Source organism: Sphingomonas sp. Leaf5 (assembly GCF_001421155.1).
Taxonomy (GTDB): domain Bacteria; phylum Pseudomonadota; class Alphaproteobacteria; order Sphingomonadales; family Sphingomonadaceae; genus Sphingomonas.
Map to the genome: position 1 here is coordinate 283,406 of NZ_LMJZ01000001.1, position 55,239 is coordinate 338,644.

Sequence of the window (55,239 nt, forward strand, 5' to 3'; positions counted from 1 at the left end):
CACCACGATCGCCAGCTTCAGCAGGAAGACCATCAGGTCCGCCCCTTCCGAACGCTTCGGCTTGGAGCTGGCGGGAGTCGCGGGGACGGTGTCGAGAGCCATGCTTCGCCCATGCGGGGGGCGGGGCGGGGCGTCAAGCGATTGGGTGACGATAGAAGGGTGTGGACCTGCCCCGGTCATCCGCCCTAGGGCAGTCGGCAAGTCAACCGACGACAGATGAGGCACGATATGGCGATGCAGGACTGGTCCGCGATCGAAGCGTTGAAGCAAACCGGGCTGACCGAACTGTTCGCGAACGACCCCGACCGTTTGGGCAAGCTGACGCTCGACGTCGGCGGCATCCATTTCGATTTTGCCAAGACGCATCTCGACGATGCCGTGCTCTCGGCCTTTACCGGGCTGGCGACGACGATGGAACTGGCCGCCAAGCGCGACGCACTGTTCAGCGGACAGGTCATCAACGTCACCGAGGGCCGCGCCGCGACCCACACCGCCGAACGTGGCGAGGGCAATCCCGAGGACGTCGCGCAGGCGCGCGCGTTCCAGGCGCGGATGCGGCAGGTGATCGACGCGATCGAGGCCGATGCGTTCGGCCCGGTCCGCCACATCCTGCACGTCGGCATCGGTGGATCGGCGCTCGGCCCCGACCTGATCTTCGACGCGCTGGGTCGCGACGAGGACAAGTACGACGTCGCGATCGTGTCGAACGTCGACGGCGTGGCGATGGAGGAGGCGCTCAAGGGCTTCGATCCGGCCGCCACGCTGCTGGTCATCGCGTCCAAGACCTTCACCACCACCGAGACGATGCTGAACGCCGGGTCGGCACTGGCATGGATGAGCGAAGGCGGGGTCGAGGACCCCTATGGCCGCGTCATCGCGCTGACCGCCGCGCCGGACAAGGCGGTGGAATGGGGCGTCGACGAAACCCGCGTGCTGCCGTTCATGGAAAGCGTGGGCGGCCGCTATTCGCTGTGGTCGTCGATCGGCTTTCCGTTCGCGCTGGCGCTGGGCTTCCAGGCCTATGAAGAATTGCTGGAAGGCGCGGCCGAGATGGACCGCCACTTCCGCCTCGCCGACCTGCGCGAGAACGCACCGGTCCTCGCTGCCTTTGCCGACCTGTATTATTCGCAGGTGGCAGGGTGCGAGACGCGTGCGACCTTTGCCTATGACGAGCGGCTGCGGCTGCTGCCGTCGTATCTGCAACAGCTCGAAATGGAATCGAACGGCAAGTCGGTGACGGCAGCCGGCGAGCCGCTCGGCCGCAATTCGGCGGCGATCACCTGGGGTGGCGTGGGCACCGATGCACAGCATGCGGTGTTCCAGCTGCTGCATCAGGGGACGCGGATCGTCCCCCTCGAATTCGTCGCGGTGGTCGAGGCGGGCGATACGCTCGACCCCGGCCATCACCGGCAGTTGCTGCTGAATGCCTTCGCACAGGGTGCGGCGTTGATGGCGGGCAAGCATAACGACGATCCGGCGCGCGCCTATGCCGGCGACCGGCCGTCGTCGACGATCCTGTTGCAGGATCTCGACGCCCGCACGCTGGGGGCGCTGATCGCGTTCTACGAAGCGCGGACCTTCGTGAACGCGGCGCTGCTCGGCATCAATCCGTTCGACCAGTTCGGCGTCGAGCTGGGCAAGGAAATGGCGAAGGCAGCCGATCGCGGTGGTCAGACGTTCGATGCGTCGACCAACGACCTTCTGGCACGGGCAGGACTTGCATGAGCGATTACGAGTACGACCTTTTCGTTATTGGCGCGGGATCGGGCGGTACCCGCGCCGCCCGCGTGTCGGCAGCGCACGGTGCGAAAGTGGCGGTGGCCGAGGAATATCGCGTCGGCGGCACCTGCGTCATTCGCGGCTGCGTTCCGAAGAAGCTGCTGGTGTACGGCGCGCATTTCGCCGAGGATCTGCGCGATGCGAACGCGTTCGGATGGGACGTGCCGGCGCAGTGCAACTTCAGCTGGCAACGGCTGCGCGACAATGTGCTGAGCGAAGTCGACCGGATCAACGGTGCCTATACCAGCACGCTCGAAAATCACGGCGTCGAGATCATTCATGAGCGCGCGACCGTCACCGGCCCGCATTCGGTGAAGCTGGCCAGCGGGCGCGAAGTGACCGCCGAACGCATCCTGATCGCGGTCGGGGCGCGGCCGGCGGTGCCCGACTGTCCCGGTTCCGAACACGGCATCACGTCGAACGAAGCCTTTCATCTCGACGCGATCCCCAAGCGCATCCTGATCGCGGGCGCGGGCTATATCGCCAATGAATTCGCCGGTGTGTTCCATCAGTTCGGCGCGCACGTCACCCTCATCAACCGCACCGACGTGATCCTGCGCGGCTATGACGAATCGATCCGCGACCGGTTGCTGCAAATCTCGATGACCAAGGGGATCGAGTTCCGCTTCCACGCTGCGTTCGAGGGGATCGAGAAGGGCGAGGATGGCTGCCTGACCGTCAAGATGTCGAACCATGAGCCGGTCACCGTCGACATGGTGATGTTCGCGACCGGGCGCGTGCCGAACACCGACGGGCTGGGGCTGGAGTCGGCGGGCGTCACGCTGGACGACAAGGGCGCGGTGCAGGTCGACGATCATGCGCAATCGACCTGCCCGTCGATCTATGCGGTCGGCGACGTCACCAATCGCGTGCAGCTGACCCCGGTCGCCATTCGCGAAGGACAGGCGTTCGCCGACCGGACCTATGGTGGCAAAGAAGTGACGATCGATTACGACTGCATCCCGGCAGCGGTGTTCAGCCATCCGCCGATGGCCGGCGTCGGCATGACCGAGGGCGAGGCGAAGTCGAAGCTGGGATCGGTCAAGGTCTATCTGTCCGACTTCCGCCCGATGAAGAACGTGCTGGCCGGGCGTAACGAACGCGCGCTGTACAAGATGATCTGCGACGACGTGACCGGGCGGATCGTCGGGCTGCACATGATCGGACCGGACGCGCCGGAGATATTGCAAGCGGCGGCGATCGCGGTGAAGGCCGGGCTGACCAAGGATCAGTTCGACCAGACCGTGGCGCTGCACCCGACGATGGCCGAAGAACTGGTGTTGATGAAGTAGGGGGGCGGAAGGGACGTTCCGGATCGCTGCCGCGAGCGGAACGCGAAAATCCTCCCCGTGCCGGGGAGAATTTCAGCCTTCCGCCAGAATCGCGTCGGCCTCGCTCATCCGTTCCCCGCCGACCCGCTCGCCGATCACCGTCGTCACCGCGACGTTCATCGTCACATTCCCCAGCGTCCGGACGATATCGGGCAGCGTCTCCACCGCGACCAGCAGCGCCAATGGTTCGACCGGCACACCCATCGCCACCGCGATCGGCGCGATCGAGGAAACGAAGCTGATCTGCCCCGGCAAACTCGCCGCGCCCATCGTCGTGATCGCCCCCGCCGCGATTCCCGCCGCGATCTGCCCCGCACCCAGCGGCACGCCGAACACATGCGCGACGTAGAGCGCGACGCCGAGGTTCATCGCCGGCCCGGTCGCACGGAACAACGCCACCGCCATCGGCAGCACCACGCCCGACGTCGCCACCGGTACGCCAAGGTCGCCCGATCCCTTCAGCATCGCCGGCAGCGACGCGAGCGAGCTCTGCGTCGAGATCGCGACGGCCTGTGCCGGGGCGGTGCCTTTCAGGAAACGGCCGATCGACACCCGTCCGCCGAACCGTGCGAGCGGATAGGCGAGCAGCCAGATCGACAGGCCGACGGTCATCAGCACCAGCACATAATGGACCAGTGCCCCGAACGCCGCGGTACCGGCGCGCGCGCCGACGACATACCCCAGCGCGAACACGCCGATCGGTCCCAGCCACAATACCCAGTTTATGACGATCAGCATCGTATCGGCGATCGCCTGGAACAACCGCACCAGCACATGGCGGTTGTCCTGCGGCAACCGCGTCATCGCAAAGCCGAACACCAGCGTGAACAGGATCAGCGGCAGGAACTGGTCGTTCGCCGCCGCCGATACCGGATTGGTCGGCACGATCGCGACGAGGAAATCGGTGAAGGGCGGGACCTTCGCGGCCGGGGCGGCGGTGCCAAACGTCGCGCGCAGCGCCTGTGCGGCGGTCTCGCCCAGCGGAAAGATGTCGAGCAGCGACAGCGTGACCAGCGCGCCCAGCGCCGACGATGTCCACAGGATGACGATGAACAGCAGCAACGACCGCGTCGCTATCCGCCCGGCCCGCGCCGCCTCCGCCGTCTGCGCGATGCCGGTGATGAGCAGCGCCACCACCAGCGGCACGATCGTCATGCGCAGCGCGTTCAGCCATGCGGTCCCGATCGGTTCGGCGATGGCGATGCCCGACAGTGCGGTGTCGGGTGATTGCCCGGCCAGCACGATGCCCAGCGCCAGCCCGGCACCCAATCCCGCCAAAATTCGTGTCGCCTGCGACATGCTCGCCCTTTTAACAAAGTGGCGGTAATAGCCGCGCCACGCAAAGGCTCAACCTGAAGGCGTATGGGACGATGGCAAGGAAATATTTCGGAACCGACGGTATCCGCGGGCTGACCAACGCGCGGCCGATGACCGCCGAGATGGCGATGCGGATCGGCATGGCGGCGGGCGCACATTTCCGGCGCGGCGATCACCGCCACCGGGTGGTGATCGGGAAGGACACGCGGCTGTCGGGCTATATGCTCGAAAACGCGATGGTTGCGGGCTTCACGTCGGTCGGCATGGACGTGGTGCTGGTGGGACCGATGCCGACCCCGGCGGTGGCGATGCTGACCCATTCGATGCGCGCCGATATGGGCGTGATGATCTCCGCCAGCCATAACCCGTTCCACGACAACGGGATCAAGCTGTTCGGGCCGGACGGGTACAAGCTGTCCGACGCCGACGAACTGGCGATCGAGGTGTTGATCGACAGCGAGATCGACCTGTCGGCACCGGGCGATATCGGCCGTGCCAAGCGGATCGAGGATGCGCGCGGCCGCTACATTCACTTCGCCAAGTCGACCTTTCCCGAAAATCTTCGGCTCGACGGCATGAAGCTGGTGATCGATTGCGCCAATGGGGCCGCCTACAACGTCGCCCCCTCCGCGCTATGGGAATTGGGCGCGGAGGTCATCGCGATCGGCGTGACGCCCAATGGCAAGAACATCAACGACCGCGTCGGATCGACTGCGCCGCAACTCCTGTCGGAAACGGTGGTCGCGTCGGGCGCGCAGATCGGGATCGCGCTGGACGGGGATGCCGACCGGCTGATCGTGGTCGACGAAGCGGGTCGGGTGATCGATGGCGATCAGTTGATGGCGACGATCGCCGCCAGCTGGGCACGCGCCGGACGGTTGAAGGGCGGCGGGCTGGTCGCGACGGTCATGTCGAACCTCGGCCTCGAACGGCATCTGTCGGCACAGGGGCTGGGGCTGGTCCGCACCGCGGTCGGCGACCGCCATGTCCTCGAAAAGATGCGGACGTCGGGATATAATGTCGGTGGCGAACAGTCGGGGCATATCATCCTGTCCGACTATGCGACGACCGGCGACGGCCTCGTCGCCGCATTGCAGGTGCTGGCCGAGGTGCGGCGCGCCGGTGCGCCGGCGAGCGAGGTGCTGCACCGGTTCGATCCGTTGCCGCAATTGCTGAAGAATGTCCGCTTCGCCGGCGGCAAGCCGCTCGACGATCCGCGCGTCAGGGAAGTTGTTGCCGGAGTCGAGGCCGAACTGGCCGGGCGCGGACGGCTGGTGCTGCGCGCGTCGGGGACCGAGCCGCTGATCCGGGTCATGGCCGAGGGTGACGATGCCGGCCACGTCGAACAGGTCGTCGATCGCATCTGCGACGCGGTGCGGCAGGCGGCGGCCTGATGCTGGACATGAAGCCGGCATGCGAACGCTGCGCCGCGCCGTTGCCGGCGGCGGCGCATGGCGCGTTCATCTGTTCGCGGGAGGACACGTTTTGCGCCGATTGCGCGGACGAACTGGATGAGGTGTGCCCGAACTGCCGGGGTGAGTTGGTCGACCGCCCGACCAGGCGCAAGTAAATCCTCCCCGCTCCGCGGGGAGGGGGACCAGCGAAGCTGGTGGAGGGGGGTATCCGCATACGGAACCGTTGCGTTGCGCGGCAAACCCCCTCCACCTTCCTACGGACGGTCCCCCTCCCCGCGGGCGGGGAGGACTTTTAACGGCTCCTTACCGCTGCTAACGCCACCCCCATGACCACACCCCGCATCCTGATCGTCGCCGGTTCCGACTCCGGCGGGGGCGCCGGTATCCAGGCGGATATCAAGACCGCGACGATGCTCGGCTGCCACGCCATGACCGCGATCACCGCGATCACCGCGCAGAACACGCTGGGCGTCGATGCCGTGCATCCGGTCCCGACCGACATGGTCATGGCGCAGATCGATGCGGTGGTCCGCGATATCGGTGTCGATGCGGTCAAGATCGGCATGATCGGATCGGCGCGCACCGCCCATGCGCTGGCCGACCGGTTGCGCGACCTGCCCGGCATTCCCGTCGTCTTCGATCCGGTGATGATCGCGACCAGCGGCGCGCGGCTGGCCGACGAAGCCACGGTCGCGGCGTTCGAACGGCTGATGGCGGTGGCGACGGTGGCGACGCCCAACCTGCCCGAACTCAAGACGCTGGGCGGGGCCGATGCGGTGCTGGGTCACGGCTGCGCGCTGCTGGAAAAGGGCGGGCATGGCGAGGGTGAGGTCGTGATCGACCGGCTCCACCAGCGCAAGGCGGGCACCGCGCCGCTGGTCGAATGGTCGGCACCGCGCGTCGACGGCATGGCGACGCACGGCACCGGCTGTACGCTGTCGACCGCCATCGCGTGCGAACTGGCCAAGGAATGGACGCTGGCCGAAGCGATCGGCCGCGCGCGCAGCTTCGTGCGGATCGCGATGCTGGGGGCCGACGAACTGGGGCGCGGGGCAGGGCCGATGGCACAGCAGGGGGTACGGCTCGACCTCAACCAGTCACGCTGGTCGCCGATGCTGAACCAAGTGACGGTGCCGGCCAATGACGTGCCGGCCAGCGAGCATTTCTACCGCCTGCTGGGCCTCAAACCCATCGTCCGGTCCAGCCGCCGCTATGCCCGGTTCGAGACCGAAGGGGGCGCGACCTTCTCGATCGAGATGACCGAGGAACGCAAGGTGCCGGCGGTCTATTTCGAGGTCGGCGATCTCGACGTCATCGTCCATTATCTGCGCGGGCAGGGCGTATCGTTCGCGCAGGAGCCGATCGACCGGCCATGGGGCTGGCGCGAGGCGCGGCTGTTCGATCCGGCGGGCAACGAGGTCTGCCTGTATCAGGCGGGCGAGATGCGGCGCTTTCCGCCATGGCGCATCGCCGATGCCTGACTGGAGCCACGAGGCGCGCCATGTCGGGCCGGTGGCGGGAGTGGACGAAGCGGGTCGCGGCCCGCTGGCCGGGCCGGTGGTCGCGGCGGCGGTGGTGCTCGACCGCGATTGCATCCCCGATGGCCTCAACGATTCGAAACAGTTGAGTGCGAAGCGCCGTGCCGATCTGCATGCCCGGCTGCTCGACTGCGCGACGATCGGCGTCGGCATCGCATCGGTCGAGGAAATCGACCGGCTCAACATCCTGTGGGCGACGATGCTCGCCATGGAACGCGCCGTCGACGCGCTGGGCATGGCGTGCGGCATGGTGCTGGTCGACGGCAATCGCTGTCCCAACTGGTCGCACCCGAGCGTCGCGGTGGTCGGCGGCGATGCGATCAGCCTGTCGATCGCGGCGGCGTCGATCGTCGCCAAACAGACGCGCGATGCGATGATGATCGCGGCGGACGTGGAGCATCCGGGGTACGGATGGGCGTCGAACAAGGGGTACGGGGCGAAGGTGCATCTGGAGGCGCTCCGGACGCTCGGCCCGACGCCGCTCCACCGCCGCAGCTTCGCGCCGGTCGCGCAGGCAATGCTTGTTTGAAATCCTCCCCGTGCCGGGGAGGATTTGCGACGAACGGTGGGCTACCAGATATGGAGTCTCACAACTGCTCCGAGACTCCATATCTAGCCTGCCGCGACTCGATTCGTCGCCGGAACGAATCCGGCACGACGCGGGAGTCAAGCATTCCCTCTTGACCGCGACTCGCCAATTCCCCGAAATGGAGCCGATTCAAGGGGGACTGGCGACGATGGTAGCGACGAAAATCCGGGCAAAGGCCCCCGCGACGGTCACGCTGCCGCTCGACCGCATCTTGATGGACGACTGCATCGACGCGATGCGCTCGCTGCCGGCGAATTCGATCGACTGCATCTTCGCCGATCCGCCCTACAATCTGCAACTCGGCGGCGACCTGCTGCGCCCCGATGGCAGTCAGGTCGATGCGGTGGACGACGACTGGGACAAGTTCGACAGCTTCGCCACCTATGACAAGTTCACCCGCGACTGGCTGGCCGAGGCGCGCCGCATCCTGAAGCCCGCCGGCACGATCTGGGTCATCGGCAGCTACCACAATATCTACCGCGTCGGGTCGATCGTGCAGGACCAGGGCTTCTGGATTCTCAACGACATTGTGTGGCGCAAGTCGAACCCGATGCCCAATTTCAAGGGCACGCGTTTTACCAACGCGCATGAAACGATGATCTGGGCATCAATGGGCGAAAAGGCGCGCTACACCTTCAACTATCGCCAGATGAAGACGCTGAACGACGAACTGCAGATGCGGTCCGACTGGGAATTTCCGATCTGCGGCGGGCCGGAGCGGCTGCGCAAGGACGGGACCAAGGTGCATCCGACGCAGAAGCCCGAGGCGCTGCTGTACCGCGTGCTGCTGGCGTCGACCAACCCCGGCGACGTCGTGCTCGACCCGTTCTTCGGCACCGGCACGACCGGCGCGGTCGCCAAGCGGCTGGGGCGGCACTTCATCGGCATCGAACGCGACGCGACCTATGTCGAGGCGGCGACGGCGCGGATCGAGGCGGCGCTGCCGCTCGACGAATCGGCGATCCGGGCGATGCGCGCGCCGACCAAGCCGCCGCGCGTCGCGTTCGGGGTGCTCGTCGAAAACGGCCTGCTGCCCGCCGGATCGATCGTGATGGATGCCAAGCGCCGGTTCCGGGCGACGGTGCTGGCCGATGGATCGCTGCTGTCCGATTGCGGCGCGGCGGGGTCGATCCACAAGCTCGGGTCGACGTTGCAGAATGCGCCGACGTGCAATGGCTGGACCTTCTGGCATAGCGAGGGGCCGAACGGGCTGACCCCGGTCGATGCGTTGCGCCAGCAATGGCTGCTCGCGACGCAGCCCTGATGTATCTGCGGCCGGTCCGCTTCGTCGACACGCCGATCGGGCTGCCCGATGGCGGCGCGTTGCGGTTGGCGGGAGGGATGCTGTGGTTCGCCGCCTATGAGGTGCGCGAGCGGGGTGGCGAGCGGACGATCGTCCCGGTCGAGGCGTTCGAGCCATGGGTGGCCAGCCTGTCGCCAGCCAAGGCCGAACGGGCGCGGCTGCTGCACCGGCGGATTACAGCGCCCCGTGCGCCCCTGATGCTCGGCGAGCGCGTGCTGCGCTTCGATCAGCCGCAGGTCATGGCGATTCTGAACGTGACCCCGGACAGTTTTTCCGACGGCGGACGCCATGTCGACGATCCGGCCGGTGCGGCCGCGGTCGGCGTCGCGATGGCGGCGGCGGGGGCGGCGCTGATCGACCTAGGCGGCGAATCGACCAAGCCCGGCGCGGCGACGGTTTGGGAGGGCGATGAGATCGCCCGTGTCGTGCCGGTCGTGGAGCGGCTGGCGGCGGCGGGGGTGGCGATCTCGGTCGACACGCGCAAGGCGGCGGTGATGGCGGCGACGCTGGCGGCCGGCGCGCATCTGGTCAACGACGTCGCCGCGCTCGCCTATGATCCGCGCGCGCTGGCGGTGGTCGCGGCCAGCGGATGCCCGGTGGTGCTGATGCATTCGCCCGCGCCTGCGCAGGGGCCGCACGGCGGGGACGGTTATCGCGATCCGCTGCTCGACGTGTTCGACTGGCTGGAGGCGCGGGTCGAGGCGGTGGTCGCCGCCGGAGTCGACCGGGCGAAGATCGTGGTCGATCCCGGCATCGGTTTCGGCAAGGCACTGTCGGACAATCTGGCGTTGGTGAACGGTCTGGCGCTGTTCCACGGCCTTGGTTGCCCGGTGCTGCTGGGTGCCAGTCGCAAGCGGATCATCGGTGCGCTGTCGAACGAGGCACCGGCCGACCAGCGGCTGGGCGGATCGGTCGCGCTGGCGCTAGCCGGGGTCGAGCGCGGCGCGCAGATCGTACGGGTCCACGACGTGGCGGAGACGGTGCAGGCGATCCGCGTCTGGCGCGGCTTGCGCGATGCGGCCTTGGTCGCGCCATAAGCCGTCCGCTATAGGGGCGGGCATGGTCCGCGTTCTCCTGATGCTCGCCGCGCTGTCGGCGCTGTTCGCCAATGCCGCGCAGGCCCAGCAGAACGGGTTCGATCTGGCCGGCCCCGACGTGTCGGTCATGGTGAAGCGTGGCGAGGTCGAACTGCCGGTCGCGGCGGTGCCGGCGCTGCGTGGTGGCGACACGCTGACGGCCAAGGCATTGCTGCCCGACGATCAGGCAGCACGCTATCTGCTGGTCGTCGCCTTCCTGCGCGGGGCGACCAATCCGCCGCCCAAGGACTGGTTCTTTTCGGTCGAGACGTGGAACAAGAAAAAGAACGTCCTGACCGTGACGGTGCCCGAGGGCGCCGAACAGGTGCTGCTGTTCCTCGCCCCCGAAGCCGGCGGCGGCTTTTCGGCGGTGCGCGGCGCGGTACGCGGGCGGCCGGGCGTGTTCGTCCGTGCGGCGCAGGATCTGTATCAGGCATCGCTCGACCGGCAGCGGCTGGACGCGTTCGTCGGCGCGATCGGCCGGATCGGTGAGCGTGCGCCCGAACGGCTCGCCACCGCCGCGCCGGTGTTGGCCGACGCGCTGCGGATCAAGCTGAACGCCGACTGCCTGCTGCGCCAGCGCGCGTTGCAGGCGGCGTGCCTGACCCAGCAGCGCGATTCGCTGGTGTTGCAGGCGCAGCGCGGCGCGACCCTGACCGAGACGCTGACCGGCACCCCGGTCGATCTTGCGTACCGCGTGGCGGCGACGCGGGAGGGCGGGGCGGGCTATTACAGCCCCTATATCGGGCTGGCGCGTGATCTGGCGCGGCTGTTCGGGGCGTTTCGTACCGCCCAATATCAATATCTTCCGGCATTGGCGCTGGGGCAGGGGCAGGCGATCCACCTGCAATTGAACAGCGCCCCGTCGTTTCAGGACCCGCGATCGGTGCTGGTCGCACCGTTGCCGCCGATCGGCGCCGCGCCGCCGCCCTTGTGGCGATCGAGTGCGTCGGGCGCGCTGTGTCTGGCCCGGCCCGATTTGGTGCTGCCGATCGACGACGCGTCGCTGCTGTTCGCGACGGATTATGCACGCGATCTGGTGCTGCGCGTCACCGCCGCCGATGGCCGGGTGTCGACGCTGCCGCTGACCGCCGATGCCGAGCGTGGCGGGCTGGTGCTGGCCAATGGCGCGCCGCAGGCGGCAGGGCCGGTGACCGAGGCGGTGGTGCAGGGACGCTGGGGCTTCGACGCGTTCAGCGGTCCGCGCGTGCCGGTGCAGCTCGACGGTCCCGGTGCGTGGACCGCGCAGCCCGATGCGACGGTGATCGTCGGGCGCGACCATCCGCTGTCGTTGCGCGGCGGGGCGGCGGCGTGCGTCGCCGGGCTGACGCTGCGCGATGCCGGCTGGCTCAGCCGCTCGCTCCCATGGAAATCGGCCGCCCCCGACGCGCTCGACGTGACACTGCCGCTCGGCAAAACACGGCCGGGGCCGATGACGCTGACCCTCGTCCGGTTCGGGGCGGTCGCGCCCGATCAGATCGCGCTGACCGGCCGCGCCGAGCCGAGCCGACTCGATCGGTTCACGATCCATGCCGGCGACCGGGACGGCGTGCTGGAGGGGGCGCGGCTCGATCAGGTGACCGGGCTGACGCTTGGCGGTACGCGCTTTGCCGCAGGTGCGCTGACGCGGGTCGGGGAGGGCGATCGGTTGACGCTGACCGCCGAGCAGGTGGTGACCGAACCGGCGGACAGCGCGGCGGCGCAACTGCGCGATGGCCGTACCGCAACGGTCGCCGTAACGGTCGCTCCGGCGCGGCCGGTCGCGACGTTGCTCGACCGGCGCGTCGCTTACGCGCTGCCCGCTGGTGCGTTACCGATCGACTTGCCCGACGGGCTGGTGCCGACCGGCGCGTCGCTGACCTTCTCGACCCGGATCGCCGGTGGTCTGAGCGGCGGTGAGGAGGGAATCGAGATCGCGAACGGCGACGTCGCCAGGCGGCTGACTATCGCGTCGGGCGCGGTACAGCGGGTCGGCGACGATATCGCAGTGGCGACGATCGCACCGCAATCGGCGTTCGGCGCAGGCGCAGCGGGGGCGCTCCGCTTCCGGCCGTGGCGCGGTGGTGCGGCAGGGGCGTGGCAGCCGCTGGGAACGCTGGTCCGCCTGCCGGTGCTGACCGGCATCGCCTGTCGCGAACGCTGTACGGTCAGCGGGCGCGATCTGTTCGTCGTCGCCGCGATCGGGACGACCCCGGACATGAAGAATGCGACGCCGCTGCCCGCCGGGTTCGTCGGCGGATCGGTCGATGTGCCCGTCACGCAGGACATGCTGACCCTGCGGCTGCACGACGCGCCCGACGCGGTGCTGCGGGTAAAAGTGCCGGCGAAATAAGGGGGAGGGCGAGTGATTCGTCCGAACTCTCTGGTCGGGGCGACAGGATTCGAACCTGCGACCCCCACACCCCCAGTGTGATGCGCTACCAGGCTGCGCTACGCCCCGATCAGAGAGGGCGTGCCTTTAGGCCGGGTTTGCGGCCCATGCAAGCCCGAAGCGTGCGAGCGGGCAAATGTTGCGTGGGACGTAAGCAGATGATAGCTGCCCGCAATTGACAGGATGCCGTGTTCGCGGCGTCCGCTATCTCGGACATTCAGGCCAGCAATGCTCGTACCTTCCGCTTTCGCCCAGTCCGCCGCCGCGCCCGCGGCGTCGGGTGGTATCCTCGGCACGCTGATCGGCGTCGCGCCGCTGCTGCTGATCTTCGTCGCCTTCTACTTCCTGTTGATCCGCCCGCAGTCGAAGCGGATGAAGACGCTGCAGGCAACGATCGCCGCCGTGAAGCGCGGCGACAGCGTCGTCACCGCCGGTGGCATCATCGGTAAGGTGACCAAGGTCGAGGACACGTTCGTCGAGGTCGAGATCGCGGCCAACACTCGCGTCCGCGTGGTCAAGGCGACCATCGCCGAAGTCACGCCGCCCGCCGGCGCCAAGCCCGCGAACGACTGATGCTCGACTTTCCGCGCTGGAAACGGATCGCCATCTGGGCATCCGTCATCCTGTTGTCGCTGTTCGCCGTGCCGAGCCTGCTGCCCGAAGCGATGCGGGCGAAGCTGCCTTCATGGTATGCGTCGCAGACGATCAATCTCGGTCTCGATCTCGCCGGCGGCAGCTACATCCTGCTCGAAGCGAAGACTGAAGACGTCGCCGCGACCCAGATCGAAGCCATGCGCGAACGCATTTCGACCGAGATGCGTCGCCAGCCGCGCGTCGCGATCGGTGATATCTCGACCCGGGGCGGGCAGATCAGCTTCATGGTCCGCGATGCCAGCCAGGTCGATGCCGCACGCGAAAAGTTGCTCAGCCTGACCGGCGGCGGCGCGGGCATGACCGGCCAGCGCGAATGGGACATCGAAGTGCGCGACACCACGCGTTTCGTACTCACCCCGACCCAGGCCGGGCTGCGGCTGACCGTCGAGAATGCAATGAAGGACGCGACCGAGGTCGTACGCCGTCGTATCGACGAACTCGGCACCCGCGAACCGACGATCATCCAGCAGGGTACCAACCGCATCGTCGTGCAGGTTCCCGGCCTGTCCGATCCGAAGGCGCTGAAGGACCTGCTCGGCAAGACCGCGCGGCTCGAATTCAAGCTGGTCGACCTGACCGCCGATCCGCAGGCGGTCGCGCGCGGACAGGCACCGGCCGGAAGCCAGATCCTGCCATATCCGTCGCAGGGGCCGGGCGCGACGATCGCCGTCAAGCGGGCAACGATCATCAGCGGCGACCAGCTGACCGACGCACGCCAGACCTATGACGAAAATCAGAAGCCGGCGGTGTCGTTCAACTTCAATGCCGAAGGTGGCCGTCGCTTCGCGCGTGTCACCCAGGAAAATATCGGCAAGCCGTTCGCCATCATCGTCGACAACCAGGTGATTTCCGCACCGAATATCCAGACGGCGATCATGGGCGGTTCGGGCCAGATCACCGGCGGCTACACCGTCGACAGTGCCAACCAACTCGCCATTGCGCTGCGCTCGGGCAAGCTCCCGGTCGACCTGACCGTCGTGCAGGAGAGCACCGTCAGCCCCGAACTCGGTGCCGATTCGATCAAGGCAGGCGTCACCGCCGCGATCATCGCCACCGTGGCGGTCATCGCGTTCATGGTCATGACCTATGGCCGGTTCGGCATCTATTCGACGATCGCGGTCGTGCTGAACATCCTGATGATCCTCGCGGTCATGGCGTTCCTGCGGGCGACGCTGACGCTGCCGGGCATCGCCGGCTTCGTGCTGACCATCGGTACGGCCGTCGACGCCAACGTGCTGATCAACGAGCGCATCCGCGAAGAGCGGCGGCGCGGGCGTTCGGTGCTCCAGTCGCTCGAACTGGGGTATAAGGAAGCCAGCCGCACGATCTTCGAGGCGAACGTGACCCACGCGATTGCGGGCTTCATCATGCTGATCCTCGGTTCCGGCCCGATTCGTGGCTTCGCGGTCGTGCTGCTGCTCGGGATCGCCAGCTCGGTGTTCACCGCCGTCACCTTCACGCGGATGCTGGTCGCCGGATGGATGCGCCGCAACCGTCCGACCGACATCCATATCTAAGGCCCGGCCGTCATGCGTCTCATCAAGCTGGTCCCCGACAACACCAACATCCGCTTCGTCGCGGTGCGGAAGATCGCGTTCACCGTCACGCTGATCCTCAGCATCCTCGCGGTCGGGCTGGTGTTCGTCCGTGGCCTCAATTTCGGCGTCGACTTCATGGGCGGCGTTTCGATCGAAGAGAAATTCGCCACCCCGCCGGCGATCGATCGGGTGCGCGCGACCATCGAACGGCTGGGGGTGGGGGAACCCGCGATCCAGCAATTCGCCGATCCCACGCTCGTATCGATCCGCCTGCCGGTTCCCGAAGGCGATGCCGGCGCGACCGACCGGCTGGTCGAACGCGTGAAGACCGCGCTGTCGACCGAATTCCCCGGCGCGACGTTCAGCAACTATTCGACCGTGTCGGGCAAGGTGTCCGACGAGCTGGTGACCAACGGTGTGCTCGCCGTGTTGCTGGCCATCGTCGGCATCGCGATCTTTTCGTGGTTCCGCTACGAATGGCAGTTCGGCGTGTCGACCGCGGTCGCGATCATCCACGACGTGCTGATGACGCTCGGTTTCTTCGCGCTGACGCAGATGCCGTTCGACCTGACCATCGTCGCGGCGGTGCTGACCATCATCGGCTATTCGATCAACGACAAAATGGTGATCGACGACCGTATCCGCGAAAACATGCGCAAATACCGCAAGATGGGGATGCGCGAGCTGATCGATCTGTCGGTCAACGAAACGTTGCCGCGGACGGTCATGACCTCGCTGACCATCCTGCTGGCGCTGACCGCGCTGATCGTGTTCGGCGGCCATGTGCTGCGTGGCTTCACCGCCGCCATGATCCTCGGCGTGATCGTCGGTACCTATTCGTCGATCTACGTGTCGTCGTCGCTGCTGATCTCGCTGGGGCTGCAGCCCGGCGCGCCGGTGGGGGAGGGGACGGTCAAGGAACCGGTCCCGCAGAAGGGCACCCGGTGAAGCTCGACCGGACCCGCAAGGGCGACGGTCCGGTCGTTTCGGGCCTGACCCCCGGCGGGTTCCGGGTCGATGACGGCATCTACCCCGCCCTGCTGATGACGCCGCAACGCGCCGATCTGTGGGAGCCGCCCACGTTCGAGGCGCTGAACGCCGATGCGCTGGCGGCGGTACTGGCGATCGATCCGGTGCCGGAGTTCCTGCTGCTTGGCACCGGCGCTACCCTGCGCCAGCCGCCGCGTGCACTGGTCCGCGCGCTCGATGCGCGGGGGCTGGGGATCGAGGCGATGGACAGCCGGGCGGCGGCGCGCGCATGGGGCGTGTTGCGCGACGAAGGTCGCTGGATCGCGGCGGCCTTCTACCCCTTCTGATCGACCAGTCCGGCCAGATGGTCGCGTAGCTCCGACGCGTTGCGCTCCCAGCTATAGGCATCGACCGTCGCCCGCGTCGCCGCCGGATCGGCGGCCTGCGACAAGATCGCCGCAATCCCTTGCGCGAAGGACGCCGCATCGCGCGCGACGATTCGCCCCGCCGCGGGACGGGTGACGACTTCGCGCGCCGCGCCGGCATCGGGAATGACGATCGGCGTCCCGCTGGCAAGCGCCTCGACCCACGCATTGGCCAGCCCTTCCGACGACGACGCCAGCGCCATGACGTCCGCCGCCGCCAGCAGGTCGAGCAGGGCGTCATGCGGCATGGCACCGCACAGCCGCACCCGGTCGCCGACGCCCAGTTCGGCGATGCGCGCCGCCAGCGACGCCTGATCGGGACCACCGCCGACGATCCACAACCCCACACCGGGTAAGGCCGCCACCGCCTCCAGCACGATGCGATGACCTTTGCGTGGGATCAACGCGCCGAGCGATACGACCAGCGGGCCGGTTACGCCAAGCCGCGCCTTCGCCGCCATCCGATCGATCGTGCCGAACCGGCTGCGGTCGATCCCGGTGCGATGGACCCGAACCGGACGGTCGATCCCGGTGGCGGCGATATCCTCGGCCATCGACTGCGAAACCGCCAGCAAGCCATCGGCACGCTCGCCGGCCGCGCGGACCTGTGTCGCGGTCGCCGGGGCATGGCCCCAATGATGAATATCGGCCCCGCGCGCCTTGATCGACACCGGCACGCCATAGCGCCGCCCCAGCGCCACCGCCGCCGGTCCGTCAGGAAAGAAGAACTCGGCATCGATCACATCGAAGCGAAATGTCGCCCGCAGCGCGTCGAGATGCGGCGTCAGGCACCGGATCAGCGCACCGACATGGAACCGCCCCCGTGTCGCCGGCAGGTTCACAAAACGCGGCCGATCGACTGCCAACCCCTTCCAGTCCTCGCGCAACGGCAGGCGCGCGAGCGAACGATAGGTGGGGTGGAGCGAAAGGGGGAAAGGCGGGATACCGATCGGGACGACGACGCGCACCTCGACGCCATCCAGTGCGGCCAGTCCCAAGGTTTGCCGTTCGACGAACCCCCCAAAATTGGGCCGGGTGACATCGGGGAACAGCGTGGCCAGGGTCAGAACGCGCAGCATGCGGCAATGTCATAGCGGAAAAGGATGAAAGCTTTGCCGCAAATTGCGGCCGCAATAAAAACGGGCCGGAGCAGCCTGCCCCGGCCCTGTTCGCATCACGCGTTGAGCGTGTGGTCCAGCGTGATCTCGGTATTCAGCAGCTTCGAGATCGGGCAGCCCGCCTTGGCCCCGGCCGCGATCTCCTCGAACTTCGCCTGATCGATGCCGGGGACGCTGGCGGTCAGCGTCAGCGCCGACTTGGTCACCGTGAACCCGTCGCCATCCTTGTCCAGCGTGACCTTTGCCGTGGTCTCCAGCGTGCCGTCGCCATAGCCGGCACCGGCCAGTGCGAAGCTCAGCGCCATGGTGAAGCAGCTGGCATGGGCGGCGGCGATCAATTCTTCGGGATTGGTACCCTTGCCGTCCTCGAACCGGGTGCTGAAACCATATTGCTGGTTGTCGAGCACGCCGGACTGGGTCGAGACATGGCCTTTGCCGTCCTTGCCAAGACCTTCGTAACGGGCGGATGCACTGCGGATCATGCGGGAACCTTTGCGATGGAAAAAGGGCGGGCCCGTCGCCGGACCCGCCTCTCACATAGGTCGCGTCAAAGTAGGTTCAACGGCAGCGACCGCGGCTGCCGCTCCGCTCGATCTCGCGACCCGCCAGCGCACCGGCGGCACCGCCGAGCAGGGTACCCAGCGTACGGTCGCCGCGGCTGTCGACCGTACGGCCGACCAGCGCGCCGGCAACGCCGCCGACGACCAGACCGGTCGTGCCGTTCGGCTTGCGGCAATAGCGGCGGCCGTCACGGCCGCGCCATTCACGATACTGGTTGCGGCGCTGTGCCTCGGCTTCGGACTTGCCGACCGAAATGCCGTGCTTCGAATAGGTCGCACCGACCGGCGCCATCAGCGATGCAGCGGCGAGTGCCAACATCATATTGCGCATGGGGGATATCCTTTCGTCCATGTCGTTGTTGACCGGTTTAACGCACCCTTCGCCTGACGGTTTCATGAACGAAACGACAGCTTGCGCCCGTCCCGCGACGGGACGATCCGTCAGTCGCCTGTCATGGGCGGATCGAGGGGGTAACGCGCCACCGCCTCGTACCAGGCACCGGCATGGCCGAGGTGGCTTTTGTACAGGAGGAAGTGATCGAACCGCATCGGCGGCGACGCCAGCCCCGCATTCGTGCCGAGGAACGCTTCCGTCGGCCCGCTCGATTTGTTGAGCCGCGCCAGCGTGACGTGCGGCAGGAACGCCCGCCCCTCGTGCGGCAGGCCGAGACGGACGAGCGTGTGATCGACTTTCCGATGCAGCGCCGTCACCGCGTCGTGCGGGGTCACCCCGGCCCATAGCGCCCGGCCGCGCCGGCCGGCAGCGAACTGTCCGACACCCGACAGCGCCAGATCGAACGCCGGGGCGCGAACCGCCTGCAATGCCAGTGCGATATCCTCGGCCACCGGCCGTTCGACGTCGCCGATATAACGCAGCGTCAGGTGCAGTTGCTCGTCATCCTGCCACCGCGCCGCTTCGACGCCGTCCTGGATGTCGAACAGCGCGTCGCGCATCGCAGCGGGCGGGCGGAGGGCGATAAACAGACGGTGCATGGCGGATTCTCCCGGCAGCGTAACAAAATGTTGCTCTCCGCGTTTGGCTTGAAATCGCCACGACGGCGGACGATATTTCGAACAGCCGGCATGAGTGCCGGAAAGAGGAGTTTACAATGGCGAACTGGTCCGATCCCCGGACGTCGGCCGCACCGATCACCCGTACGCGCGACCGTGACATGGCGCGCGACGAAGGGCTGCGGTCCTACATGCTTTCGGTGTATAACTACATGGCTTCGGGCGTGCTGTTGACCGGCATCGTCGCGCTGTTGTTTTCGTGGGGTGGCGACACCTCGCCCGCGGCGGCGGTGTTCTACCAGCCCGGTATCCTGAAATATGCGATCATCTTCTCGCCGCTGATCTTCGTGATGGTGTTGAGCTTCGGCATCAACCGTCTTTCGACCGGCGCAGCGCAGGGGCTGTTCTGGGCATTCGCAGCGATCATGGGTCTGTCGATGTCGACGATCTTCCTGCGCTACACCGGATCGTCGATCGCGCTGACCTTCTTTGCGACCACGGTCTCGTTCCTGTCGCTCAGCCTCTACGGCTACACGACGAAGCGTGACCTGACCGGGTTCGGTACGTTCCTGATCATGGGTCTGGTCGGTCTGATCGTGGCGTCGCTGCTGAACCTGTTCTTTCAGTCGGGCATGATGAGCATGGTCATCAGCGCGATCGGCGTGCTGCTGTTCGCGGGTCTGACCGCTTATGATACGCAGCGGATCAAGGGCCTGTATTATCAGGTCGCCGGCACCGACTTCGCTGGCAAGGCCGTGATCATGGGGGCGCTGTCGCTGTATCTCGACTTCGTGAACATGTTCCAGTTCCTGCTGTCGTTCATGGGCAACCGCGACTGATCCGGTCACAGAGGACGATATGAAGGGCCCGGCGGGAAACCGCCGGGTCTTTTCTTATACGGGGAACGCGTCGGGCGATCGTTTCGTTTTTGTCCTGAAGGAGTGAGGGACATGACCAACGACACCATGGGAATCGATGACAAGGCGCTTTCGTCGCTGTCGGTCGCCCCCGACGGCAACGAAAGCGACGCGCATACCCCGCCGGGTCGCGGCGACGCGGGCGGCGATCACAGCATCGCCGGACGGATGGAAAGCGATCCGGCCGACAGCGACGCGCGGCTCGACCGCGGTCTCGACGAATCGATGGACGCGTCGGACCCGCCCGCCTCGACCCAGCCGATCCACAGCAACGGTCCCGCACCCTCGTCGGGCTACGACCCCGAACAGGAAGAAAAGCTGGCCCGCGACGGCATGGCCGATTGATCGTACGGTAACGACGCGGCGTGTCGGCTGGTGCCGGCACGCCGCGTTCGGTATGGAAGGCGGCATGACGACCGATCGGTGGTTCCGACCCGTGTTCCGGGCCCTCGCCGCGCTGCTGCTGGCGGTGCAGGCGATCGCCCCGGCGCAGGCGGCGGTGACGATCACCTTCTGGTCGCAGGAATTCGGGCAGAGCTTCCCGCATGCATTCTTCAGCTTTTCGGGCACGCCCGATGCCGGCGGGCCGGCAGCCGATGGCACCTATGGCTTTACTGCCAAGGCGATCACCCCCGCTTTGCTGACCGGATCGGTCGCCGGACGGATCGACCGCCCCAAACCATCCTATATCGACCGCAGCAACGCCCATTTCTCGGTCGTGCTGAGCGATGCGCAATATGCCGCCGTCCGCTCGCTGATCGACGAATGGGGTGAGAAGGGCGATTCGCACTATAATCTGAACCGTCGCAACTGCGTCCATTTCGTTGCCGAAGCCGCGCGTCGATCGGGCCTGACCGTGGTCGAGGACCGGAAACTGATGAAGAAGCCGCGCTCGTTCACCCAGTCGCTCGAACGCGCCAATGCCGGACGGGTGACGGTGATCGAATTGCCGGCAAAGGCCTATTTCGCGTCGCGCACGCCGCCGGTCGTCGCGGTCGGATCGACGCCGCCGCCGCGCTGACCTCTTTCGTCGCGACGGCAAATCCGGCAGTCCTGCCGAAACAAGAGGTACGGGAGTCGGGTGATGCGGCGGTGGGCGATCGGGATGCTGGCGTTGCTGGCAGGATGCGGACAGGCCGATGAACCCGATGCGTCGGTCAATCTGACGCAGGACGACCCGATCCTGCCGATGCCGTCGCCGACGCCCGAAACGCTGGTGACGATCCCGACCCGGTTCGTCGGGACATGGGACAGCGACGGTGCCGCCTGCGCCGCCGATCCCGCCGGGGCGAACCGGCTGATCGTCGCGGCGAACGCGATCACGATGGGCGACCGCGAGTTGCCGGTGCGCGGCATCACCCTTGCCGATGCCGGGGCGGTCGATATCGATATCGTCGGCGATCGCGGTGGCATCACCGAACAGCGCCGCTACCGGCTGGCGCTGGGCGAGGGGGGGACGCTCGACATGATGGCGGACGGCGGACCGGTCCGCCGCGTCCGCTGCGATGCGCCGGCCGGTGCGGAAGCAGCGGCGCGCAACGCGATCGCGCTCAACCTCGCCCCCGACGGCCTGCAAACCGTGGCCGGTGCCAGCAGCCGCGCGCTCCCCTTCGGCAGCCCCAGCGAGATCGTGTTGCGTGTGGTCGAAGCGGCGACCCAGAGCCTGCCCGAACGATCGCGCAACGAGACATGCGGCGAAGGCCCGCTCGACATCGCCACCTATCCGAAGATCGCCGTCTATTTTCAGGAAGGTCGCTTCGTGGGTTGGTCGGCGCGCGGGCGTGGGCTGACGACGATGAGCGGCGTCGGCATCGGCGCGAAGCGGGCGACGGTCGATTCGTCGATCGACGCGCCGGTCGAGGAAACCAGCCTTGGCCGCGAATTCACCAGCGGCGGCCTGTCGGGCACCTATGACGCCAGGGACAATGTCACCGCTTTATGGGCGGGCAGCACCTGCATCGCCCGGTGATTGCGCCCGCCATCGCTGACGATGCCGACCGGGTGGTCGCATTGTGGCGGTTGTGCGGGCTGACCCGGCCATGGAACGACCCCCATGCCGATGTCGCGCGGGCGCTGTCGGGTGCGACGTCGACGATCCTGCTCGCCCGCGAGGAAGGCCACACGATCGGGAGCGTCATGGTCGGCCACGACGGGCATCGTGGCTGGCTCTATTATCTCGCGGTCGCGCCCGATCGTCAGGGGCAGGGCATCGGCCGCGCGTTGTTCACCGCTGCGGAGGACTGGCTGCGCGACGCGGGCGCGCCGAAGCTCCAGTTGATGGTCCGCAGCGACAACGACGCGGCGCTCGGCTTTTACCGTGCGATCGGGCTGACGCGGCAGGACGTCGTCGTGCTCGGCCGCTTCCTGACGGCGGACGGACCGACCTGATCGCCAGCTACTGATAGTCACTTGCAAAAGCAGTAGTGGCGGCGTACCCGGCGCGAAACATTCATGGAATCGCTTCGTATGTCCGCTTTCGCCATCCTCCTCGCCGCCGCCACCGCCGTTCCGGAAGTGCCGCCGACCGAGGAGCCGCAGCGGGGCGACGATATCATCGTCACCGGCACCCGGACCGAGGGCGGCGCCGACTATGCGGTCAAGGCGCAGACCACCGCCACCCGCCTGCCGCTCAGCCAGCGCGAGACGCCGCAATCGGTCAGCGTGGTGACGCGTGCGCAGATCGACGACTTTCAGCTGAACGACGCCAACGCGCTGCTCACGACCGTCCCGGGTGTGACGGTGCAGGCGCAGGAAACCGACCGCTTCTATTATTCGGCGCGCGGCTTCGATATCCAGACGTTCCAGATCGACGGCATCGGCCTGCCCTTCGCCTTCGAAGTGCAGACCGGATCGGTCGATACCGCGATCTACGACCGGATCGAGGTCGTGCGCGGCGCGCCCGGCCTGTTGTCGTCGACCGGCAACCCGTCGGCGGTCATCAACTTCGTCCGCAAGCGCCCGACCCGCGACCTGAAGGCATCGGCCAGCGTCCAGTACGGATCGTTCGACGCTCTGCGCCTCGACGCCGATGTCAGCGTGCCGCTGACACGGGAAGGCAATGTGCGGGCGCGCGCGGTCGGCGCGTTCGTCGACAGCGACAGCTATCTCGATCGCTACCATCTGCGCCGCTGGACCGGCTATGGCATCGTCGAGGCCGATCTCGGCCCCGATACGGTGGTCAGCGCCGGATACGGCCATCAGGATCATGGTACGCGCGGCGCGATGTGGGGGTCGCTGCCGCTCTATTACACCGACGGTACCCGCATCGACCATGCCCGCTCGACCAACACCGGTCCCGACTGGGCGCGGTGGAACGTCACCGACCGCCAGATCTTCGGCGACGTGACGCATCGCTTCGGCGACTGGACGGCCAAGCTCAGCGTCCTGCGCCGGGCGATCAGCGAGGACGACCGGCTGTTCTACGTCTTCGGCAATCCCGATCGCGCGACAGGCCTCGGCATTTTCAGCTATCCCGGCGCGTTCCGTGCCGAAACCCGCAACCTGACCATCGACGCGCATCTGGCCGGCACGGCGACGCTGTTCGGCCGGACGCACGACGTGATGTTCGGCGTGAACCGCAGCGCGCAAGCCTATGAGCAGGGGTCGAGCTACGATACCGCCGCCATCAATCTTTCGCTGCCGCTGGCGACGGCGTTCGACGGCAGTTTCCCCGAACCGAATTTCCCGACCGCGTACGACCCCAGCCTCGCGACCCGGCAGCGGCGCGAAACGGTGTACGGCCTGATCCGGCTGAACCCGGCCGAGCGGGTCAAGGTGATGGTCGGCGCCAACGCGACCCGCGCGTTCAGCGAAGGCATCTCCTACGGCGCGCCGACCGATTACGACCGCGCGCGCTTCCTGCCGTTCGTCGGGGCGACGATCGATCTGGCGAGCAATATCAGCGCCTATGCCAGCTTCGCGACGATCTTCAATCCGCAGACTCAGGTCGACGCGAACCGCCGATTGCTCGATCCGATCGAGGGCGACAATCTGCAAGCCGGGCTGAAGGGCGAATGGCTCGGCGGCCGGCTGAACACCAGCATCGCGGTGTTTCAGGCGCGGCAAAAGAACACGGCCGAGGCGGCGGGCTTCGACGCGACGATCGGTCAGACGCTCTATCGCGGCGTCAATGCCAAGTCGCAGGGGATCGAGTTCGAATTCAGCGGACAGGTCGCGCCCGGTGTGCAGGCCACCGGCGGATACACGGTGATGCGGGTGCGCGGCGACGATGACCAGGCGGTGCGCACGTTCGTGCCGCGCAATACCGGGCGGCTCAATATCGTGTGGTCGCCGACGATGCTGCCGGCGCTGAAGCTGGGCGCATCGGGCCAGTATCAGAGCCGCATCTACCTCGAACCGGGCGCACTGGTGCCGAACACCACCACCCCGATCCGGATCACGCAGGATGGCTATGCCACGTTCGATCTGCTCGCGCGCTACGATCTGACCGATCGCGTCTCGCTCAGCGCCAATGTCCGCAACGTCAACGATGCGAAGGTGTTGAACGCGATCAACTACGATCAGGGATTCTTCAACGCGCCGCGGACGGTACTGGGCACGATCCGGGTCAGCTACTGACGCGAACGGGGGGCGGTGGTCCCGCCCCCTTCCTTCGTACCATCGTTTGGTTCGAGCAGCTTCAAGCGAAGTCGAGAAGCGTCTGTCGAGAACGCCTTGCCCCAATCGGCGCGTTCTCGACAGGCTCGAAGCTGCTCGAACCAAACGGAATCAGGATTTGATGGCAGGGTAAGGCGTGCTGCCTCACCCCACGAACGCGCGTTCGATCACGTAGTCGCCAGGCTTCGCGTTCGACCCTTCCTCGAACCCCAGACCTTCCAGATATTCCGAAAAGTCGCGGATCATCTCGGTCGACCCGCACAGCATGATGCGGTCGGTCGCCGGGTCGAACGCCTGCGCGCCGCCGATGCGGGCGCTGAACAGCGTGCCGTTGTCGACCAGCGCATCGATGCGGCCGGTCGTGTGAAACGGCTCGCGCGTCACCGTCGGGACATAGGTGAACTGCTGTGCCGCCTGATCCTCGACCAGCGGATCGCCGGCCAGGTTCGCCTCCATCGTGGTGCGGAAGGCGAGGTCGGACACGCGGCGCACAGAATGGACGACGACGATCGACGAATACATCTCATACACGTCGGGGTCGCGGATCAGCGACAGGAACGGGGCAAGACCGGTACCGGTCGACAGCATGAACAGCCGGCTGCCGGGCTTCAGCGCGTCGGTGACCAGCGTGCCGGTCGGCTTCTTGCCCAGATAGACTTCGTCGCCGGGCACGATCTGTTGCAGCCTGCTGGTCAGCGGGCCGTCCTGCACCTTGATCGACAGGAACTCCAGCTCCTCCGCATAGGCCGGGCTGGCGATCGAATAAGCGCGCAGCAACGGCTTGCCGTTGTCGCCGGGCAGGCCGATCATCACGAATTCGCCCGAGCGGAAGCGGAAGCTCGGCGGACGCGTGATCGTGAAGCTGAACAGATGCTCGTTCCAGTGACGCACCGAACGCACGCGCTCGACGCTGAGCGCGTTGGTGGGTTCGAGGCCGTGGACGACGGCGGTGCGGTCGGTCATCGAAAATCCTTACGTCTTGACGCTGGTCCCCGGCGGCAGCCCGATCTGGCCGAGCATCGCCGCTGTCCGGGCCAGCGCGCAAAAGGTTGGTGCGATCGCCCCGTCGGCGACCAGCAGCGAAAGCGTGGTCCGTGCCTTCGCATCGCGACCCGTTACGAGATCGCGCGCCAAGGTCAAGAGAACCGATTCATCGTCGGTCACAAGCCCGCATTTACAATTGATCTGGATCGGTACGCGGGCATGGCTCGACAACTGCGCCATCCACGCGTCGAAATCGCACAGCGCATCGAGTGCGCCTGCCTGTGCAAAGCGCGCCGCCAGCAACGCCGACGGGTTCTGGCACGCACTGCGCGCCGCCACCCAGAGCCGGATCGCTTCGAGCAGGAAGCGGTCGCCGTTCGACAATATCGATACCGGCCGGTCGATCAGATCGTACATAGAGCCTCGCTATTGATACTCATTCGCAGACGCTATCGGCAGGGTCGGCGATCGTCAATGGCCGTCGTGCAGCGGACGGCACCTTGTCGCGACCGGTCGATGGGGCGAAGCGCGGACGGGATCGGCGACCTGTAAATAAGATATTCAGTAATTCGGCGCATCGTGGCCCGACGAGGGAAAAGGGCGGTGCAATGAAGTTGAAGGTCCGGGGTCGCGTCAACTTGATCGGGGCAATGGCGGCGATCGGGCTGGTCGCGCTGCTGTGTATCAGTCTGTTTCGCATGTCGGCGATCATGCACGCCGATATCGAGCGCAATACGCGACAGGTCGTCGAAACCGCACGGTCGGTCGTCGCCTATTATCACAACGCCGAACTGGCGGGGCGGATGAGCCGTGCCGAGGCGCAGCGGGCCGCGCTGTCGACGCTGAAGGACATGCGCTACGAAGGGAAAGAGTATTTCTGGGTCAACGATCTGCATCCGACGATGCTGATGCACCCGACCAAGCCCGAACTCGACAATACCGACCTGACCAACAACCGCGACGCCACCGGCAAGGCACATTTCGTCGAGATGGCGAATGTCGTGAAGGCCCGGGGTGAGGGCTTCGTCCGCTATATGTGGAAGACCCCCGACAAGTCGCATGACGAACCGAAACTGTCCTATGTCGCCGGGTTCAAGCCATGGGGCTGGGTGATCGGCTCGGGCGTGTATCTCGACAGCGTCAACGCGGCGGTATGGAGCGCGGCGCTGTATCAGAGCGCCCTCGCGCTGGCCGTGCTGCTGGTCGTCGCCTTCGTCGCCTTCCGCATCGGCCGCTCGATCTCGCAACCGGTCGAGGCACTGTCGGCCCGGATGCGCGCGCTTGCGGCCGGCGACACCGCGACTCCGATTCCCGGCCGCGACCGCATCGATGAGGTGGGCGAAATGGCCGCCGCGCTCGAAACCTTCCGTGACGCGGCGATCGTCGCCGCCGATCGCGAGGCCGAGCAGCAGCGCGTGGTCGCGACGGTCGGATCGGGGCTCGACGCGCTGGCCCATGGCCGGCTCGACACCCGGATCGGCGGCAAATTGTCGGGTACCTTCGCCAAGATCGGCGGCGATTTCGACTCGGCGATGGCGGCGGTTGCCGACGCGATGCGCTCGGTCACGCGCTCGGCGGGCGGCATCCGCACCGGCGCGACCGAGATCAGCAGCGCGTCTGACGACCTGTCGCGCCGCACCGAACAACAGGCGGCAAGCCTTGAGGAAACCGCCGCCGCGCTCGACCAGATCACGGCCACGGTCCGGCGCACGGCAGCGGGGGCGGCACAGGCCAATACGACCATGAGCGCGACTCGCGGCGATGCCGAGGACGGCGTTCGCATCGTGCGCGAGGCGGTGACGGCGATGAGCGGCATCAAGCGCGCGTCGGACGAGATTTCGGAGATCATTTCGGTCATCGACGGCATCGCCTTCCAGACCAACTTGCTCGCCCTCAACGCCGGGGTCGAGGCCGCGCGCGCCGGCGATGCGGGCAAGGGCTTCGCGGTCGTCGCCTCCGAAGTCTGCGCGCTGGCCCAGCGTTCGGCCGACGCCGCCAACGACGTCAAGTCGCGCATCCATGCCAGCGGCAGCCAGGTCGAGGTCGGCGTCACGCTGGTCGGCCAGACCGGCAGCGCGCTCGAACGCATCGTTGCGCGCATCGCCGAGATCGCCGATCTGGTCGCGACCATCGCCCGCGGTGCCGACGAACAATCGTCGGGCCTGCAACAGGTCAACATCGCCGTCAGCGAGATGGACGCGGTAACGCAGCAGAACGCCGCGATGGTCGAGGAAGCCACCGCCGCCGCGCGCAGCCTCGCCAGCGAAGCCGAAGCACTGACCCGCCACGTCGCCCGGTTCAGCGTCGCGGAAACCGCCGGCCGCGACCAGCCCCGCACGTTGCGCGCGGTGGCGTGATCGACGGCGGCGCGTCGCCAGGCTAGACGCGAACGCCCATCCTGCGACGAGGCGACCGGTGACCCTGACGCTGTACGGCATCCCCAATTGCGACACGATGAAGAAGGCGCGCGTCTGGCTCGACGGACAGGGCATCGCGCATCGGTTCCACGACTATAAGAAGGCCGGGATTGAGCGCGCGACGCTCGAACGCTGGGTCGCGGCGCTGGGGTGGGACGCGCTGCTCAACCGGTCGGGCACGACGTTCCGCAAGCTGCCCAATGCCGACAAGGCCGATCTGACCGCCGACCGCGCCATCGACCTGATGCTGGCGCAGCCGTCGATGATCCGCCGGCCGGTGCTGGTCGCGGACGACTGGATCGAGGTCGGTTTCAAACCCGATCGCTACGCCGGACGATTGCTCTTGGCGGACTGATTGCGCTACGATTGCACCCGCTCGGGGGCCGATGGCGATACCGCAGCGATTTGCCTGTGGGAGAGACATGGCTGAAACCCTTTTTCGTTTGCCGCCGATCTGGTTCCGCGTCGTCGCCTTGCTGATGACTTTGTGGGGCGCGGCGGGTGTCTTCGCCTTTTACGGCCATGCGACGACCGGGCAGGCGCAACTGGCGGCGTTGCCCGATTATGAGCGCGGCTTTTTCCTCGCGCTGCCCGGCTGGTTCGTCTGGATCTATGCCATCGCCACGTGGGGCGGGTTGCTCGGCGGGATCGCGCTGATGCTCTGGCGGCGGATCGCGATCGTCTTCCTCGCGCTATCGCTGCTGGCAGTCGCGGTGCAGTTCGGCTGGGTCTTTGCCGCGACCGACCTGATCGCGGTCAAGGGCGCGGCGGCGGTCGTGCCGTTTCCGCTCGTCATCTTCGCCATCGCGCTGGCCCAGCTGGCGGTCGCGCGCCAAGCCGATGCCCGTGGGTGGCTTCGCTAGGGGCGTTCCGCTAGGACGCTCGCCATGTCCACGACCTTCACCATCGACACCGCGACAAGCCGCGCGACGCCGACTCCCGCGCCGATGAAGCGGCTGACCATCCCCGCGATCCGCGCCGCCAAGGGCAGGACCCCGCTGGTGATGCTGACCGCCTATACCGTGCGCATGGCGCAGCTGATGGACGCGCAGTGCGACATGCTGCTGGTCGGCGACAGTCTGGGGCAGGTGATCTACGGCCTGCCGTCGACGGTTCCGGTCACGCTCGACATGATGGCGGCGCATGGCGCTGCGGTCGTGCGCGGCAGCTATCACGCGCTGGTCGTGATCGATCTCCCCTTCGGCAGTTACGAAGCCAGTCCTGCGCAGGCGTTCGAAAGCGCGGCGATGCTGCTCAAGGCGACCGGCGCGGCGGCGGTGAAGCTGGAGGGCGGCACGGCGATGGCCGACACCGTCGCTTTCCTGTCGCAGCGCGGGATTCCAGTGATGGGCCATGTCGGCCTGACGCCGCAAGCGGTGAACCAGCTCGGCGGCTATGGCGCGCGCGGCCGCAGTCCGGAGGAAGCGGCGAAGATCGTCGCCGATGCCGTCGCCGTTGCCGAGGCGGGGGCCTTTGCAGTGGTGATCGAGGGGGTGGTCGAACCGATCGCGATCGACATCACCCGCCGTATCGCGGTGCCGACGATCGGCATCGGCGCGTCGGCGCAGTGCGACGGACAGGTGCTGGTCGCCGAGGACATGCTCGGCTTCTTCGAACGCACCCCGCGCTTCGTGAAGACGTTCGACGACATCGCCGGTCGCATTTCGGCAGCGGTGCAGACCTATGCCGACGACGTCCGCTCGCGCGCCTTTCCGGGGCCGGACCAGCTCTACGCGCCGAAAGGTTGAGCGGCAGGCCAACCCTACCGTCACCCCGGGCTTGACCCGGGGTCCCGCTTCTTCTTTCTCTCGGCCGTGATGAAAAGCGGGACCCCGGGTCAAGCCCGGGGTGACGAAGGAGGCCCCCGTTCATCCCCCGAACACCCGCCCTCCACCATGGTCTCCCCCCGGCACGACCCCTGCGACCATTCGCTTTCGTTTCCGTAGACGCTCGGCTAAAGGAGCGCGCTTGACCCATCCCCTGGAGCTGTTCCCTTGGCGTTGACCCCGCAGAACAACGATGCCTTCATCCGCGAAGTCGATGACGAAATGCGTCGCGAGCAGATGACCGCGATCGGTCGCCGCTACGGCCTGTGGATCATCGTCGCGGTGCTGGCGGCGCTGGCGGCGTTCGGCGGCTGGACCTGGTGGCAGCATCATCAGAACAGCCTCGCCGCCGAACAGGGGGAGAAGCTCGCCACCGCGCTCGACGAGATCGCACAGGGCCGCGTCGCGCAGGGCACGGCCGAGGTCGCGAAGCTGACGACGTCCGATCGCGACGCCGTCCGCGCCACCGCGCTGCTGACGCAGGCCGACTTGCTACTCTCCAAGAACGACCTGAAGGGGGCCGCTGCCGCCTTTGGCAAGGTCGCCGCCGACGACTCGCTGGCACAGCCGTTCCGCGACATGGCGCTCGTCCGCCAGACCGCCGTCGAATATGACAGCCTGCAACCGCAACAGGTCATCGACCGGCTGCGCGGCCTCGCCGACAAGGGCAGCCCGTGGCTCGGCAGCGCGGGCGAGATGGTGGCGGTCGCCTATCTCCGCCAGAACAAGCTGCAACAGGCGGGCCAGACCTTTGCCCTGATCGCGCAGACCGACGGCGTGCCGCAATCGGTGCGCGGGCGGGCGGTGCAGATGGCCGGGTCGCTGGGTGTCGACGCGGTCGATGCGTCGGCCAACCAGACCGCCGCGCAATAACGCTTCTCCAGTTTCCGGAACCCCTTCGATGAAGACCCATCTCAAACTCTCGGCGGCGGTCGCGGCGTTGGCGCTGCTGGGCGGTTGCGGCGCCTTGAAGGGCAAGGGCCCGGCGCGCACCCCGATCGTCGGCCAGCGCGTGCCGATCCTCGCATCGGAAAATCTGGCGGAGGTCGATCCGGCGCTCGCCAATCTTCAGGTCGTGTTGCCGCTCGCCGAAACCAACGCCAACTGGGCGCAGCCCGGCGGCAATCCGTCGAAGTCGATGGGCCATGTCGCGCTGGCCGATACGCTCAGCCAGCGCTGGTCGGTGCGGATCGAGGGCGGCGATACCCGTACGCGCCTTGCCGCCGCGCCGGTCGTCGCCGATGGCCGGCTGTACGTGATCGACGTCAACGGCCTCGTGACGGCGATGACCGCTGATACCGGCGCGACCGTGTGGACCGCCCCCACCGTCAAGGGCGACGAAAACCGCCGCGCGCGCTTCGGCGGCGGCGTGTCGGTCGACGGCAACCGCGCCTTCGCCACCGATGGCCTTGGCGATGTCGTCGCCTTCGACACCGCCGATGGCAAGGAAGTGTGGCGCGCCAAGCCCGGCGGCCCGTTGCGCGGCGCACCGACCGTCACCAACGGACAGGTCTATGTCGTCAGCCAGGATAACCAGCTGTTCGCGCTCGACCAGACCGATGGCAAGGTCGTCTGGACCCAGTCGGGCAGCCTCGAATCGCAGGGCGTGTTCGGCGTCGCCGCCCCGGCCTCGGCGCAGGGCACGGTCGTCGCCGGCTTCTCGTCGGGTGAACTGAACGCCTATCGCTATGAAAACGGCCGGTCGGTCTGGGGTGACAGCCTGTCGCGCACCTCGGCCTCGACCTCGGTGTCGGCACTGGCCGATATCGATGCCGAACCGGTGATCGACAATGGCCGCGTCTATGCGGTCGGGCAGGGCGGGCGCATGGTCGCGCTCGAACTGACGTCGGGTCAGCGGTTGTGGGAACAGAATCTTGCCGGCATCTCGACGCCATGGGTCGCGGGCGAATGGATTTTCGTGGTCACCGACGATGCCCGCCTGCTGTGCATCTCGCGCGGCAGCGGCAAGCTGCGCTGGGTCCAGCAGCTGCCCGGTTTCCGCAACCTCAAGAAGCGCAAGAACCCGATCGGCTGGGTCGGCCCGATCCTGGCGGGCAACCGCCTGATCCTCGCCAATACGCAGGGGCAGCTGGTGTCCGTCTCGACCGCCGATGGCAGCATCACCACGACGCAGGATACCCGGTCGAAGGCCGGTTATTCGCTGTCGCCGATCGTCGCCAACGGCACGCTCTACCTGCTCGACGATGCGGGGCTGCTGACCGCCTGGAAGTAGCCTACCTGCCTCACCCCCCTTCGTCATTCCGGCGCAGGCCGGAATCCATGGATGGGGTGAGGTCGCGGCCCCATCGCGAGCACCCGACACAATGGATTCCGGCCTGCGCCGGAATGACGGCTGTGCGGGTGCAAGCGCGCACCCTCGACCCGGCCCCCCTTACGCCCTACTATCGCGGCAACCCCGCACCCCAGGAATTCCCATGCCTTTACCCGTCGTCGCCATCATCGGCCGTCCCAATGTCGGCAAGTCGACGCTGTTCAACCGGCTGGTCGGCAAGCGGCTGGCGCTGGTCGACGATCAGCCGGGCGTGACCCGCGACCGGCGCGAGGGGGAGGCGTCGTTGCTCGGCCTCGACTTCACCATCGTCGACACGGCGGGGTTCGAGGATGAGGACGCCGCGACCCTGCCGGGGCGGATGCGGATGCAGACGCAGGCGGCGGTCGAAATGGCCGATGTCGCGCTGTTCATGATCGATGCCCGCGCCGGCATCACCCCGCTGGACGAGGAAATCGCCCGCTGGCTGCGCTCCGCCGACGGCACCGTCGTGCTGGTCGCCAACAAGGCGGAGGGCCGCGCGGGCGAAAACGGCGTGCTCGAATCGCTGGCGCTGGGCTTTGGCGATCCGGTGCAGATGTCGGCCGAACATGGCGAGGGTGTCGCCGACCTGTTCGACGCGCTGCGCCCCTATGTCGAACGCGAGGACGAGCCGGAGCCGGAGGACGAAGGGGAGTTCGACCCCGAAACCGCGGTTCTCAAGCTCGCGATCGTCGGTCGCCCGAATGCGGGCAAGTCGACGCTCATCAACCGTTTCGTCGGCGAAGACCGCCTGATTACCGGTCCCGAAGCCGGCATCACCCGCGATTCGATCGCGGTAGACTGGGAATGGACCGCCCCCGATGGCCGCGTCCGTCCGGTCCGGCTGATCGACACGGCGGGGATGCGCAAGAAAGCGCGGGTCCAGGAAAAGCTCGAAAAGCTCTCCGTCGCCGACGCGCTGCATGCGATCGACTTTGCCGAGGTCGTCGTGCTGCTTTTGGACGGTACCCGCGGCCTCGAACTGCAGGACATCAAGATCGCCGACCGCGTGCTGCAAGAGGGACGCGCGCTGGTGATCGCGCTCAACAAATGGGACATCGCCGAACACGCGTCGTCGCTGTTCAACGGCGTGAAGGGCGCGCTTGACGAAGGATTGGCGCAGGCGCGCGGCGTGCCGCTGCTGACCGTCTCGGCCGCGACCGGCAAGGGGCTGGACGTGCTGATGCAGGCCGCGTTCGAAACGCGCGAGGCATGGGGCCGCCGCGTCTCGACCGGCCAGCTCAACCGCTGGTTCGACCGCGCGCTGGAGGCCAACCCGCCGCCCGCCCCCGGCGGGAAGCGCATCAAGATGCGCTACATCACGCAGAACAACATCCGCCCGCCCAGCTTCGTCCTGTTCGGCACGCGCGTCGATCAGCTCCCCGAAAGCTACAAGCGCTATCTTATCAATGGCATCCGCAAGGAATTCGGCTTCGGCGCGGTGCCCGTGCGTTTGAACATGCGCGCGCCAAAGAACCCCTTCGACCACAGCAAGTGATCCATATCGACGCCCGCGGCATGCGCTGCCCCTGGCCCGCCATCCGGCTGGCCAAGGCGCTGCGTGACGGGGCGACGATGGTGGAGATCGAGGCCGACGACCCAAAGGCAGCGGGCGAACTGGCCAGCGCGGCGAGCGCGGTCGGGGCAAGGCTCGCGATCGTAAGCGAAGGCCTCTTCCGAATAGAGCGATAGCGCCTGCGGCTCACGACGCTCACCAACCGTCGCCCTCACCCTTCCGCGGCTCCGCCGCTCGCTCCCTTTCCCAACGGGAGAGGGAAGGGACCCGCCCGGCGCAGCCGGGTGGGAAGGGTGAGGGCGATCCGGGGTGACGAGAAACGGCCCTGTCCTACAACCGCCCGACCATGCCATACCCTTCGGCGTTCTTTCTCACCGCCGAACCCGCCTCCCGCAACGCCACGATCCGCGACGCACCGAAACGCCCGCAAGTGTGACCTTTGTGACCTTTGAAAACGCTACGGCTGCGCTTCCCAAGGTTTATCCCGCAAATTCAGATGCGTAATCCCCCGCGCCTGCAACCGCGGCCCGAGGAACCGGTAGAAATACCAGTCCTTCGCGGCAAACGGCGTCGCATGGTACAGGACCCGCTCGGCCAGCGTCCATCGCACCCGCCGCCGGTCCGACCGGCGCGGCGACGGCTTGGCCCAGAAGCGGAAAGGATAGACCACCCGCCCGAGCTTGGCGACGCGCTGCATGACCTCATGGTCGAGCAGGACATAGGGCCAGAGCGCTTCCGAAAAGCCGCCCGCTTTCACCAGCGCCTGCGTGCGAAACGCCTGCCCGTACCCACCGGTATGCGTCTGCTTCGGCAGCAGCCGCGTCACGATCCCCGAATAGAGCGCTCGCCGCAACGGCTGCCCCGACGCATCGACCCCCATCGCCATCACTGCCACGACGCGCCGGTCGGCATCGAACGCCCGTTCGGCCTCGGCCAGATAGTGCGGCGGGTACCACGTATCGGCATCGCCGAACGCACAGAACTCGGTGGTCAACTCGGCCATCGCCGTTTCCAGCGCATGGATCTTGCCCGGCCGCGCTTCGGACCGATGGATGACCTCGACCCCCGGCGCGGCAAACCCGCGCGCAACCGCATCCGACCCGTCGGTCGACCCGTTATCGACCAGCACCAGCCGGAACGGCACCGTCTGTGCCGCCAGCGCCGCCAGCGTCGCCGGCAGGAAATCGACTTCGTTGTAATAGGCGATGACGAACGTCCAGCGGGTCACGCCGCGACCTCGATCAGCGTCCGACACGCCGCCTCCGACGATCGCGGCCCATGCGTCGCGACCGCATGCGCCCGCGCCGCCGCACCCATTGCCTCGACCGCCGCCGGATCGGCCAGCAGGGCGGCGACCTTGTCGCGATAGTCGTTGTCGCGGACGAGCAGCCCGCATGTCTCGGGGATGACATCCGTCCCGATCCGGTCGTCGAACGCCACGGCCGGCAGACCGCACGCCATCGCCTCCGGAATAGCGCGCGGGAAATAGTCACGGCGTCCGGCATGGAAGAACAGCCGCGCCTGCGCCAGCATCGCCGGCACCTGCCCGTTGGGAACGTGCCCTAGCCATTCGACCTTGGGAAAGCGTGCGCGCAGTTCCGCCGCTTGCGGGCCGTCGCCGATCACCGCCACCCGCAGCGTCTCGGCCAGCGCCGCGATCTCGTCGAACTTCTTGTACGGGCTCAACCGGCTGGTAGCGATCACGTCGAACCGCTTTTCGGCCGCCATCGGTGCGAAGCGACCGGTGTCGATCGTCTTGGGCAGCCGCTGCATCCGTACGGCCGGCACCGACCGCCGCCAGAAACGCCAGCCGGGATGGGTCAGCTTCGCTTCCTGCACCGCTGTCTCGGGAAAGACGAATGCGGCATCGGGGACGATCCGGCTCCAGTAATCGCCGCCGATGATGACCGCGAACCGCCGCCGATCGGGCCGCAGCACTCGGTCGAACAGGTCGAACCCCGCGCCGCCATTGCTGCCGACCAGTACGAACAGATCGGCCGGATCGGTCCGCGCCGCCGCGACCATCGTGTCGCTCACCTGATCGCGCGTCTTGGCCGCCGGGTTCGACGGCGCGAACAGTCGGATCGGGTAGGGCGCGACCCCGTCCAGTGCAGCGACGGTGGTGCGGGCCGCGGGGGCCAGCGCCCACAGTTCGCTCTCGACGCCCAGTTCGGTCAGGATGCCCGGCATCCGCTTGTCGCGATTGTCCCAGCGGAGCCATTCGGCGGTATCCGAAACGCCGTGATGGCTGGGATAGGTCAGGACGAAGATGATCCGCATCGCCGACCGGCTACCAGCGCAGGGTCGATCACGCCACCCGATTGTCGAGTGCGCATGCTGCGGCTAAGGCGCTGGCGATGAACTGGTCGGATGACGGCGCGCGGGTGAGCTGCGTGATGGTGACCGCGAACCGTGCCGCGCTGGCACGGCGGGCGGTCGACTGTTTCCTGCGGCAACGCTGGGCGAACCGCGAACTGGTCGTCGTCGATGACGGCGATCAGGATTATACGCCGCTGTTCGCCGACATCCCCGCCGACCGCCTGATCTACGACCGCGTCGCCAAGACGCCGGAGACGACGCTCGGGCGTTTGCGCAACCGCACGCTCGATCTCGCGCGCGGGTCGATCGTCGCGCAGTGGGACGATGACGACTGGTATCACCCCGACCGGCTGGCGCGACAGGTCGCGGTGCTCGAACAGGGCAGAGACGCCTGCGTCCTGCGCGGCACGTTGATGCATCTCGACGCGCCCGGCTGGTTCGATCACCCCTATGTCGGCACGCTGGAGCCGGGCGTCCCGGGCAGCATCGTCCACCGTGCCGATCCGCGGGCACGCTATCCCGAAAAGCGGCGCGGCGAGGATACCGATTTTCTTGGGGCTTGGCCGATCGACCGCATCGGCGTGCTCGACGCACCCGGCCTGTTCGTCCGCGCCTTCCACGGATCGAACACCTGGGACCGGACCCATTTCGAACGCCGGGTCCGCAACACGCCCGCCGCCGCGATCGAATATGCGCTGCGCTCGCTGCTGCCCGGGGGCACGTGGCGGCATTCGCGCTTTCGTCTCGATCCCGAGACGCGCTCGGCTTTCGAGACGTTCGTCGCCGATTCGCGCAGCGCCGGAGTGTTCGCTTGACCCTCGCCGAACATGGGCAACGGCTGCACCTGTGGTCGCAAACCCCGGCGGCCGCGTGGGCAGGCAAGGTCTTCCGCGCGCTCTTCTTCGTCGGCGTGCTGTTGTGGCTGGTGCTGAAAGTCCGCGCGATCGGGTGGAGCAACGTCGCCGCCGCGCTGCCGCGCACGCCGTGGTTCTACATCCTGTTCGTCGTGATGTTCATGGCGCTGCCGGTATCGGAGGTCTGGATCTTCCGCCGCCTGCTCGGACGACCCCTGCCGGGCGCGCTGCCGGTGTTCGTGCGCAAACGGGTCTTTAACTCGGCGTTCGTCGGCTATTCGGGTGAGCTCTACCTGTTCGTCTGGGCACGCCAGCGGCTCGGCATCGCGTCGAAGACGCTGCTGCTGGCGATCAAGGACAATGCGATCCTGTCCGCGCTGGCATCGGCGGCGATCACCTCGGGCTTGCTCGTCATCTTCATGGCGACGGGGCGCGCGAAATGGATTGCCGACTGGCTCCATTCGGCGGGAGGCGTGATCCTTGCCGGGCTGCTGGTCGCGGCGTTCCTGACGCCGTTGCTCCTGCGGTTGCGGAACCAGATCCTGTCGGTGTCGTGGCGCGTCGCGGGCACCGTGCTGGCGATCCACGTCGCCCGAATCTTGATCGTCGTGCTGTTGCAGGCGACGCAATGGGCAGTGGTGCTGCCCGATCAGTCATGGGGCGTGTGGATCACCTTCCTGACGGTGCAGATGGTCATCAGCCGCCTGCCGATCGTGCCCAATCGCGACCTGCTGTTCCTGTCGGCGGCGTTGGAGATGAGCCACATCATCGACGGACCGCGCGCGGCGATGGCGGGGTTGCTGCTGGCGGGCGGCGCGCTGACGCAGGGGAGCAACCTGCTGTTCTTCCTGCTGACCAGCTTCGAACGCCGGCGCGGGACGCTGCCCATGGCCGAACCCGATCCGGCGTTCGAAGCGGCGGTCGCCACGCCGGCGGTGCCGCCGGCGGGCGAATAGCCGTTACGCCTGCGCCCGCTGGCAGATGAAGCGCGACAGTTCCTGCCGCAGCGGCAGTCCGGCGGTCGGGCGAAGCGGCCCGTCATGGGCGACGTTGGTTTCGACATGGGCGCGCGTGTCGGCGACCCCGACGACGTGGAACAGGTCGCGTTCGCAATCCACTTCGGTGCGGGCATAAACGAAGCGGTCACCGCGCTGCTGGCGCAGGATCGCGATCGTCGTGCCGACGGCGGTTTTGCGCTGGCGCAGCAGTTCATAGCGCGACTGTTTGTCCGACGGCGTCGGGATCACCGTGCCTTCCAGCGGATAGCGTTCGATCCCGTTGCCGGCGATCTCGGTCTCGACCAGATGCCGCAGGTCGACCTGCTCCGTCGCGTTGGTCGACGGCGCGCTGTCCCCCGACGTTCCGCACGCGGTCAGCAGCGCCGCGCCTAGCAGGGCGGTCATCGATCGGATCATGGAACACATACCTTTCTACCGGGACCAATAGCTGTCCGCCAATATGTCGCGACGCGCCGTCAACTGCCGCGCGAAGGGTCACCGCGATCGCAATGCGCCGACCGCGGTCAGAAAGGCGATGCCCCCCATGGCCAGCACGAGCCCGCCGATGTCTTCCCAACCGATCGCCATCAGGCGGTCGACCTTGTCGGACAATGGCAACATCGTGCGAAGCGTTTCGAATGGAATGGTCATTGCGCGTTGCAACATAATCACGGATCGCGGGATGAGAACCGCCAAAGCGGCCGATCGCTCCCAAGACATCATAAGTTACATCCGCGTAAGAATAGGGGGAGGCATCGGCAACGTGATGACGCTTGCGCGACACAAAACCACCCCATACACCGTCATTCCGTTTATCGATAATGTTGGGGGGTTCCATGTTTCGTACCGTCGCGTCCGTCCTGCTCGCGTCCACGGCGCTTGTCGGGCCCAGTGCGTTTGCCCAGTCCACCGCGCCCGCGCCGATCAAGGCCGCGCCGCTGTCCGCACTGGTCGCGCCGGTGAACATTCCGTACGAGAAATTCACGTTGCCGAACGGCCTGACGGTCATCACCCATACCGATCGCAAGGCACCGATCGTCGCAGTGTCGGTATGGTACGACGTCGGGTCGAAGCATGAGCCGGCGGGGAAGACCGGGTTCGCGCATCTGTTCGAACATCTGATGTTCAACGGTTCGGAAAATGCGCCGGGCGACTTCTTCGATCCGTTGCGCTCGATCGGCGCGACCGACCTGAACGGCACCACCAGCTATGACCGTACCAATTATTTCGAAACGGTGCCGAAGCCGGCGCTCGACCGCGCGCTGTTCCTCGAATCCGATCGCATGGGCTATCTGCTCGGCGCGGTGACGCAGGGCGTGCTCGATGAACAGCGCGGCGTCGTGCAGAATGAAAAGCGGCAGGGCGACAACCAGCCCTATGGCCTCGTCCGTTACAAGATGACCGAGGGTATCTTCCCGGTCGGCCACCCCTATCGCCATTCGGTGATCGGTTCGATGGCCGATCTGGATGCCGCCAGCCTCGACGACGTGAAGAACTGGTTCCGCGGCCATTACGGCCCGAACAATGCCGTGCTGGTGCTGGCCGGCGACATCGACGCCAAGACTGCCCGTCCGCTGGTCGAGAAATATTTCGGTGCGATCCCGAAGGGGCCGGAATCGGTCCTGCCCAAGATCGACGTGCCGACGCTGGCCGCGCCGGTGCGCGAGGAGATGAAGGACCGCGTCGCCGCGACGATGATCATGAAGGTCTGGCCGGTGCCGGGCCTGAACGATCCCGAAGCGCCCGCGCTCGACGTGGCGATGACCGCGCTCGGCGGGCTTGCCTCCTCGCGGCTCGACAATGAACTGGTCAAGCGCGACAAGCTGGCCGTGCAGGTATCGGCCGGCGTCCAGTCGCTGTCGCAGGCCGGGATGATCGTCGTCCGCGCGGTCGTCCGCCCCGGCGTCGACGCGAAGCTGGTCGAGGCGAAGCTTGACCAGATCATCGCCGACTATCTGCGCACCGGCCCGTCCGCCGACGAAGTCGCACGCGTCGCCACCACCAACGTGTCGAGCACCATTTCCGGCCTCGAATCGGTCGGCGGCTTCGGGGGCAAGGCGGTCGCGCTGGCGCAGGGGCAGCTCTACTCGAACGATCCGGGCTTCTATAAGAAGGAGCTGACCGCGCTGGCGACGATGACGCCGGACCGTGCCCGTGCCGCCGCGCAAAAGTGGATGTCGCGCCCGGCCTATACGCTGGTCGTCGTTCCCGGTGCCCGCGAAGGCTATGAAGAGGCGAAGGCGGTTCCTAAGGTCGCCGACAACAGTGTACCCGCCCCGGCCGAAGGTCCGGCCAAGGGCACGCGCGGCGCGATGCCTGCCGTGCCCGATGCCGGCGGCCAGTTGCAGTTCCCCACGGTAACGCGCAGCCGCCTCGCCAACGGCATGGAGCTGGTCTACGCCCAGCGCACCGCCGTTCCGGTCACGCAGGTGTCGATGGCGTTCGACGCCGGGATCGCCGCCGACGTGTCGGGCAAGCTCGGCACCGCCGGCATGACCATGGCGGTGCTCGACGAAGGGACCACCACCCGCAATTCGATCGCGCTGGCCGAGGCGAAGGAAAAGCTCGGCATGTCGATCTATGGCGGCAATTCGGCCGACCAGACGACGATCGGCTTCTCGACGCCCAGCGCCAATCTGAACAGCTCGGCGCTGTTGTTCGCCGACGTGCTGCGCAATCCGGCATTCGATCCGGCTGAAATCGAGCGGGTGCGCGGTCAGGTGCTGGCGCAGATCGGCCAGCAGCGGACCAATCCGCAGGGGCTGGCCGACATGACCCTGCCGCCGCTGCTCTACGGCGCGGACTCGCCCTATGCGAAGCTGGCGGCGGGCGTCGGTGATCCGGCGGCGGTCGCGTCGCTGACCCGCGGCGATCTGATGGCATGGCGCGGTGCGTGGCTGCGGCCGGACAAGGCGAAGGTCTTCGTCGTGTCCGACCGTCCGCTGGCCGAGGTGCAGGCCGCGCTCAACGCCGGTCTCGGCGACTGGCGCGCGACCGGTACCGGCGGCACCAAGACCTTCCCGGCACAGCGCGCGACTACCACGCCGAAGATCGTTCTGATCGACCGGCCGGATTCGCCGCAGTCGCTGATCGTCGCGGGACAGATGACGCCGGTACAGGCCAAGTCGGACACGCTGGCGGCGACCACCGCCAACACGGTGCTGGGTTCGGGCTTCCTCAGCCGGATCAACATGGACCTGCGCGAAGCGAAGCACTGGTCCTATGGCGCGGGCGGTGGCTATCGCCTGATGCAGAACGCCGTCCCCTATGTCATCACCGCCCCGGTGCAGGCCGACAAGACCGGGCCGGCGATCGCGTCGCTGCGCGAACAGATCAGCGGCTTCCTCGGCAAGCAGGGCGTGACCCAGGTCGAGTTTCAGCGGTCGATCGACGGCGAAACCCGGCAGCTCGCCGGCACGTACGAAACGTCGGGTGCGGTGCTCGGCGCGATGCAGTCCAACGACTTCCTCGGCCGGCCCGACAATTATCAGGCGACCTTGCCGCAAAAATATCGCGCGCTCACCATCCCGCAGCTTGACGCTGCGGCACGGCGGGCACTCGATCCCGATCGCTTCGTTTACGTGGTCGTCGGCAATGCGGCGACCGTCCGTCCGCAGCTTGACGCGCTCGGTCTGCCGGTGGAGGTGGTAGCGGCAACGCCGCCGTCCGCTCCGGCCGCCGCGGCAAAGTAAGGAGAGCGAAGATGGCGAATGTCGATGGCAGCTGGAACACGATCACCAAGTCGCCGATGGGCGACCAGCAGGCGACGCTGACCGTCAAGAGCGACGGCGGCACCTTCACCGGCAGCTATTCCGGGGCGATGGGATCGACCGAGATCACCGATGGCAAGGTCGATGGCGACAAGCTGTCGTGGAAGGTTGCGATTGTCGTGCCGATGCCGATGACGCTCGACTGCGAAGCGACGGTCGAGGGCGACACCATCTCTGGCACGGTCGGCGCGGGCGCGTTCGGCAGCTTCCCGATGGCGGGCAATCGCGCCGGCTGATCGCGCGACGATAACGGGAACGGCCCGTCCGCAGTCGATGCGGGCGGGCCGTTTGCGTTTGGCGGTGCCTGCGTCCGAAACCGTGTCCCCGCGCAGGTACGGCGAGCAGGCAATTTGCGATTGGTTGCGCCGTCACCCCAGACCGTATCCCCGCGCAGGCGGGGACCCAAAGTGAAGGAGCGGAACGCCCTTGGCTCTGGACCCCCGCCTCCGCGGGGGTACGGCTGATCGGCCATTCATTCGACCGGCCGCAGTGTCTGGACCCTTGCCCCCGCGGGGTACGACCAGTGCCTCGGTCACTCCGCCGCCCGCGCTTCCGCCTCGATCTCCGGCAACCCCGCGGTGCGCGGGCGCTCCCCCGGATCGGGCGCATAGCCGGTCAGCAGCCGCGCGCCCCGGCCATAGGTGAACCACGACCACGCCCAATGGACATAGACCGACACGCGGCTACGAAAATCGACCAGCAGCATCAGGTGGACCAGCGACCATGCCAGCCACGCGATGAAGCCGTTCAGCTTCAGCCCGGCAATCTCCGCCACCGCGCGCGACCGGCCGATCACCGCCATCGTCCCGTAATCGCGATATTTGAACGTGTCGTCGGCGTTCTGCCCGGCAATTTTCGCCGCGATCAGCTTGCCGACGAACTGCCCCTGCTGCTTGGCGACGGGCGCGAGGCCGGGCAGGGGGCCGTCATCGGTATCGAAGCTGGCGACATCACCGATCGCGAAGATGTTGGGATGGCCCGGCACCGAACAGTCCGGCCGGACCTTCACTGCGCCGTTGCGCGCGGCATCGGCCGACAGCCATTCGGCCGCCGGGCGTGCTTCCGTTCCCGCCGCCCATAGCACCGCCGCCGCATCGATCCGCTGGTCGCCGACCGTCAGCCCGCGTTCGTCGATCGCCTGCACCTTCTCGCCGGTCCGCACCTCCACGCCGAGCGATTCGAGCATCGCGCGGGCCGCCTGCGACAGTGTCGGGTCGAACGCGCCGAGGATATGATCGCCCATCTCGCACAACACCACCCGCGTCGCGCGCGGATCGACCCGGCTGAAATCGCGTGCCAGCGTCGTGCGCGCCAGTTCGGCGATGGTGCCGGCCAGTTCGACGCCGGTCGGCCCGCCACCGACGACGGCGAAGGTCAGCAGGCGTCGCAGTTCGGCCGGGTCGTCGCATTGCTCGGCCCGCTCGAACGCACCCAGCAATGCCGCCCGGATCGCGAGCGCATCATCGATCGATTTGAGGACGAAGGCATGGTCGCGCCAGCCATCGTTGCCGAAGAAGCTATAGCCCGCACCAGTTGCCACGATCAGGTAATCGAAGCGGATCCGCCGTCCGTCGGCAAGGTGGAGTTCGTTCGCCGCAGCGTCGACCCCGCACGCCTCCGCCATCAATATGCGCGTGTTTTTATTGCGACGCAGCAGGGCGCGATTGGCCGTTGCGATGTCCGCCGGCGACAGCGCTGCGCCTGCCACCTGATACAGCAATGGCTGAAACAGATGGTGGTTGGTCCGGTCGATCAGCGTCACATCGGCATCGGTTCCCCGTAGCGCCTGTGCCGCGGCGATCCCGCCAAAGCCGGCACCCAGGATGATGATCTGGGGTCGCATACCGCCTCCATCCGCCATTTTCGCGAGTATGGCCGCACCGCGCGACCGGATCACCAACCCGTCAGGTCCGCGATCGTTGCGGGCGTTGCCCCGACGTCGCGCCATCCTTGCCATATTGCCACCATGGTCCGGGCAGTGCCGCCATGGTTCGTTCATCGGGCTGAAAGATACCGTTGCCGTTATACCACACGAGGAAGTTTCATGACGACGGTGTTGCGATGCAATGCAACCTCGCCGGTGCTGCCGGGTTCAGATGGGCCACGGACAAACCGGCACAGCTTCGATGCCGGGACCGTAAACGCTGATGAGGTTTTGTATGCGTAAGCTTTTCACCGTCGCCGCAGCCGCTGCCGCGTTCGTGGCTGTCCCCGCCTTTGCGCAGGACATGTCGACCACGACGCAGGACACGACGGCCACCACCGAATCCGCCCCCGCCGTGACCGCACCCGACGGCACCAGCGGCATCGGTTTCGAACCGTATATCGCCGTCATGGGCGGCTGGGAGCAGTTCGACTCCGAAGCCACCAAGGCCGGCATTCCGCAGGTCGCGCGTAACGACAAACTCAACGGTGCCCTGGTCGAAGGGATCGTCGGCTTCAACGTGCCACTGGGCCCGGTGTTCGTCGGTGCCGAAGGCAGCGTTTCGAAGGGCGTGTCGGGCGACATCGATTGGGATTACGGCGCAGCCGGCCGTTTCGGCTTTCGCGCCGGTGATTCGGGCCTGATCTACGGGAAGGTCGGCTATCGCTGGGTCAATTTCGACCGGTTCGGCACCGCCAGCCGCGACTATCACGAAATGACCTACGGTGCCGGTTTCGAAGTCGGTCCGAAGGATATCGGTCTCGGCGGCATCACCGGCAACTCGGGCGTCCGCCTGCGCGGTGAAGTGTCGACCTTCGGTTCGGCGCACAGCTTCCGTCCGATGCTGGGTCTGACGACCCACTTCTAAGCGTCGACGTTGTTCGGGCGGGTCCGGCGTATCGGGACCCGCCCGGGTATCTGCGTACAGAATGAGGCTCCGGGCGATGGCTCGGGGCCTTTTTCCGTATGTTGCTTCCATTAGCCGAACGATGCACCGTCATGGCCCATTCCGGGGGGCGTGACATGGCATGGCTGACCTATCTCGCGTTGGCGCAACAGGCGATAACGCCAGGCTATTTCCCGAAATCCTATGAAATGGCGACGGTCCGGTGCGAATTTTTCGGTCGATCGCTTCCGCGCCTCAGCGCCTTTGAAAGCGATTGGTACAGTGGTCAGTTGCGGGCGGCAGGCGAGCCATCGCTGCTTCGGCGCGCTTATGCCGGTCGTGCCGACAGCCTGCGCTTCCTCTGGTTGCGCAGCTTCGATCCCGCCGTCATCGTGCGCATCGACGGACTGGGCGGTGACAGTCCCCGACTGATCGCGGTCGAACTGGACGGCCTGGGTGGTGACAGTCCCCGACTGATCGCGGTCGAACTGGACGGCCTTGGTGGTGGCGAACCCGGTACCGTTCGCCGGCGGGTGATGCGCCCGCTCACGCAAGTCGAAGCAGTCGATCTGCGACGGCGACTGACCGTTCAGAATCCCTTCGCCTTGCCGATCGGCGCGAACCCCTGCGATGGCGGGATTGATGGCTCGCAATGGATCATCGAACGTGCCGCCGGGCACCGGTACAAAATGGTGAACGCATGGAGTCCCGAACGCGGGCCGATCCATGCCGCCGGCATCGCGATGTTGCGGCTGACCGGCTGGAAATTTACCGCCATCTACTGAAAAAGGCCGCCGGGCGCGAACCCGACGGCCTGTTTCCCGTAGGACAACGGGAACGCTTATTCCTCGACGGTCACCCGACCGCGCCGGACCACCATGCCACGCTCCGCCATTTCCTTGCGGAAATCATGCTCGGCGTCGGCGACCTCGCGGCGATATTCGTGCCACGCATCCTCCCGGGACGATGCGTCCTTGGCGCGGCGCAGATCGCTGCGCAGTTCGCGCTTCGCTTCGGAGATGTCGGTCTTATAGTCGAGATAATAGGGGTTATAGTCCGAATAGACCGGTACCGAACGATCCTTGGCCAACGACGGCGTTGCGATACAGGCAGTCGCGGCGGCGGCGATCAACAATGGAAAGCGGTTCATGGGTTGTCTCCCTTTTCCTGAACTTGCCGCGATACAACCCGTACGGTTCGATGACGGTTCCTTCATCTGCCGTTCATCTGACGCGCAGGGATTGGTAACTTGGCAGTACATACAGGCGCTTGCCGAACGCCGTGGCGATACCGATCTGCATGGCGGACGCAGCAGGGGAAATGGAGATGGCCGGACGCGTGAAGCGGAAGGCAGGACTGGCCGCAGCCGAGGCGCTGGTCGTGCGCACGCTCGATCCGACGACCTGCGCGCTCTGCCGCCGCCCGATCGGCACGCAGGTCGAATGGCATCACCGCGTGCCCAAGAGCGAGGGCGGCCGCGAGACGGTCCCGGTCCACCCGATCTGCCACCGCACCATCCACGCCAGCGCGACCAACACCGAACTCGCCGGCCCGCTCGCCGATCTCGACACGCTACGCGACGTTCCCGCGGTCGCCAAATTCGTGAAATGGGTCGCCGACAAGCCCGCCGACTTCCGGGTACCGGTGCGTCAAACTCTCAGAAGTATTTACTAAATTAAAATATAAATTTGAAACGATAATTTAACTTGTTGGAAACTTTGACCCTCTTTTGTAACCAGTTTTCGCTTGGGATCGTCCGGGTATGCGTTCAATTATTTCCATAGCAAGCATTTTTCTAAAAATATTCTTAACTTTATTTTCAGATCCAATAAAAGTTATTGCTCGTGCCTTGGAATTATTTATCTCGTCGTTATCTTGCAAATAATTAATGATCGCCTTTTCTGGTTCTGCTAATTTTTCGTGCCGTAGAGTTACAAGTACGCCGTTTCCGGTCTGAGTCACAACCGGATCCTTCAATTGCAGTTCGCGCATTGCTTCGAATGCTGTATTTAGACCTTCCCCGACATCTTTGTTGGGAGCATCCGGAAATTTATTTGTCAAGCGTACAATCTTCTGATTGCGTGCAAATCTCTCGTCTAATATATTGTCAATCGTAACATGTGCTGGCAGCGGTCCGGGGCTGTATATTTCTATTCTATTATCAAATATCCGGACATGAACGTCATCATTAACGCTGTAGTCGCGATGTATGATTGCGTTAGTAATGATTTCATGAATAGCGCTACGAGGGTATTGTACTGCTGTTAATCCTTTATCTTTCATGACTGGAATATTTTCGACAATTTCGACGATTTTATCGACTGAATTCTTTATTATAACAACAACGCAACCTTCAATTGTGTCAGGTTGGCCTTCTAGAGTTGCCCGTGTCGGAGTATCGGATGTCTTATACCTCGAAATTTTTATTGATGCTTTTGGTAGGGAAACTTGCGGTTCATCAGAAAACAAAATGAGGCCGGCAACCGTTGCCTTGTCGTCTTTTGTTACCTTTTGCTTTTTTAGCCACGATCGCGGATCGGACTGCGGAATTATGTTCTCTTGAAATATTCGGTACGCGTCCGACGAAATTAGATCTTCGACGTCAGACTCGGTTTTATTGTCTTCGTATGATATAATTCCCTTATTTAAGCGAAGTCGCTCCTGCTTTTCATATGTATCCTGCTTTAAGCTTTGAGCTCCCTTGCGCAGGTATATATCTCCTGAGGTATCCTTCCAGATAAATTGATTTTTGAAAACTTCGCAGAGAAGCACGATGCCGTGTTTGCCATGGCAACGAAGAAATCGATAAGAAAACGTATCACCTTCTGGGAAAAGATCTTGAAGGGTTGAAATTACATCGTTTGCTTGTTCTTCATTATCGTATCCTTGCCAGCGATCCGTAGTGACGGATTCGTCTTCAATTCCTACATACACCTCGCCACCCTCGGCATTTCCAAGCGCGCTTATTGTTCGAGATAATTTCGAAGGCTGTATTCTTCTTGACTTGAAATCTAAGAAGTGACCTTCCGATTTCGAAAGGATTGCATTTGCTGCAACTTCATCGATATCTACGATCTGCATAATTATTCCGCCGCCACGCCCCCGAACATGTCGCCCATGCCGCTGGCTTCCTCGTTCGCCGGTGCCACGACCTTGGCCTTCTGCCGCTTGTCGAAGCCGTCCCACACCTCGTTCCAGTTACCGCGCGTCGCCGCCTTCGAATATTCGGTTGCCCGCTGTTCGAAGAAATTGGCGTGTTCGACGCCGTTCAGCAGCGGGGCCAGCCACGGCAGCGGATGTTCGTCGATCAGGTAGATCGGCTTCATGCCTAGCTGCCCCAAGCGCCAGTCGGCGATGTAGCGGATATATTTCTTGATTTCCTTCGCGGTCATCCCGTGGACCGGCCCCATTTCGAAGGCGAGATCGATGAAATTATCCTCCAGCCGCACCGTCGTCTGGCACATGTCGGCGATGTCGTCGCGCACCGCGCGCGTCATGCAGTCGCGTTCCTTGCAGAAGGCGTGGAACAGCTTGATGATGCCTTCGCAGTGCAGGCTCTCGTCGCGGACCGACCACGACACGATCTGCCCCATGCCCTTCATCTTGTTGAAGCGCGGGAAGTTCATCAGCATCGCGAACGACGCGAACAGCTGCAATCCTTCGGTAAAGCCGCCGAACATCGCCAGCGTCTTGGCGATATCCTCATCGGTATCGACCCCGAAATTCTGCAGATAATCGTGCTTGTCCTTCATCTCGCTATATTCGAGGAAGGCGCCATATTCGCTCTCGGGCATGCCGATCGTGTCGAGCAGGTGGCTGTACGCCGCGATATGCACCGTCTCCATGTTGGAGAAGGCGGCGAGCATCATCTTGACCTCGGTCGGCTTGAAGATGCGACCATATTTTTCGTGATAGCAGTCCTGCACCTCGACATCGGCCTGGGTGAAGAAGCGGAAGATCTGCGTCAGCAGATTGCGCTCGTGCGGCGTCAGCTTCTGCGCCCAGTCGCGGCAATCCTCGCCCAACGGCACCTCTTCGGGCATCCAGTGGATCTGCTGCTGACGCTTCCAGAAATCGAACGCCCAGGGGTATTCGAACGGCTTGTACTGCTTGCGGGCTTCGGTGAGCGACATGGGGTTACTCCGGGGAAAGTAGGAAAAGGTAGAAAGCGTAAAGGACGATACCTCCGATGACGAACGGCACGCCGAAGAAAATCGAATTCAACCGATGCCAATTCTTCCCGAAGAGAAGAACCGGTCGATCCTGGGTGCTGCGCGCGAACTGATCCGGCAGCAATATCATGGCCAAGCCGACCATCAGCATCGCTGTTCCTACGAAAGGAATGGCGATCATGCCGACCCCCAAGACCACTGCGCGATCCCGAAGATCGCAAGGATGATACCGAGCGCCAACGCCATCATCCCTGTCATGCCATGGGCATAGCGGCTCTGCTGCGTCCTCCGCGACCGCAGGCGAAGCAGCAGCCACAGGCCGATGGCACCCGCGACCAGCGCCACGGCCAGCATGATACCAACGTTCGTGGTCATGCGACCAACTGCGGGGACGTGCGTTTGACCGCCGCCCCCAATGGAGAAATAGCATGGCCGATCTCAGCAACATCAACGAACACGCCGAAGTCATCGGTGCCGATGGCGTCCATGTCGGAACCGTCGACCGCGTCGAAGGCGACCGCATCAAGCTGACCAAGAAGGACAGCGGCGCGCAGGTCGAAGGGGCGGACAGCTCGCATGAAGGGCATCACCATTATATCGACGGCGGCCTCGTCGCCGAGGTCGAAGGCGACACCGTCCGCCTGTCCGCAAATGCCGATGTCGCGGTGACGTTCGAGACCGAAGAGGATGGTGCCGCCATCTGATCGATCGCGAACATCGCGACGGGGAAGGGGGCCGCGTGCCCCCTTTTTCATGGCCCGAACCGCCACGCCGTCAGACGGGACGGCTGCGCCGCCCCGCTGCCCGACGTGGCGAGTCAGCGATTTGCTTGAGCAAATCGCTGCCGCCCGCTTACTGACAGGCCAGGCACTCGTCATAATCGGTCGTCTCGCCCAGATCGAACTTGGCCAGCTCGGACGTATTGTCCGCCTCGACACCACCGGCGAACCCGGCGCGCTGCACCGACTTGGACCGCAGATAATAGAGCGATTTGATGCCCAGCTCCCATGCGCGATAGTGGAGCATCAGCAGGTCCCACTTCTCGACATCGGCCGGGATGAACAGGTTCAGCGACTGCGCCTGATCGATGAACGGCGCACGGTCGCCGGCCAGTTCGAGCAGCCAGCGCTGGTCGATCTCGAAGCTGGTCTTGTACGTGTCCTTCTCTTCCTGGCTCAGGAAATCGAGGTGCTGCACCGAACCGCCGCGCTCGAGGATCGTGTTCCACACCGCATCGCTGTTCTTCGACTTCGCGATCAGCAGCTTTTCGAGATACGGGTTCTTCACCGACCACGATCCCGACAGCGTCTTGTGGGTGTAGATGTTCGCCGGAATCGGTTCGATGCAGGCGCTGGTACCACCGCAGATGATGCTGATCGACGCGGTCGGCGCGATCGCCATCTTGCAGCTGAACCGCTCCATCACGCCCATGTCGGCGGCGTCGGGGCAGGGCCCACGCTCGGTGGCGAGGTGCATCGACGCCTCGTTCACCTGCGCGTTGACGTGGCGGAAGATCTTGAGGTTCCAAGCCTTCGCCATCGCCCCTTCGAACGGCAGGCTGCGCGCCTGCAGGAACGAGTGGAAGCCCATGACACCGAGGCCGACCGACCGCTCGCGCTCCGCCGAATAGCGCGCACGCGCCATCTCATCGGGCGCGCGCTCGATATAGTCGGTCAGGACGTTGTCGAGGAAGCGCATCACGTCCTCGATGAACCGCTTGTCGCCGTTCCATTCGTCCCAGGTTTCGAGGTTCAGCGACGACAGGCAGCACACGGCGGTGCGGTCGTTGCCGAGGTGATCCTTGCCGGTCGGCAGCGTGATCTCGCTGCACAGGTTCGACGTCGACACCTTCAGGCCCAAGTCACGGTGATGCTTGGGCATCGTATTGTTCACATGGTCACTGAACACGATGTACGGCTCGCCGGTGGCGAGGCGGGTCTCGACCAGCTTCTGGAACAGCGAACGTGCATCGACGACCGCGCGCTGCGACCCGTCCTTGGGGCTTTTCAGCGCCCATTCGGTGCCGTCGCGGACCGCTTCCATGAACGCATCGGGGATCAGCACGCCGTGGTGCAGGTTCAATGCCTTGCGGTTGAAATCGCCTGACGGCTTGCGGATTTCGAGGAACTCCTCGATCTCCGGGTGGCTGACGTCGAGATAGCAGGCCGCCGAACCACGACGCAGCGACCCTTGCGAAATCGCGAGGGTCAGCGAATCCATCACGCGGACGAACGGGATGATGCCGCTGGTCTTGCCGTTCAGCCCGACCGGCTCGCCGATCCCGCGCACGCTGCCCCAATAGGTGCCGATGCCCCCGCCGCGCGACGCCAGCCACACATTCTCGTTCCACGTCTCGACGATGCCTTCGAGGCTGTCGGGGACCGAATTGAGATAGCAGGAGATCGGCAGGCCGCGCCCGGTGCCGCCGTTCGACAGGACCGGGGTGGCCGGCATGAACCAAAGCTTCGAGATATAGTCGTACAGCCGCTGGGCGTGCGCGGCATCATCGGCATAGGCCGACGCGACTCGCACGAACAGGTCCTGATATGATTCGCCGGGCAGCAGATACCGGTCCTTCAGCGTGTCCTTGCCGAAATCGGTCAGCAGCGCATCGCGCGAATGATCGACCTCGACCGCGTGCAGCTGCGCATCGACCGTACGGCTGGTGCGCGCGGGCGGCGTGGCGGCGGGGGCCGGATCGGCGAATTGCAGTTCGTTCATCTGGGCATCCTGACTATCCTGGAAGGTCATCGTCCCGTTCCTCTTGTGTTCTAGCACGGAGCGATGCCCCTGTCGATTTCTACGGAACGTCCGCGCGCACCATCGCCCTTGACAAGCGTTGGCGGCATTGGAGGTTCCAGCAGGCGTAACACAATCCATAGCGCCCGTCCCGCGTCGGGCACCACTAATTGTAGGAAAGCGGCCGACGCGCAAGTCGGCAATTATAACCTTTGGCGCCCGGCTCGACCGGCTCGACGGTCACTCCCGACGCGACGCGCGGCGATCCGCCGGGTTCGCGAAATGCAAGCGAACTTTTCGGGAACGCAGAAAAATTGCTGTCGCCGGACGGGGCGTCCGGGCGGAACTTTATGCGGTTGTCGCCTGCCGATATCGATGCGCGATACGGGTCTGCCACAGCAGCAGCAGCGGCACGACGGCGAGCTCGATACCAAGCCCGACGACATGTCCCGTCGATGGTGCGCCGATCGTCAGGAGCGACAGGAGTCGCGCGAGGCCGCCGCCGACCACCATCGCGCCCAGCAACCGGAACCGGCCGGTCTTGCCCTCGATCGCCGGAATGCAGCTGGCAAAGGCGAGGCCGAGGACCAGGAAGATGCCCGACAGATAGCGGAAATGACTGTCCAGATCGACCGCGGGAGCCGGTTGCAGCCACGCCGCACCGCGCAGGATGCTGAAAGTCGCCACCGACAGCGGCACGAAGCAGGCGATCGCGACCGCGACCTGCAGCAGCGTCCGCTCGCCGCGCGGCGTCACGTTCGTTCGCGCTCGAGCAATTCGGCGCGGACGCGAATCGCATGGACCGACATCCGCACCTCGAACAGGAACCAGACCAGTCCGCCGATCAGCAGCACCATCGACAGGACGAACGCGATCGCCACCGCCTTGCCAAGGCCCAGGTCGAGCAGTTCGGCGATGAACAGCATCGCGACGACGGTGCAGTTGGCGACCGCCGAGAGCACGACCAGGAACACCGCATTGTTGATGACGCGGATGCGCCGGTCGAGCAGCCGCAGTTCGAACACGTGCCGCGCATGTTCCGGTCCGATCGAGGACGGGTGCAGCTTTTCGAGGTCGCGGGCACGATCGACGATCCGCGCCAGTCGACCGACCATGACGTTCAGGATCGCGCCGATTCCCGCCAACAGGAAGACCGGCGCGATGGCGGTCTGGATCGTCTTGGCGACGGTCGACAGGACAGGTTCGAATTCCACGCGCTTGCTATGCAGCGGCGGACCGAACCGGGCAAGGTCGCGTGGCGTGCACACCCCGGGATCGCTACCCAATCGTAACCGGTTATGGGGCATGATGCCGCCCATGTTGTCGCCCGCTTCCCCCGCCATCGCCCGGATGATCGCCGGTCTGCCCGATGCGATCGATGCCGTCGCCGCGTCGGCCGCGCCGAGCCACCGGTTCCTGCGCCGCCGATGGTATGCCGCCGCGATCGACGCCTATGGCGGCACGGCGCGAACGCTGCTGGTCGAGCGCGGCGGACAGGCCATCGCGGCGCTGCCGCTGATCGGACTGGGGCCGGCGGCGTTGCGCGTGGCGCAGGTGCCCGGCAGCTACTGGCCGTTCCGCAGCGGTCCCGTCGCGCAGGATGCCGCGCCGGGCGACGTCGCGGCGTTGCTGGACGAAGCGGGGCGGCAGGTGCGCGGGTTCCGGCTGGGGCCGGTCTATGACGGCGATCCGATGCTCGACGGGCTGCTGGACGCGGCGCGCGCCGGCGGCTGGCGCGCGCTGCCGCGCTTCATCGCCGACAGCTATCTCCTCGATATCGCCGCACGGCAGGCCGAGGGCGTCTGGCCGCGGCTGTCGACGCTGCGCAAGAACCGCTTCAACGAAAAGCATCTGGCGGCGCTCGGCACCCCCGACTGGTCGTTCGCCAGCGGCGCGGACTGGCAGTCCGGCCTGTTCGACGATCTCGCCGCGATCGAGGCGGCAAGCTGGCTTGCCGAGCGCACCGATGGTCACGACGCGAAGTTTACCGAGACCGGCCATGGCCGCTTCTGGCGGGCGGCGGCTGCCGATCCGGTGCTGGCGGACATGATGTGGGTCGCGCTGCTCCGGATGGATGGCAAGCCTGCCGCCTTTTCGTTCGATATCAACGCCGGTCAGCTGAAATATGCCGTCGCCAACAGCTATGACGCGACCTATGGCCAGCGTTCGCCGGGGCGGCTGCTCTATTACCGCAACCTCGTCCGCGCGGTCGCCGACGGCGTCACCCATGTCGACTGGGGCGCGGGCGACAGCGGGTATAAGGGGCTGATCGGTGCCGAACGGGGGCCGGCGATCCGCGACTGGCTGTTCCTGCGGCCCGGTCTGCCGGCGCTTGCCGGGCGCTGGCTGGCGCGGCGCTGGGCGCGGTCGGGGTCGCTGCCGGCCGGGAACGGTCGGGACTAGCCGATACGTCCGTTGCCGTAACGCGACGGATCGGCCACCATCATGACCTTGCGCAAACGGGCGGATGATCGAACATGACCGGCCAATCGCCACCCTCATCGGCCCACGCGCCGGTCTGGCCCGATGCCCCGCAGCGGCCGGTCGACGACCATTGGCCGCGGCGCGACAGTCGTCGCCCGGCGGTGCAGCCGCCGATCGACATGCCGCGGTATGTGGCGATCCTGTTCCTTGCATCGGCACTGGCCATGGCGCTGGTGCCGCTGTTGCAGGGGGCGTTGCTGATCTGGCCGGCCACGCCGATCGCGGTCGCCACGCTGACGCGACGTCCGGTCCGGCGGTGGCCGGGCATCACCGCGATCACCTTTGCCACGCTGGTCGCCGCCGGGGTGTTCGTCCGCCTGCCGCTGCTGCCGTTGATCGTGTATGCCTCGATCGACGCGGTCGTCATCCTACTGGTTGCCGGGCTGCTGCGGCGGTTCGAACCCGATCCCCGATCGTTGCGCGGCTATGGACTGGTGATCCTCGCGGCGTTCGTCGGTGCCACGGTCAGCACCCTGCTGGCCGAGGTGTCCGGTTGGTTCCTGCACGGCGTGATCGTCTTCTACCACGCGGTGCAGTGGTTTGCCGCCATCGCCATGGGGCTGATCGTCCTCCTGCCGGCGTTGAAGGCGACGCGACGCGCGCTGGCGGAGGAGCTCAGGATCCTGTCGCCGACGCTCGCGCTGCCGATCGCGATGTCGACGATCATCGCGCTGGTGGTATTCGGGACCAGCCGCAACCCCTCGCTGTTCCTGCTGCTACCGTGCGGCGTGTTCGCCGCGCTGTTTTCGCGCTTCATCGGTGTGTCGGCCTCGCTGCTCATCATCGGCACCATTGCGACGGTCGGCACGCTCAACGGCGTCGGTCCGATCGTCGCAGCGTTCGACGCGGTCGCCGACCGGGTCCTGTTCCTGCAACTGCTCATCGGCATCATCGCGCTGACCAGCTTTCCGGTCGCCTCGCTCCTCTACGAACAGTCGCTGGCGCTGAACGAGATCCGCGACAATGAACGACAATTGCGGATGATGACCGATTATTCGACCGACCTGATCGTTCGCGTCGGTCGCGACGGCATCCGCCGCTATGCCTCGCCGGCGTCGCTGCGCCTGCTGGGGTATACGCCCGACGAGATGATCTCGCGCACCCCCTACGCATCGATCCATCCCGACGATCGCAATCGCGTCCGCCGTCAGACCTATGCGCTGGTTCCCGGCGGCGACAGCACCGTCTTTCGCTACCGCATGCAGCATCGCGACGGCCATTATGTCTGGCTGGAGGGCGCGTTCCGCCTGATCGGCGACAGCCGCTATAATTGCGAGCTGATCGGCTCGATCCGCGACATCGGCGAACGCCGGGCGGCCGAGACCAGGGCGATCGAATCGATTACCCAGTTGCAGGAGCAGCAGCGGCTGCTCGCCATGGCCGAAAGCGCGGCGCGGCTCGGCCATTGGCGACTGAACCTCACCGACAAGCGTAACCTGTGGTCGCCGGAAATCTTCCGGATCCACGGCCTGCCGCCGGGCGAGGAACCGTCGCTGGAGGCATCGCTCGAC

The 55,239-nt window shown here is 66.0% G+C and carries 58 protein-coding genes and 1 tRNA gene (2 of these 59 only partly in view); 37 read left to right on the forward strand and 22 right to left on the reverse strand.

Going from position 1 to position 55,239, the window contains the following annotated elements; all coding sequences use genetic code 11:
• On the reverse strand, nt 1-102 hold the start of the coding sequence (gene lepB / locus ASE50_RS01300; protein WP_055995995.1) for a signal peptidase I. 720 nt of this gene lie to the left of the window's left edge; only the first 102 of its 822 coding nucleotides appear in the window; its start codon is at nt 100-102; its stop codon lies off the left edge, out of view.
• 114 nt (nt 103-216) lie between these two features.
• Between lepB and pgi the strand changes: the two genes are divergently transcribed.
• Together pgi and gorA are read left to right on the forward strand one after the other, a co-directional pair.
• Entirely contained in the window at nt 217-1,725 is a 1,509-nt protein-coding gene (gene pgi, locus ASE50_RS01305; RefSeq protein WP_235512084.1) for a glucose-6-phosphate isomerase, read from the forward strand.
• Entirely contained in the window at nt 1,722-3,071 is a 1,350-nt protein-coding gene (gene gorA, locus ASE50_RS01310; RefSeq protein ID WP_056394625.1) for a glutathione-disulfide reductase, read from the forward strand. The genes pgi and gorA overlap by 4 nt, the downstream gene beginning before the upstream one ends.
• 72 nt (nt 3,072-3,143) lie before the next feature.
• Here the strand turns inward: gorA and ASE50_RS01315 are convergent, their stop codons facing one another.
• Nucleotides 3,144-4,409, reverse strand: a complete 1,266-nt coding sequence (locus tag ASE50_RS01315) for a dicarboxylate/amino acid:cation symporter (RefSeq protein ID WP_056394627.1) — start codon at nt 4,407-4,409, stop codon at nt 3,144-3,146.
• 71 nt (nt 4,410-4,480) lie between these two features.
• Here ASE50_RS01315 and glmM point away from each other — a divergent pair, with 71 nt between their 5' ends.
• From glmM to ASE50_RS01345, 7 genes are all read left to right on the forward strand, one after another.
• A complete protein-coding gene (gene glmM, locus ASE50_RS01320) occupies nt 4,481-5,821 on the forward strand; it encodes a phosphoglucosamine mutase (RefSeq protein WP_056394629.1) in 1,341 nt (446 codons plus the stop codon).
• Entirely contained in the window at nt 5,821-5,997 is a 177-nt protein-coding gene (locus tag ASE50_RS18070; RefSeq protein ID WP_082438714.1) for a DUF1272 domain-containing protein, read from the forward strand. The genes glmM and ASE50_RS18070 overlap by 1 nt, the downstream gene beginning before the upstream one ends.
• 171 nt (nt 5,998-6,168) lie before the next feature.
• A complete protein-coding gene (thiD, locus tag ASE50_RS01325; protein WP_056394631.1) occupies nt 6,169-7,323 on the forward strand; it encodes a bifunctional hydroxymethylpyrimidine kinase/phosphomethylpyrimidine kinase in 1,155 nt (384 codons plus the stop codon).
• Entirely contained in the window at nt 7,316-7,909 is a 594-nt protein-coding gene (locus ASE50_RS01330) for a ribonuclease HII (protein WP_056394633.1), read from the forward strand. Before thiD ends, ASE50_RS01330 begins: the two co-directional genes overlap by 8 nt.
• A gap of 208 nt (nt 7,910-8,117) precedes the next feature.
• Entirely contained in the window at nt 8,118-9,233 is a 1,116-nt protein-coding gene (locus ASE50_RS01335) for a site-specific DNA-methyltransferase (RefSeq protein WP_056395593.1), read from the forward strand.
• Nucleotides 9,209-10,309, forward strand: coding sequence for a dihydropteroate synthase (gene folP / locus ASE50_RS01340; protein WP_235512086.1), 1,101 nt, complete (start codon nt 9,209-9,211; stop codon nt 10,307-10,309). Before ASE50_RS01335 ends, folP begins: the two co-directional genes overlap by 25 nt.
• A 22-nt stretch (nt 10,310-10,331) precedes the next feature.
• On the forward strand, nt 10,332-12,680 hold the full coding sequence (locus tag ASE50_RS01345; RefSeq protein WP_056394635.1) for a hypothetical protein: 2,349 nt from the start codon (nt 10,332-10,334) through the stop codon (nt 12,678-12,680).
• A 31-nt stretch (nt 12,681-12,711) separates the two neighbouring features.
• Here the strand turns inward: ASE50_RS01345 and ASE50_RS01350 are convergent.
• A tRNA-Pro gene (locus ASE50_RS01350) sits at nt 12,712-12,788 on the reverse strand.
• Between the two features lie 159 nt (nt 12,789-12,947).
• Here ASE50_RS01350 and yajC point away from each other — a divergent pair.
• From yajC to ASE50_RS01370, 4 genes are read left to right on the forward strand one after another with little or no spacing between them, the layout of a single operon-like run.
• Nucleotides 12,948-13,292, forward strand: a complete 345-nt coding sequence (yajC, locus tag ASE50_RS01355; RefSeq protein ID WP_056394637.1) for a preprotein translocase subunit YajC — start codon at nt 12,948-12,950, stop codon at nt 13,290-13,292.
• Nucleotides 13,292-14,890, forward strand: coding sequence for a protein translocase subunit SecD (secD, locus tag ASE50_RS01360; protein WP_056394639.1), 1,599 nt, complete (start codon nt 13,292-13,294; stop codon nt 14,888-14,890). Before yajC ends, secD begins: the two co-directional genes overlap by 1 nt.
• 12 nt (nt 14,891-14,902) lie before the next feature.
• On the forward strand, nt 14,903-15,859 hold the full coding sequence (secF, locus tag ASE50_RS01365) for a protein translocase subunit SecF (protein WP_056394641.1): 957 nt from the start codon (nt 14,903-14,905) through the stop codon (nt 15,857-15,859).
• A complete protein-coding gene (locus ASE50_RS01370) occupies nt 15,856-16,227 on the forward strand; it encodes an Mth938-like domain-containing protein (RefSeq protein ID WP_056394643.1) in 372 nt (123 codons plus the stop codon). Before secF ends, ASE50_RS01370 begins: the two co-directional genes overlap by 4 nt.
• Here the strand turns inward: ASE50_RS01370 and ASE50_RS01375 are convergent.
• From ASE50_RS01375 to thpR, 4 genes are all read right to left on the reverse strand, one after another.
• Complete coding sequence (locus ASE50_RS01375; RefSeq protein WP_056394645.1) at nt 16,215-17,384, reverse strand: glycosyltransferase; 1,170 nt, start codon at nt 17,382-17,384, stop codon at nt 16,215-16,217. The two genes, ASE50_RS01370 and ASE50_RS01375, sit on opposite strands and share 13 nt — an antisense overlap.
• Before the next feature lie 95 nt (nt 17,385-17,479).
• Nucleotides 17,480-17,905 (reverse strand): OsmC family protein, encoded by a 426-nt coding sequence (locus tag ASE50_RS01380; RefSeq protein ID WP_056394647.1) that lies wholly within the window; start codon nt 17,903-17,905, stop codon nt 17,480-17,482.
• A 76-nt stretch (nt 17,906-17,981) separates the two neighbouring features.
• The gene (locus tag ASE50_RS01385) at nt 17,982-18,314 is read right to left on the reverse strand and encodes a glycine zipper 2TM domain-containing protein (protein ID WP_056394649.1); all 333 of its coding nucleotides are present in this window, start codon (nt 18,312-18,314) and stop codon (nt 17,982-17,984) included.
• A gap of 110 nt (nt 18,315-18,424) precedes the next feature.
• Nucleotides 18,425-18,976, reverse strand: coding sequence for an RNA 2',3'-cyclic phosphodiesterase (thpR, locus tag ASE50_RS01390; RefSeq protein WP_056394651.1), 552 nt, complete (start codon nt 18,974-18,976; stop codon nt 18,425-18,427).
• Between the two features lie 116 nt (nt 18,977-19,092).
• On the opposite strand from thpR, the gene ASE50_RS01395 reads away from it, so the two are divergent.
• From ASE50_RS01395 to ASE50_RS01420, 6 genes are all read left to right on the forward strand, one after another.
• Nucleotides 19,093-19,833 (forward strand): Bax inhibitor-1/YccA family protein, encoded by a 741-nt coding sequence (locus ASE50_RS01395; protein ID WP_056394653.1) that lies wholly within the window; start codon nt 19,093-19,095, stop codon nt 19,831-19,833.
• A gap of 111 nt (nt 19,834-19,944) precedes the next feature.
• Nucleotides 19,945-20,256, forward strand: a complete 312-nt coding sequence (locus tag ASE50_RS01400) for a hypothetical protein (protein WP_056394655.1) — start codon at nt 19,945-19,947, stop codon at nt 20,254-20,256.
• Nucleotides 20,257-20,320: 64 nt separating this feature from the next.
• The gene (locus ASE50_RS01405; RefSeq protein ID WP_200909438.1) at nt 20,321-20,932 is read left to right on the forward strand and encodes a hypothetical protein; all 612 of its coding nucleotides are present in this window, start codon (nt 20,321-20,323) and stop codon (nt 20,930-20,932) included.
• Between the two features lie 63 nt (nt 20,933-20,995).
• Nucleotides 20,996-21,880 (forward strand): hypothetical protein, encoded by an 885-nt coding sequence (locus ASE50_RS01410; RefSeq protein ID WP_056394658.1) that lies wholly within the window; start codon nt 20,996-20,998, stop codon nt 21,878-21,880.
• On the forward strand, nt 21,877-22,299 hold the full coding sequence (locus ASE50_RS01415; protein WP_235512088.1) for a GNAT family acetyltransferase: 423 nt from the start codon (nt 21,877-21,879) through the stop codon (nt 22,297-22,299). Before ASE50_RS01410 ends, ASE50_RS01415 begins: the two co-directional genes overlap by 4 nt.
• A gap of 78 nt (nt 22,300-22,377) precedes the next feature.
• Nucleotides 22,378-24,489 carry a TonB-dependent siderophore receptor gene (locus ASE50_RS01420; protein ID WP_162236146.1) on the forward strand — a complete coding sequence of 704 codons (2,112 nt, stop codon included), beginning with the start codon at nt 22,378-22,380 and terminating at the stop codon, nt 24,487-24,489.
• A 183-nt stretch (nt 24,490-24,672) separates the two neighbouring features.
• Here ASE50_RS01420 and ASE50_RS01425 read toward each other — a convergent pair whose 3' ends face one another.
• Complete coding sequence (locus tag ASE50_RS01425; RefSeq protein ID WP_056394663.1) at nt 24,673-25,491, reverse strand: ferredoxin--NADP reductase; 819 nt, start codon at nt 25,489-25,491, stop codon at nt 24,673-24,675.
• 9 nt (nt 25,492-25,500) lie between these two features.
• Nucleotides 25,501-25,929: a hypothetical protein gene (locus tag ASE50_RS01430; RefSeq protein WP_056394665.1), complete on the reverse strand. Its 429-nt coding sequence runs from the start codon at nt 25,927-25,929 to the stop codon at nt 25,501-25,503.
• Nucleotides 25,930-26,120: 191 nt separating this feature from the next.
• Between ASE50_RS01430 and ASE50_RS01435 the strand changes: the two genes are divergently transcribed.
• The 8 genes from ASE50_RS01435 (at nt 26,121) to ASE50_RS01470 (ending at nt 33,758) form a co-directional block, all read left to right on the forward strand.
• Nucleotides 26,121-27,869 (forward strand): methyl-accepting chemotaxis protein, encoded by a 1,749-nt coding sequence (locus tag ASE50_RS01435; protein WP_056394667.1) that lies wholly within the window; start codon nt 26,121-26,123, stop codon nt 27,867-27,869.
• Between the two features lie 58 nt (nt 27,870-27,927).
• Complete coding sequence (locus ASE50_RS01440) at nt 27,928-28,284, forward strand: ArsC family reductase (protein ID WP_056394669.1); 357 nt, start codon at nt 27,928-27,930, stop codon at nt 28,282-28,284.
• Between the two features lie 67 nt (nt 28,285-28,351).
• Nucleotides 28,352-28,792, forward strand: a complete 441-nt coding sequence (locus ASE50_RS01445) for a hypothetical protein (RefSeq protein WP_056394671.1) — start codon at nt 28,352-28,354, stop codon at nt 28,790-28,792.
• Nucleotides 28,793-28,816: 24 nt separating this feature from the next.
• Nucleotides 28,817-29,677 (forward strand): 3-methyl-2-oxobutanoate hydroxymethyltransferase, encoded by an 861-nt coding sequence (panB, locus tag ASE50_RS01450; protein ID WP_056394673.1) that lies wholly within the window; start codon nt 28,817-28,819, stop codon nt 29,675-29,677.
• 246 nt (nt 29,678-29,923) lie between these two features.
• Nucleotides 29,924-30,628, forward strand: coding sequence for a tetratricopeptide repeat protein (locus tag ASE50_RS01455; RefSeq protein ID WP_056394675.1), 705 nt, complete (start codon nt 29,924-29,926; stop codon nt 30,626-30,628).
• Nucleotides 30,629-30,656: 28 nt separating this feature from the next.
• Complete coding sequence (locus tag ASE50_RS01460) at nt 30,657-31,988, forward strand: PQQ-like beta-propeller repeat protein (protein WP_056394676.1); 1,332 nt, start codon at nt 30,657-30,659, stop codon at nt 31,986-31,988.
• A gap of 202 nt (nt 31,989-32,190) precedes the next feature.
• On the forward strand, nt 32,191-33,564 hold the full coding sequence (gene der, locus ASE50_RS01465; protein WP_055995905.1) for a ribosome biogenesis GTPase Der: 1,374 nt from the start codon (nt 32,191-32,193) through the stop codon (nt 33,562-33,564).
• On the forward strand, nt 33,561-33,758 hold the full coding sequence (locus tag ASE50_RS01470; RefSeq protein ID WP_056394678.1) for a sulfurtransferase TusA family protein: 198 nt from the start codon (nt 33,561-33,563) through the stop codon (nt 33,756-33,758). The genes der and ASE50_RS01470 overlap by 4 nt, the downstream gene beginning before the upstream one ends.
• 281 nt (nt 33,759-34,039) lie before the next feature.
• Here ASE50_RS01470 and ASE50_RS01475 read toward each other — a convergent pair whose 3' ends face one another.
• Together ASE50_RS01475 and ASE50_RS01480 are read right to left on the reverse strand one after the other, a co-directional pair.
• Nucleotides 34,040-34,810: a glycosyltransferase family 2 protein gene (locus tag ASE50_RS01475; RefSeq protein ID WP_056394680.1), complete on the reverse strand. Its 771-nt coding sequence runs from the start codon at nt 34,808-34,810 to the stop codon at nt 34,040-34,042.
• Nucleotides 34,807-35,862 (reverse strand): glycosyltransferase, encoded by a 1,056-nt coding sequence (locus ASE50_RS01480; RefSeq protein WP_056394682.1) that lies wholly within the window; start codon nt 35,860-35,862, stop codon nt 34,807-34,809. The genes ASE50_RS01475 and ASE50_RS01480 overlap by 4 nt, the downstream gene beginning before the upstream one ends.
• Before the next feature lie 77 nt (nt 35,863-35,939).
• On the opposite strand from ASE50_RS01480, the gene ASE50_RS01485 reads away from it, so the two are divergent.
• Both ASE50_RS01485 and ASE50_RS01490 read left to right on the forward strand, forming a co-directional pair.
• Nucleotides 35,940-36,716: a glycosyltransferase family A protein gene (locus tag ASE50_RS01485; RefSeq protein WP_056394684.1), complete on the forward strand. Its 777-nt coding sequence runs from the start codon at nt 35,940-35,942 to the stop codon at nt 36,714-36,716.
• Nucleotides 36,713-37,711: a hypothetical protein gene (locus ASE50_RS01490; protein ID WP_056394686.1), complete on the forward strand. Its 999-nt coding sequence runs from the start codon at nt 36,713-36,715 to the stop codon at nt 37,709-37,711. Before ASE50_RS01485 ends, ASE50_RS01490 begins: the two co-directional genes overlap by 4 nt.
• 3 nt (nt 37,712-37,714) lie before the next feature.
• Here ASE50_RS01490 and ASE50_RS01495 read toward each other — a convergent pair whose 3' ends face one another.
• Nucleotides 37,715-38,170: a hypothetical protein gene (locus ASE50_RS01495; protein ID WP_056394688.1), complete on the reverse strand. Its 456-nt coding sequence runs from the start codon at nt 38,168-38,170 to the stop codon at nt 37,715-37,717.
• Nucleotides 38,171-38,248: 78 nt separating this feature from the next.
• Complete coding sequence (locus ASE50_RS18420) at nt 38,249-38,404, reverse strand: hypothetical protein (RefSeq protein ID WP_156347242.1); 156 nt, start codon at nt 38,402-38,404, stop codon at nt 38,249-38,251.
• Nucleotides 38,405-38,589: 185 nt separating this feature from the next.
• On the opposite strand from ASE50_RS18420, the gene ASE50_RS01500 reads away from it, so the two are divergent.
• A complete protein-coding gene (locus ASE50_RS01500; RefSeq protein ID WP_056394691.1) occupies nt 38,590-41,445 on the forward strand; it encodes a M16 family metallopeptidase in 2,856 nt (951 codons plus the stop codon).
• 11 nt (nt 41,446-41,456) lie between these two features.
• A complete protein-coding gene (locus ASE50_RS01505; protein WP_056394693.1) occupies nt 41,457-41,759 on the forward strand; it encodes a hypothetical protein in 303 nt (100 codons plus the stop codon).
• A 296-nt stretch (nt 41,760-42,055) separates the two neighbouring features.
• On the opposite strand, the gene ASE50_RS01510 is transcribed toward ASE50_RS01505, so the two are convergent.
• Nucleotides 42,056-43,366, reverse strand: a complete 1,311-nt coding sequence (locus tag ASE50_RS01510; protein WP_082438760.1) for an NAD(P)/FAD-dependent oxidoreductase — start codon at nt 43,364-43,366, stop codon at nt 42,056-42,058.
• 316 nt (nt 43,367-43,682) lie between these two features.
• On the opposite strand from ASE50_RS01510, the gene ASE50_RS01515 reads away from it, so the two are divergent.
• Both ASE50_RS01515 and ASE50_RS01520 read left to right on the forward strand, forming a co-directional pair.
• The gene (locus ASE50_RS01515; RefSeq protein WP_056394695.1) at nt 43,683-44,315 is read left to right on the forward strand and encodes an outer membrane protein; all 633 of its coding nucleotides are present in this window, start codon (nt 43,683-43,685) and stop codon (nt 44,313-44,315) included.
• A 131-nt stretch (nt 44,316-44,446) separates the two neighbouring features.
• Nucleotides 44,447-45,118: a hypothetical protein gene (locus tag ASE50_RS01520; RefSeq protein ID WP_156347243.1), complete on the forward strand. Its 672-nt coding sequence runs from the start codon at nt 44,447-44,449 to the stop codon at nt 45,116-45,118.
• 56 nt (nt 45,119-45,174) lie between these two features.
• Here the strand turns inward: ASE50_RS01520 and ASE50_RS01525 are convergent, their stop codons facing one another.
• Entirely contained in the window at nt 45,175-45,483 is a 309-nt protein-coding gene (locus ASE50_RS01525) for a hypothetical protein (protein ID WP_056394699.1), read from the reverse strand.
• A gap of 176 nt (nt 45,484-45,659) precedes the next feature.
• Between ASE50_RS01525 and ASE50_RS01530 the strand changes: the two genes are divergently transcribed.
• Nucleotides 45,660-46,007: an HNH endonuclease gene (locus ASE50_RS01530; protein ID WP_235512126.1), complete on the forward strand. Its 348-nt coding sequence runs from the start codon at nt 45,660-45,662 to the stop codon at nt 46,005-46,007.
• Nucleotides 46,008-46,034: 27 nt separating this feature from the next.
• Here the strand turns inward: ASE50_RS01530 and ASE50_RS18075 are convergent, their stop codons facing one another.
• Genes ASE50_RS18075 through ASE50_RS18425 form a run of 4 tightly spaced genes read right to left on the reverse strand, consistent with a single transcriptional unit; the run spans nt 46,035 to nt 48,880 of the window.
• Nucleotides 46,035-47,414 (reverse strand): ATP-binding protein, encoded by a 1,380-nt coding sequence (locus tag ASE50_RS18075; protein WP_082438718.1) that lies wholly within the window; start codon nt 47,412-47,414, stop codon nt 46,035-46,037.
• A gap of 2 nt (nt 47,415-47,416) precedes the next feature.
• Nucleotides 47,417-48,466, reverse strand: coding sequence for a ribonucleotide-diphosphate reductase subunit beta (locus ASE50_RS01535; RefSeq protein WP_055995868.1), 1,050 nt, complete (start codon nt 48,464-48,466; stop codon nt 47,417-47,419).
• 4 nt (nt 48,467-48,470) lie between these two features.
• A complete protein-coding gene (locus ASE50_RS01540) occupies nt 48,471-48,686 on the reverse strand; it encodes a hypothetical protein (RefSeq protein ID WP_056394701.1) in 216 nt (71 codons plus the stop codon).
• On the reverse strand, nt 48,683-48,880 hold the full coding sequence (locus tag ASE50_RS18425; RefSeq protein ID WP_156347244.1) for a hypothetical protein: 198 nt from the start codon (nt 48,878-48,880) through the stop codon (nt 48,683-48,685). The genes ASE50_RS01540 and ASE50_RS18425 overlap by 4 nt, the downstream gene beginning before the upstream one ends.
• Before the next feature lie 53 nt (nt 48,881-48,933).
• On the opposite strand from ASE50_RS18425, the gene ASE50_RS01545 reads away from it, so the two are divergent.
• Nucleotides 48,934-49,209 carry a DUF2171 domain-containing protein gene (locus tag ASE50_RS01545; RefSeq protein ID WP_056394702.1) on the forward strand — a complete coding sequence of 92 codons (276 nt, stop codon included), beginning with the start codon at nt 48,934-48,936 and terminating at the stop codon, nt 49,207-49,209.
• A 148-nt stretch (nt 49,210-49,357) separates the two neighbouring features.
• Here ASE50_RS01545 and ASE50_RS01550 read toward each other — a convergent pair whose 3' ends face one another.
• The 3 genes from ASE50_RS01550 to ASE50_RS01560 form a co-directional block, all read right to left on the reverse strand.
• Nucleotides 49,358-51,256 carry a ribonucleoside-diphosphate reductase subunit alpha gene (locus tag ASE50_RS01550; protein ID WP_056394705.1) on the reverse strand — a complete coding sequence of 633 codons (1,899 nt, stop codon included), beginning with the start codon at nt 51,254-51,256 and terminating at the stop codon, nt 49,358-49,360.
• A gap of 336 nt (nt 51,257-51,592) precedes the next feature.
• Entirely contained in the window at nt 51,593-52,000 is a 408-nt protein-coding gene (locus tag ASE50_RS01555) for a DUF4345 domain-containing protein (RefSeq protein ID WP_056394708.1), read from the reverse strand.
• The gene (locus tag ASE50_RS01560; RefSeq protein WP_055997203.1) at nt 51,997-52,458 is read right to left on the reverse strand and encodes a DUF2721 domain-containing protein; all 462 of its coding nucleotides are present in this window, start codon (nt 52,456-52,458) and stop codon (nt 51,997-51,999) included. The genes ASE50_RS01555 and ASE50_RS01560 overlap by 4 nt, the downstream gene beginning before the upstream one ends.
• 91 nt (nt 52,459-52,549) lie before the next feature.
• Here ASE50_RS01560 and ASE50_RS01565 point away from each other — a divergent pair, with 91 nt between their 5' ends.
• Nucleotides 52,550-53,647, forward strand: coding sequence for a GNAT family N-acetyltransferase (locus ASE50_RS01565; protein ID WP_156347245.1), 1,098 nt, complete (start codon nt 52,550-52,552; stop codon nt 53,645-53,647).
• A 74-nt stretch (nt 53,648-53,721) separates the two neighbouring features.
• Nucleotides 53,722-55,239, forward strand: the start of a protein-coding gene (locus ASE50_RS01570) for a PAS domain-containing protein (protein ID WP_056394710.1). The gene runs 1,740 nt beyond the window's last position; 1,518 of the gene's 3,258 nt are visible here — the first part of the coding sequence; it begins with the start codon at nt 53,722-53,724; its stop codon lies beyond the right edge, outside the window.

Excerpts from the sequence above, each read along its gene's own strand:
- ASE50_RS01400 (WP_056394655.1), top strand. The coding sequence starts at position 19,945 with ATGACCAACGACACCATGGGAATCGATGACAAGGCGCTTTCGTCGCTG.
- ASE50_RS01485 (WP_056394684.1), top strand. The coding sequence starts at position 35,940 with ATGAACTGGTCGGATGACGGCGCGCGGGTGAGCTGCGTGATGGTGACC.
- ASE50_RS01530 (WP_235512126.1), top strand. The coding sequence starts at position 45,660 with ATGGCCGGACGCGTGAAGCGGAAGGCAGGACTGGCCGCAGCCGAGGCG.
- ASE50_RS18075 (WP_082438718.1), bottom strand. The coding sequence starts at position 47,414 with ATGCAGATCGTAGATATCGATGAAGTTGCAGCAAATGCAATCCTTTCG.
- ASE50_RS01460 (WP_056394676.1), top strand. The coding sequence starts at position 30,657 with ATGAAGACCCATCTCAAACTCTCGGCGGCGGTCGCGGCGTTGGCGCTG.
- ASE50_RS01330 (WP_056394633.1), top strand. The coding sequence starts at position 7,316 with ATGCCTGACTGGAGCCACGAGGCGCGCCATGTCGGGCCGGTGGCGGGA.
- ASE50_RS01375 (WP_056394645.1), bottom strand. The coding sequence starts at position 17,384 with ATGCTGCGCGTTCTGACCCTGGCCACGCTGTTCCCCGATGTCACCCGG.
- ASE50_RS01500 (WP_056394691.1), top strand. The coding sequence starts at position 38,590 with ATGTTTCGTACCGTCGCGTCCGTCCTGCTCGCGTCCACGGCGCTTGTC.
- ASE50_RS01510 (WP_082438760.1), bottom strand. The coding sequence starts at position 43,366 with ATGCGACCCCAGATCATCATCCTGGGTGCCGGCTTTGGCGGGATCGCC.
- ASE50_RS01525 (WP_056394699.1), bottom strand. The coding sequence starts at position 45,483 with ATGAACCGCTTTCCATTGTTGATCGCCGCCGCCGCGACTGCCTGTATC.
- ASE50_RS18425 (WP_156347244.1), bottom strand. The coding sequence starts at position 48,880 with ATGACCACGAACGTTGGTATCATGCTGGCCGTGGCGCTGGTCGCGGGT.
- ASE50_RS18070 (WP_082438714.1), top strand. The coding sequence starts at position 5,821 with ATGCTGGACATGAAGCCGGCATGCGAACGCTGCGCCGCGCCGTTGCCG.
- ASE50_RS01410 (WP_056394658.1), top strand. The coding sequence starts at position 20,996 with ATGCGGCGGTGGGCGATCGGGATGCTGGCGTTGCTGGCAGGATGCGGA.
- ASE50_RS01550 (WP_056394705.1), bottom strand. The coding sequence starts at position 51,256 with ATGACCTTCCAGGATAGTCAGGATGCCCAGATGAACGAACTGCAATTC.
- ASE50_RS01315 (WP_056394627.1), bottom strand. The coding sequence starts at position 4,409 with ATGTCGCAGGCGACACGAATTTTGGCGGGATTGGGTGCCGGGCTGGCG.
- der (WP_055995905.1), top strand. The coding sequence starts at position 32,191 with ATGCCTTTACCCGTCGTCGCCATCATCGGCCGTCCCAATGTCGGCAAG.
- thpR (WP_056394651.1), bottom strand. The coding sequence starts at position 18,976 with ATGCACCGTCTGTTTATCGCCCTCCGCCCGCCCGCTGCGATGCGCGAC.
- ASE50_RS01420 (WP_162236146.1), top strand. The coding sequence starts at position 22,378 with ATGTCCGCTTTCGCCATCCTCCTCGCCGCCGCCACCGCCGTTCCGGAA.
- ASE50_RS01385 (WP_056394649.1), bottom strand. The coding sequence starts at position 18,314 with ATGCGCAATATGATGTTGGCACTCGCCGCTGCATCGCTGATGGCGCCG.
- ASE50_RS01505 (WP_056394693.1), top strand. The coding sequence starts at position 41,457 with ATGGCGAATGTCGATGGCAGCTGGAACACGATCACCAAGTCGCCGATG.
- ASE50_RS01335 (WP_056395593.1), top strand. The coding sequence starts at position 8,118 with ATGGTAGCGACGAAAATCCGGGCAAAGGCCCCCGCGACGGTCACGCTG.
- thiD (WP_056394631.1), top strand. The coding sequence starts at position 6,169 with ATGACCACACCCCGCATCCTGATCGTCGCCGGTTCCGACTCCGGCGGG.
- ASE50_RS01540 (WP_056394701.1), bottom strand. The coding sequence starts at position 48,686 with ATGATCGCCATTCCTTTCGTAGGAACAGCGATGCTGATGGTCGGCTTG.
- ASE50_RS01535 (WP_055995868.1), bottom strand. The coding sequence starts at position 48,466 with ATGTCGCTCACCGAAGCCCGCAAGCAGTACAAGCCGTTCGAATACCCC.
- ASE50_RS01480 (WP_056394682.1), bottom strand. The coding sequence starts at position 35,862 with ATGCGGATCATCTTCGTCCTGACCTATCCCAGCCATCACGGCGTTTCG.
- glmM (WP_056394629.1), top strand. The coding sequence starts at position 4,481 with ATGGCAAGGAAATATTTCGGAACCGACGGTATCCGCGGGCTGACCAAC.
- ASE50_RS01495 (WP_056394688.1), bottom strand. The coding sequence starts at position 38,170 with ATGATCCGATCGATGACCGCCCTGCTAGGCGCGGCGCTGCTGACCGCG.
- ASE50_RS01405 (WP_200909438.1), top strand. The coding sequence starts at position 20,321 with ATGACGACCGATCGGTGGTTCCGACCCGTGTTCCGGGCCCTCGCCGCG.
- ASE50_RS01565 (WP_156347245.1), top strand. The coding sequence starts at position 52,550 with ATGATGCCGCCCATGTTGTCGCCCGCTTCCCCCGCCATCGCCCGGATG.
- ASE50_RS01425 (WP_056394663.1), bottom strand. The coding sequence starts at position 25,491 with ATGACCGACCGCACCGCCGTCGTCCACGGCCTCGAACCCACCAACGCG.
- panB (WP_056394673.1), top strand. The coding sequence starts at position 28,817 with ATGTCCACGACCTTCACCATCGACACCGCGACAAGCCGCGCGACGCCG.
- ASE50_RS01430 (WP_056394665.1), bottom strand. The coding sequence starts at position 25,929 with ATGTACGATCTGATCGACCGGCCGGTATCGATATTGTCGAACGGCGAC.
- ASE50_RS01515 (WP_056394695.1), top strand. The coding sequence starts at position 43,683 with ATGCGTAAGCTTTTCACCGTCGCCGCAGCCGCTGCCGCGTTCGTGGCT.
- ASE50_RS18420 (WP_156347242.1), bottom strand. The coding sequence starts at position 38,404 with ATGACCATTCCATTCGAAACGCTTCGCACGATGTTGCCATTGTCCGAC.
- ASE50_RS01545 (WP_056394702.1), top strand. The coding sequence starts at position 48,934 with ATGGCCGATCTCAGCAACATCAACGAACACGCCGAAGTCATCGGTGCC.
- ASE50_RS01380 (WP_056394647.1), bottom strand. The coding sequence starts at position 17,905 with ATGATCCGCAGTGCATCCGCCCGTTACGAAGGTCTTGGCAAGGACGGC.
- secD (WP_056394639.1), top strand. The coding sequence starts at position 13,292 with ATGCTCGACTTTCCGCGCTGGAAACGGATCGCCATCTGGGCATCCGTC.
- ASE50_RS01395 (WP_056394653.1), top strand. The coding sequence starts at position 19,093 with ATGGCGAACTGGTCCGATCCCCGGACGTCGGCCGCACCGATCACCCGT.
- ASE50_RS01345 (WP_056394635.1), top strand. The coding sequence starts at position 10,332 with ATGGTCCGCGTTCTCCTGATGCTCGCCGCGCTGTCGGCGCTGTTCGCC.
- gorA (WP_056394625.1), top strand. The coding sequence starts at position 1,722 with ATGAGCGATTACGAGTACGACCTTTTCGTTATTGGCGCGGGATCGGGC.
- ASE50_RS01445 (WP_056394671.1), top strand. The coding sequence starts at position 28,352 with ATGGCTGAAACCCTTTTTCGTTTGCCGCCGATCTGGTTCCGCGTCGTC.
- yajC (WP_056394637.1), top strand. The coding sequence starts at position 12,948 with ATGCTCGTACCTTCCGCTTTCGCCCAGTCCGCCGCCGCGCCCGCGGCG.
- secF (WP_056394641.1), top strand. The coding sequence starts at position 14,903 with ATGCGTCTCATCAAGCTGGTCCCCGACAACACCAACATCCGCTTCGTC.
- folP (WP_235512086.1), top strand. The coding sequence starts at position 9,209 with ATGGCTGCTCGCGACGCAGCCCTGATGTATCTGCGGCCGGTCCGCTTC.
- ASE50_RS01435 (WP_056394667.1), top strand. The coding sequence starts at position 26,121 with ATGAAGTTGAAGGTCCGGGGTCGCGTCAACTTGATCGGGGCAATGGCG.
- pgi (WP_235512084.1), top strand. The coding sequence starts at position 217 with ATGAGGCACGATATGGCGATGCAGGACTGGTCCGCGATCGAAGCGTTG.
- ASE50_RS01520 (WP_156347243.1), top strand. The coding sequence starts at position 44,447 with ATGGCCCATTCCGGGGGGCGTGACATGGCATGGCTGACCTATCTCGCG.